The sequence below is a fragment of the Streptomyces sp. NPDC025793 genome (assembly GCF_055558375.1).
The window spans coordinates 1-57,671 of the sequence record NZ_JBVHMR010000031.1 but is presented as its reverse complement, the minus strand read 5'-3'; the positions used below and the strand labels follow the sequence as shown (position 1 = coordinate 57,671).

Sequence of the window (57,671 nt, the reverse complement as noted above, 5' to 3'; positions counted from 1 at the left end):
CCACGTACTCGAAGACGGTCCCGTCCGGATGCATCACCAGCAGACTGCGCCCGGCCGGGCTCGGCAGCGGCCCGGCGAGGATCCGCGCGCCGAGACCGGTCAGCACCTCGTGCGCCTGCGCCACGTCCTGCACCGCGATGGTCGCCGTCACCTTCCGGAGAATCTCCAGCTCCGCCTGCGGCCCGCTCATCAGCAGAAAGGACCCGATCGCGGCGACCTGCACCCCACCGCGCGCGAACCGCTGGGCTCTGCCGCCCGCCAGCCGCTCGTAGAACGGGACCGCGGCTTCGAGGTCGTCGACGCAGATGCGCAGTGTGGCGCCAAGAATCTCCATACCAACGAGCCTAGTTGGACTTCCCGGCCGACGGTGGCGCCGCCGGAGCCGGCCGCACACCGCCATGCCGTTCGGGTGACCGGCGGGGCGTTTGAGTGCCGTGCTCACGGATACACGGAAAACCTCCCCTGAGCCGACCTGCACAACGATCCGTGGAGAACCATGAACACCGCCGAACTCGACGAACTCTCCGAACTCGCCGCGCAGTTGCGCGTCGACAGCGTACGCGCCTCCGCCGCCGCGGGCTCCGGGCACCCCACCTCCTCGATGTCCGCCGCCGACCTGATGGCCGTCCTGCTGGGGCAGCACCTGCGCTACGACTTCGAACGCCCCGAGCACCCCGGCAACGACCGCTTCGTCCTGTCCAAGGGCCACGCCTCACCCCTGCTGTACGCCGCCTACAAGGCGGCCGGCGCGGTCGAGGACGGCGAACTCCTCACGTTCCGTAAACTCGGCAGCCGACTGGAGGGGCACCCCACGCCCCGGCGGCTGCCCTGGGTGGAGACGGCCACCGGCTCCCTCGGCCAGGGCCTGCCCGTCGGCGTCGGCATCGCCCTGTGCGGCAAACGCCTGGAGCGCACCGGCTACCGCGTGTGGGTGCTGTGCGGGGACAGCGAACTGGCGGAGGGCTCGGTGTGGGAGGCCGCCGAACACGCCGGGTACGAGCAGCTGGACAACCTGATCACGATCGTGGACGTCAACCGGCTCGGCCAGCGCGGCCCCACCCGGCACGGCCACGACCTCGACGCCTACGCCCGCCGCTTCAGGGCCTTCGGCTGGCACGCCGTCGAGACCGACGGCCACGACATCGAGAAGATCGACCAGGCCTACCGCGAGGCACTGGCCACCACCGGGCAGCCCGTCGTCGTCCTCGCCCGCACCCTCAAGGGCCGGGGAGTCGCCGCCGCCGAGGACCACGAGGGCCTGCACGGCAAGCCGCTGCCCCACCCCGAGGAGGCCGTCGCCGAACTCGGCGGACCGCGCGACGTCCACGTCCGCGTCGGCGAGCCGCCCGCCGCCGCCGCGCTGCGCGACCGCACCACCGAGGCGGTCCTGCTCCCGAGCTACGACGAGGGCGACGAGGTCGCCACCCGGGACGCCTTCGGCGCGGCCCTCGCCGCGCTCGGCACCGCCCGCGGCGACGTGGTCGCCCTGGACGGGGAGGTCGGCGACTCCACCCGCACCGAGGCCTTCGCCAAAGCCCACCCCGAGCGGTTCTTCGAGTGCTACATCGCCGAACAGCAGCTCGTCGCCTGCAGCGTCGGCATGGCCGCGCGCGGCTGGCTGCCGTACGCCTCCACGTTCGCCGCGTTCCTCACCCGCGCTCACGACTTCGTGCGCATGGCGTCCGTCAGCGGCGCCGGGATCAACCTGGTCGGCTCGCACGCCGGTGTCGCCATCGGGCAGGACGGGCCCTCCCAGATGGGCCTGGAGGACCTGGCGATGTTCCGTGGCGTGTACGGCTCGACGGTGCTCTACCCGTGCGACGCCAACCAGACCGCCCGCCTGGTCGCGGCCATGGCCGGCCTCGACGGCATCCGGTATCTGCGCACCTCGCGCGGCGCGACACCGGTGATCTACGGGCCCGGTGAGGAGTTCCCCGTCGGCGGCAGCAGGACGCTGCGCGCCAGTGACGAGGACCGGGTGAGCGTGGTCGCGGCCGGGGTCACCGTGCCCGAGGCGCTCGCGGCGGCCGACCGGCTCGCCGAGGACGGCATCCGGGTCCGGGTGATCGACCTGTACTCCGTCAAGCCCGTCGACACCGAGACCCTGCGCCGGGCCGCCGACGAGACCGGCTGCCTGCTCACCGTCGAGGACCACCACCCCGAGGGCGGCCTCGGCGACGCCGTCGCGGAGGCCTTCGCCGACGGCCGGCCCGTGCCCCGGCTGGTCCGGCTCGCGGTGCGCACCATGCCGGGCTCGGCCGCGCCCGACGAGCAGCTGAACGCGGCCGGCATCGACGCCGTGGGCATCGTGAACGCCGTGAAACTGCTGGTGGAGGAGAAGGCCGCGCACTGAGCGGCGACACGGCCGGCCGGCGACACGGCCGGCCGACGCCGCAGTGGTCCGCGCCGGCCTCTGTGGCGCGGGCGCGCCCGCAGGGTCAGTCTGGAGCTGGAGCAAAGGAGGGACCATGGCCGGCCTGCGCTACGTCTATGCCGTCTGCCGCCCCTTCGACACGCCCCTTCAGTCCCAGCTGACGGGCGTCGCGGGCGCCCCGCCGGGCCTGCTGCGCCACCGCGGGCTGGTCGCGGTCGTCAGTACGGTGCCCGAGGCCGACTTCGGCGAGGAGGCCTTCCAGGCCCACCTGGAGGACCCGGTGTGGCTGGCGGCGACCGTCCGCGCGCACCGCGGTGTGATCGCCGCGCTGGCCACGGTCACCACCCCGCTGCCGCTGCGGCTCGGGACCGTCTGCGAGGACGACAGCGTGGTGCGCACGCTGCTGGAGACCCACGAGGACTCCTTCCGCCGGGTCCTGGACCGGCTGGAGGGCCGGGTGGAGTGGGGCGTGAAGGTGTACACGCAGCCGACGGCCGCCCCCGGATCCGCCCGCGAGCCCGGTTCCGCCGCCGACGCCGGTGTGCCTGCCGGGCCCGGCTTCGCCGCCGAGCCGGGGGAGGCCTTCGTCCGCACCCTGCACGAACGCCTCGCCGGGCGGGCGGAGGCCTGCCGCGTGCGCGTCCCGGCGTGCACCCCGCCGGGCCACGCGGCCCGGAACGTGCTCGACGCGGCCTATCTGGTGCCCCGGGCGCACTGCGAGGAGTTCGTGGAACTGGTGGACCGCACGCGGGCCGAGGAACCGGGAGTCCGGGTGGAACTCACCGGTCCCTGGGCCGCGTACTCCTTCACGGGCGAGGAGACCCGGTACTCCTTCACGGGCGAGGAACCCCGCTGACCCTCAGGCCTCCTTGCGGCACAGGATCTCCCCGTGCAGCACGCCGAACCAGCCGTCCTCCCGCCGGCCCCAGTCCCGCCACGCCTCGGCCACCGCCCGCAGCCGCTCCTCGGTCGCGTGCCCGCCCTGCACGGCCCGCTCCGCGTAGGCGGAGGCCACGGTGCGGTCCGCCCACAGCCCGCTCCACCAGGCCCGCTCCTCGGGCGTGGCGAACGTCCAGGTGGCGGACGTCGCGGTGATGTCCCGCAGCCCGGCGGCCCGCGCCCACGCCAGCAGCCGGCGCCCGGCGTCCGGCTCGCCGCCGTTGGCCCGGGCCACCCGCTCGTACAGATCCAGCCAGTCGTCCAGGCCGGGCACCGCCGGGTACCAGGTCATCGCCGCGTAGTCCGCGTCGCGTACCGCGATGAACCCGCCCGGCCTCGTCACCCGGCGCATCTCGCGCAGCGCCTGCACCGGGTCGCCGACGTGCTGGAGCACCTGGTGGGCGTGGACCACGCAGAACGTGTCGTCCGGATGGTCCAGGGCGTGGACGTCGGCGACCGCGAAGTCCACGTTGGCCAGCCCGCGCGCCTGCGCGGTGGCCCGGGCCTGCTCCAGGATGCCGGGCGCGTGGTCGACACCGGTGACATGACCGTCGGGGACCAGCTCCGCCAGGTCCGCGGTGATGGTCCCGGGACCGCAGCCGATGTCCAGGATCTTCATGTGCGGCTTCAGCGAACCGAGCAGATACGCCGCGGAGTTGGCGGCGGTCCGCCAGGTGTGCGAACGCAGCACCGACGCGTGGTGCCCGTGCGTGTAGACGGCCGTCTCCCGTGCTCTCGGCATGGCGGTTCCCCTTCACCTCTGGTCCGGCGGTGTCCGACGGTGGTACGGATCACCGTACGCGCGCATGCCGAATGATGAGACCGTCGTTTCGCATCATGGACTGACGGTACGTCAGAAATCGTGTGTGTGCGGACGCTGCCGCGCAAGGGCCGCGCGACGGCGGGCGCGCGCCCGGCGGACCGGCCCCCGCCCGCGTGCGGATACCCTGAGGTGCCCGCTTCCGTGTGCGCGTGCGCCGGGCGCATGACCGGCGCGAAGGGAGAACCCCGCATGCGTCTGCTCCTCGTCCGCCATGGCGAGACCCCCTCCAACGTGGACCACCGCCTGGACACCGCCGTCCCCGGACCGGGACTCACCCCGCTCGGCGAGGCACAGGCCGCCGCCCTGCCCGAGGCGCTCGCCGACGAGCACATCGACGCCCTCTACGTCTCCACCCTGCTGCGCACCCAGCTGACGGCGGCCCCGCTGGCCGCCGCCCGGGGCCTCGAAACCATCGTCCGCGACGGCATCCGCGAGGTGTCCGCCGGCGACCTGGAGATGCTGCCCGGCGAGTCCACCGAGGGCCGGGAGTACATGCACACCATCTTCGCGTGGGCGGCCGGCGACACCACCCGGCGCATCCCCGGCGGGGAGAGCGGCGAGGCGGCCCTCGCCCGGTACGACGCCGTCGTCGCCGAGGCCGCGGCCGGCGGCGCCGGCACCGCCGCCCTCGTCAGCCACGGCGCCGCGATCCGCCTGTGGACCGCCGCCCGCGCCGACAACGTCGACGCCGCCTTCGCCGCCGCCCGCCCCCTCCACAACACCGGCGTGATCGTCCTGGAGGGAACCCCGGCCGACGGCTGGAAGACGATCTCCTGGCAGGGCGCCGCGGTGGAACCGGCCGGAGAGCCCGGGCCGACGGGAGAACCCCTCGACGCGGCCCGCTGACCGCCCCGGCACCGAACGCCCCCCGATAAGCGTTTGCCCTGTTCACCGCCCACCCCGCACAATGCCAGGTCATGGGACATCTGGAAGCCGCACACCTCGAGTACCACCTCCCCGACGGGAGGACCCTCCTCGGGGACGTGTCCTTCCGCGTCGGCGAAGGCTCCGCCGTCGCCCTGGTCGGCCCGAACGGCGCCGGCAAGACCACCCTGCTGCGGCTGATCTCCGGCGAGCTGAAACCTCACGGCGGCACCGTCACCGTCACCGGCGGCCTCGGCGTCATGCGCCAGTTCGTGGGCTCCGTACGCGACGAGACGACCGTACGCGACCTGCTCGTCTCCGTCGCCCCGCCCCGCATCCGCGAAGCGGCCAAGGCCGTCGACGACGCCGAGCACGCGATCATGACCGTCGACGACGAAACCGCCCAGCTCGCCTACGCCCAGGCCCTCGCCGACTGGGCCGAGGCCCGCGGCTACGAGGCCGAGACCCTGTGGGACGTGTGCACCACCGCCGCGCTCGGCATGCCCTACGACACGGCCCAGTGGCGGCAGGTGCGCACCCTCTCCGGCGGCGAGCAGAAGCGCCTCGTCCTCGAAGCCCTGCTGCGCGGCACCGACGAGGTCCTCCTGCTGGACGAGCCCGACAACTACCTCGACGTACCCGGCAAACGCTGGCTCGAGGAGCAGCTGAAGCAGACCCGCAAGACGGTCCTGTTCGTCTCCCACGACCGCGAACTCCTCGCCCGCGCCGCCGAGAAGATCATCTCCGTCGAACCGGGCCCGGCCGGCGCCGACGCCTGGGTGCACGGCGCCGGCTTCGCCACCTACCACGACGCCCGCCGCGAACGCTTCGCCCGCTTCGAGGAACTGCGCCGCCGCTGGGACGAGAAACACGCCCAGCTCAAGAAGCTCGTGCTGAGCCTCCGCCAGGCGGCCACCGTCTCCCACGAGCTGGCCTCCCGCTACGCCGCCGCACAGACCCGCCTGCGCAAGTTCGAGGAGGCCGGCCCGCCCCCGGAGCCGCCCCGCGAACAGGACATCACCATGCGCCTCAAGGGCGGCCGCACCGGCGTAAGAGCCGTCACCTGCAAGGGACTTGAACTGACCGGCCTGATGAAACCCTTCGACCTGGAGGTCTTCTACGGCGAACGGGTCGCCGTCCTCGGCTCCAACGGCTCCGGCAAGTCCCACTTCCTGCGCCTCCTCGCCGGCGACGACGTGGCACACACGGGGGAGTGGAAACTCGGCGCACGCGTCGTCCCCGGCCACTTCGCCCAGACCCACGCCCACCCCGAACTCCACGGCCGCACCCTCCTCGACATCCTGTGGAAGGAACACGCCCAGGACCGGGGCCCGGCCATGTCCCGGCTGCGCCGCTACGAGCTGACCCAGCAGGCAGAGCAGGCCTTCGACCGGCTCTCCGGCGGCCAGCAGGCCCGCTTCCAGATCCTCCTGCTGGAGCTCGCCGGCGCCACCGCGCTGCTCCTCGACGAGCCCACCGACAACCTCGACCTGGAATCGGCCGAGGCCCTCCAGGAAGGCATGGAGGCCTTCGACGGCACGGTCCTCGCCGTCACCCACGACCGCTGGTTCGCCCGCTCCTTCGACCGCTACCTCGTCTTCGGCACCGACGGCCGCGTCCGCGAGACCCCGGAACCCGTCTGGGACGAACGCCGCGTCGAACGCGCCCGCTGACCCCCGCACCCCGCGCCCCCGGGCCTTCGCAGGCTCAGGGCGCGGGATCTTCGTATGGTGGATGGCAGGAACCCCGGCCTCCCGGGATCCTCCCGGCAGCACGCTCGGGGCCGGGACCACGGACACGACGAGCGGGGCACCACCATGACCGGAGTCGACCCCAGCCGACTGGACGACCAGCAGCTCATGAAAGAGCTGGAGACGATCCACCGCACGCGCCACGACACCCTGCTGTACGGCTCCAACGACGCGCTGCGGGCCCACAACGAGCGCATGGCGCAGCTGGAGGGCGAGTACCTGCGCCGCAACCCGCGCCGCCTCGTCAGCGCGGGCCGCACCCGCGAGGGCGCCCGCGACCGCTGCTGCGGCGACACCGCCACCCCGCGCACCGCCGGCACCTGACCGCCACCCGCGCCCACACCCCGGGGCCGCCCCTGCCCGGCCTTCGCCCCCACCTGCCCGCGCCCGAACCCTGCCGCGCCGGTCGCCGACCGCGCCGTACCCACCGCCGTACCGCGCCGCGCAGTGCCGTGCCGGACACCGCCGCACCCCACCCCCTGCCCCGCGACCGCCAGGCCCGCGGCACGGCAGAACCTCCTCGCCGGGCCCGGCAGTGACACCGGCGCCGGCGTCCGCCCATGCCGGCCGCCGACCGCGCCGTACCACCACGTGTCCGCCCCCGCACCGACCCGAACAGGCACCGCGCGCCCCCGTCACCCGGCTGGGCGTCCCCGTCCCGCGAATGGGGTCCGGCGACGCGCGGTCCGGCGCCGCACGGGCTGTGATGGCAACCAGGGCACACCCCGTGCCCCCGGCCCCGTGCCCGTGGCGCCGTCCGGCAGCGCCCGCCGTACCCGCGGGCCCGCCGATCCGCCGCAGCCCGTCGAGGAGCCCGTCCCATGCGCCGCACCGCCCGTGCCCTGTCCGTCGCCCTCGCCGCCGGTGCCGCCCTGTTCCTGCCCGGCCCCACCGCCACCGCCGCCCCGGCCGGCCCCCTCCCCACCGTCGTCGCCGCGAACTGCGACACCACGACCGGCACCTCGCCCGGCAACGCCACCGGCCCTCCTCCGCCCGGCAACGCGACCGGCCCCATGACGGGCCCCATGACCGGCGGAGGGTCCGGCGGCGGGACCGGCCCTATGTCCGGTGCCACGACCGGTGGCGCGACCGGCTCTTCGTCCGGCGGCGCGACCGGTCCTTTGTCCGGCGGCGCCACCGGCCCTCCGCCCGGCAGTGTGACCGGCCCCATGTCCGGCGGCGTGACCGGTTCTTTGTCCGGCAGTGTGACCGGCCCCATGTCCGGCAGCGTGACCGGCCCCATGTCCGGCGGTGTGACCGGCCCCTTGCCCGGCTCCGCCACCGACCCCTTGACCGGTGGCGCGACCGGCCCGTCGTTCGGCGCCGGCGCTGCGGCCGGCCCCCTGCCCGACCCCGCCAGCGACCCGCTGCCCGGCGCCGTCGAGGCTCCGGCCCAGCTCTTCCCCGGAACCAAACCCTGCGCCGACAGCGGCGGCACCCAGTGCCGGCCCGGGGACGCCTCCTGCCGGGAGAGCACCGGCTGCCGGGACGGCGAGTCCTGCGCCGACCGCACCCCGTGCCGCGACACCGTACCGTGCCAGAGCAGCGGACGCGACTGCCCCACCAGCGGGAGCGGAAACACGAGCGGGAAGGGAGGCGTCACCGGAAGCCGCGCCTGCTCCGACACGGACACCCACACCCACACCTGCACCGAGTCCCGCGACCCCCAGCACGACTCCCCGCACGCCGCCCCGTCGCACGGCACCCCGTCCCGCGACGGCGACGACTGCGCCCCGGCCGGCGTGCAGCACGGTGTCGAGGCCGGGCAGGGCGGCAGCTTCACCGGCTCCGTCCCCGCCCTCGTCGCCGGCGGCATCCTCATCGCCGCCGCCTGCGCCGGGGCCGGCCACCGGCTCCACGGCCACCGGCGCGGCGCGGCGGGCCGCCCCACCGGAGGATGACCCGGACAACGCCCGCACCGCTCACAGTCACCCACCCCCCGGGTACACCCACCGGAGGCCACCGGCCCCCCTCCCGCGCCGGCCGCAGTACCCCGCGACCCCGGACAGCGGACTGCACAGCAGCCCACGACGAGCCCACGACGACCCATCACGGACCGCGCGGAGGCGGACATGCGGCGCACGGACCCCGAGGGCCACGGCCCCGTCCGCTACGGCCCGCCCCTGCCCGGCGACGGCCTGCCCGTGCTCCCCGAACTCATCGCCGTACTCGCCGCCGCCGCCCGCCGCACCGACGCCCAGCCCGTCGGCGGCGCCCCCGGCCTCCTCGAATCGGCCTGCGGCTACTGGACCCGGCGCGGCCTGCCCACCGTCCCCGACCAGGTCGCCGCCGGCCCCGGCGCCCCCGCCCTGCTCCTCGCCCTCACCGCCGCCCTCGCCTCGGACGGCGCCGACGTCCTCGTACCCCGCCCCTGCGCCGCCTGGTGGGCGCCCTACGCCCGGATCCTCGGCCGGCCCGTCTACCACGTGCCCACCCCCGCCGAGAGCGGCGGCGTCCCCGACCCCTACGCCCTGCTGGAGACCGTCCGCCGGGTCCGCACCGAGGGCGGCGACCCGCGGCTGCTCGTACTGTCCGTCGCCGACGACCCCACCGCCACCGTCGCCGCCCCCGAACTCCTCCACGAGACCGTCGAAGCCGCCACCTCCGAAGGCCTGCACCTGGTCAGCGACGAGACCTGGCGCGACACCCTGCACGACCCCCACGACACCGTCCTGCTCAGCCCCGCCGAGATGCGCCCCGACCGGGTCACCGTCGTCACCGACCTCGCCGGCTCGCTGCTGCCCCCCGGCTGGCCCGCCGCCGTCGCCCGCTTCCCCGCGACCGGACCCGGACTCCACCTCCACGCGCGCGTGCTCGACATCCTCACCGCACTCGGCGCCCGCGTCGCCGCCCCCGTCGCCGCCGCAGCCGGCTACGCCCTCGACGAACCCCCGCCCGTCACCGAGCGCCGCGAGCACGCCGTACGACTCCACGCGCGCGTGGCCGCCGCCGCGCACGCCACACTCGTCGCCGCCGGTGCCCTCGCCCGCCCCCCGAAGGCCGGCCGCCACCTCTACGCCGACCTCGGCCCCCTGCGCGCACCCCTCGCCGCCCAAGGAGTCGGCGACGCCCAGGAGTTGGAGGACTTCCTCACCACCCGCCTCGGCATGCCCGCACCCGGCGGCCACCGCTTCGGCGACGACCTCGCCGCCCTGCGCGTACGCCTCGCCACCGGCCCCCTGCTCGGCACCACCGACGACGAACGCGCGGAATGCCTCACGTCCCCCACACCGTTGGAACTGCCGCACGTGCACCGCGCGTTGATCTCCTTGACATCGCTCCTCGACGATCTCCGCGACGAAGCCCAGCGACGGGAGTCCCCTCGATGACGCAGCAGACGCACGAGCCAGGATCGCTCACGACGACCCCACCGACGACCTCGCCCACGCCTCCCGCGTCCCCCACGTCTCCCACGTCTCCCACGGCACCCGCGGCCACGACCACCGTCACCGTGGCCGCACCGACACCCCTCGCCCCCTCCGTCCCGCCCCTCGCCGAGCCCCGCCCCCTGGGCGAACACCGCGTGTGGCCACGGACGTTCCACGACCGGCTCACCGCCCCGCTGCCCGGCCTCAGAGCCATGGCCCGCTTCGCCCGCGAAGGCGCCGTACGCCCCGGCGCCGAAGGCCTCGCCGACCTCCCCCTGCTCCCCGTCGAACCCGGCCCGCTGCCCCGCCCCGACACCCACACCCTCGCCGTCACCTGGGCCGGACACGCCAGCTGGATCGTCCGCATCGGCGGCCTGACCGTCCTCACCGACCCCGTCTGGTCCCGCCGCATCCTCGGCACCCCCGCCCGCATCACCCCCGTCGGCGTCCCCTGGGACAGCCTGCCCCGCATCGACGCCGTCGTCATCAGCCACAACCACTACGACCACCTCGACGCCCCCACCCTGCGCCGACTCCCGCGCACCACACCGCTGTTCGTCCCCGCCGGACTCGCCCGCTGGTTCAGGCGCCGCCGCTTCACCCACGTCACCGAACTCGACTGGTGGGAGGGCGCCGAACTGGCCGGAGTCCGCTTCGACTTCGTCCCCGCCCACCACTGGTCCAAGCGCACCCTCACCGACACCTGCCGCAGCCTGTGGGGCGGCTGGATCCTCACCGGCACCGACGGCCGACGCCTCTACTTCGCCGGCGACACCGGCTACGGCCACTGGTTCTCCCGCATCGGCCGCCGCTATCCCGGCATCGACCTCGCCCTCATGCCCATCGGCGCCTACGACCCCCGCTGGTGGCTCAGCGACGTCCACTGCGACCCCGAGGAAGCCGTCCAGGCCACCCTCGACCTCGGCGCCCCCCGCATGGCACCCATGCACTGGGGCACCTTCGTCCTCTCCGCCGAACCCGTCCTCGAACCACTCACACGCGTGCGTGCGGCCTGGGAGAAGGCAGGCCTGGCACGGGAAGACCTGTGGGACCTTCCGGTCGGAGCGTCACGCCGGCTCGAACGGAGCACCACCCCGAACAGGGCGCGGGAAACCACCCGACCGACCACGACGAACCCACACCCCGAAACGCACACCCACCCCGACACCGCTACCGAAACCGCCGCACCACACTCGGCACCCCACTGACCACCACCGTCAGCGCCACCGCCACCACAACTCCCTCCCACGGCTCACGGAACAACGAACCCCCCAGGATCCCGATGACCTGATACGTCGCCGCCCACGCCAGGCACGCCGCCACATTCCCCCGGCCGAACCGCCCGAGCGGCCAATCAGCCATCAGACAAGCCAACATCACCGGAATCCGACCCGCCGGCACCAGCCGGGACAGCACCAGCACCGCGACCCCGTGCCCGGCCAGCCTCCCCCGCGCCGAAGCCAGCGCAGCGTCCGGCGCCCGCGACCGGATCGCCTCCAGCCACCGCGACCCACCCCGCGACCGCATCCCACGCCGCCCCAGCCAGTACAACGCCCCGTCCCCCAGGAACGCCGCCGACGACGCCGTCACGAACACCAGCCCCAACGAGAACGGCGCCGCCTGATGGAACGCCACCACCGCCGCCGAACTCACCAGCGCCCCCGTCGGCACCACCGGCACCAGCGCCCCGATCAACACCAGCAGGAACAACGACGGGTAACCGATCGCCTGCTGCGTCGACTCCGGCGGCACCACCGGCCCCGCAGGCGCCGCCGCGGCCGCCCACACCCCCGCGGACACCGGCAGGCTCACCGCGCGGCCTCCAGCCGCGCACTCTCCCCGTGCCCCAGCCTGCGCACCACCACCTGCGGCGCCACCACCCCCGCCCGCCGCACGAACTCGTCCCCCGGCGCGGAGAACTCGTGCGGCCGCACCGCATCCATCCCGATCGGCCAGTACGTCCCGTAATGCACCGGAACCGCCAGCCGCGGCGCGAGCCCGGCCAGCGCCCGCGCCGCCCGCCCCGCATCCAGATGCCCCTCACCCAGGAACGGCCCCCAGCCGCCCACCGGCAGCAACGCCACATCCACCCGCCCGACCCATGCCGCCATCGCGTCGAACAACCCCGTGTCCCCCGCGAAATACGTCCGCGCCTCCCCCTCCACGACGTATCCCAGCGCCGGCGCACGGCGCGGCCCCACCGGCAACCGCCGCCCGTCGTGCGCCGCGGGCACCACCCGGATCCGCACCTCACCGACGCACACCTCGTCCCCCGGCGCCACCTCGCTCACCCGCAACTGCCGCAGCCGGCAAAGCGCCGTCACCGCCCGCCGCGCACCCCGGGGCACGAGCAGGCGCGCACCCGGCGCGAGCGACGCCAGCAAGGGCACATGCAGATGATCGGCGTGCAGATGGGACACGACCACCACGTCCGCGCGCCGGGCCCCGGCCGGCGGCACGTCCCCCCGGCGCCGCCGCAGATGCGCGAGCGGGCGCGCGAACAGAGGATCGGTCAGCACCCGTGTCCGCGCATCCTCGATCGTGCAGGTCGCGTGACCCCACCAGGTGATCTCCACCGGCACCTTCTTACGCCTCCTTCACGCGACTCCCCGAAGCCTACGGGCAGGAGTAGGGTCGGCGGCGAAACCCGGAGGTGAGGGGGACGCCATGGGACAACCGCAGGCCGCCTCCGGCATGCCCGCGCCCGTACGGGTCACCGCCATCGCCAGCCTGACCCCGCTGGAGGAACTGGAGGCCGACCCCTTCCTCGTCGACGCCCGCAGCCAGCACGCCATGTGCGCCCGCTGGGCCGCCGAGCACGGATACGTCGTCGCCCGCGAACTCCTCGTCGGCGGCCTGCGCTTCGACCACTGCGCCCTGTGGGACGGCGTCCGCCCCGGCATCGACGTGTTCGTCGCCCCCAGCCTGCGCGTCCTGCGCCGAGCCCTGTCCTCCGTCGAGGCCTTCACCGCCGAATGCGCCCGGCGCGGAGTGCGCGTGGAAACGGCCGACCGCGCCGAACCGGCCTACGACGCCCAGATGAAGGCCCGCGTCCACCGCCGGCTGTCCATGCCGACCGCCGGCTACGACGGCCGCTGAGCCGTCGCCGAGCCGCACAGCCACAAGCCGGCGCCCCCGGACCGGTATGACAAGGCGGAGCGGGGCCCGGCCGTCGAGCGGGCCGGGACATGAGGTGGACAGGGCGTGCGTGGCGTACGAGACGTACGGGGCGTTCCGTGGCGGCGGGTCGCCGGCCAGATCGGACGGAGCACCACCGTATGGGCGGCCTCCACCCTCACCATGCTGGCCCTCGCCGCCCTCCTGCCCGACTTCCAACTCCAGTCCGCCGACGGCGACAGCGCCACCCGGATCGCCGTCACCGCCGCCTGCGGCGCCGGCGCCTTCGGCGTCCTGTCGGCCGTCGTCTGGCCACTCCTGGTCCGGCTCCTGCTCCTCGTCCCCGCCCTCTTCCTCGGCCTGCTCGTCTTCGTCCTCAACGGCTCCCTGCTGCTGCTCGCCCTGCTCCGGCGCGTCGCCGAACACGCCCCCCGCCCCTACCGCCTCGTCGTCCTCTCCGACCACGGCCAGAGCCCCGGCGAGACCTTCCACGGCCGCTACGGCCTCACCCTCGGCGACCTCGTCCGCGCCGGCTGCGGACTGCCCGTGCCGCACCGCGCGGGACGTACCCGCAGCGGCGCCGAGGCCCGGGCCGCCGTGCGGGCCGCGCTGCGCCGGCCGGTGGAGGAGGCGGGTGAGCAGCACCGCCCCGCCCGCGCCCTCCGAGCGGGCGGACCCCTCGCCCGCCCCGCCCCCGGCTCCGAGCCGATCGTGCTGGCCTCCGGCAACCTCGGCCTGATCTCCTTCCCGGACGTGCACCACCGCATGACCCGGGAGGAGATCGACGCCCGCCATCCCGCCCTGCTCACCACCCTCGCCCATCACCCCGGCATCGGCTTCCTGCTGGTGCGCAGCGCGGAGCACGGCGGTGTGGTGCTGGGCGCGCACGGCGCCGAGGTCCCGCCGGCCGACCTGACCGACGCCTCCGGGCCGCTGGCCCGCTTCGGGCCCGGCGCCGCCGACGCCGTCCGGCGCACCCACTCCTTCCCGCACACCGCCGACATCATGGTGAACTCCGCGTACGACCCGGCCGGCGGCGAGGTGCTCGCCTTCGAGGAGCAGATCGGCTCCCACGGCGGCCTCGGCGGCGCCCGGTCCCGCCCGTTCCTCCTCTCCCCGCTCGGCCTGTCCGCACCGGCCGCGGACGGCGAGGAACTCGTCGGCGCCGAACAGGTGCACCACGTACTGCGCCGCTGGCTGCGCGAGCCGAACGGCCCCGAGGTCCCGCTCACCACCGCCACCGAGGAGGAGGAACAGGCGGCCTGAACACCGCGCAAGGCCCGGCGGAACGCACCGTCACCTTCCGTTCACCACGTGTGGGCCGGTCTTCGGCATGCGGCGGGCCCGGATGTGATCGGATGGGGACACGGAACCCGGAAACGGGACCGACCACCCGCGAAAGGAACCACCGTGGCCACCACGCGTACCGCGCACACCGTCTGGGAGGGCGAGCTGCTCACGGGCAGCGGCACCGTCACCTTCGACTCCTCCGGCATCGGCTCGCAGCCGGTGTCGTGGCCGTCGCGCGCCGAGCAGGCGAACGGCAGGACCAGCCCCGAGGAGCTGATCGCCGCCGCCCACTCCAGCTGCTTCTCCATGGCCCTCTCGCACGGCCTGACCGGCGCCGGCACCCCGCCCACCCGCCTGGAGACCAAGGCCGACGTGACCTTCCAGCCGGGCGAGGGCATCACCGGCATCCACCTCTGGGTGCGCGGCGAGGTCCCCGGCCTCGACGAGGAGGGCTTCGCCTCGGCCGCCGAGGACGCCAAGAAGAACTGCCCGGTCAGCCAGGCCCTGGCCGGTACGACCATCACCCTCTCGGCCGAGCTGGCCTGACGCCCCCCGCCGTCCCGTGCCGCGTCCCGTCCCAGGGGCGCGGCACCGCCGTTCCCGCGGACCGAGCGCGTCCGGGAGCCGCCATCCGGTATCCCGCCATTGACACCGCCGTACGCACGTCATGTGCTGGGAGTGCCGAAGGACGCCCTGGCGCAAGCGGAAGGGGACGGATCATGGCACGTGCGGTCGGGATCGATCTCGGGACGACGAACTCGGTGGTGGCCGTCCTGGAGGGCGGCGAGCCCACCGTCGTCACCAACGCGGAGGGCGCGCGGACCACGCCGTCGGTGGTGGCGTTCGCGAAGAACGGGGAGGTGCTGGTCGGCGAGGTCGCCAAACGGCAGGCCGTCACGAACGTGGAGCGCACCGCCCGCTCGGTGAAACGGCACATGGGCGACGCCGCCTGGCGCTTCCCGGACAGCGGTACGGTCGACGGTTCCCGGCTGCGCGCGCAGGAGCTGTCGGCGCGGGTGCTGCAGAAACTGAAGCGGGACGCGGAGGCCTACCTCGGCGAGGACGTCTCGGACGCGGTGATCACCGTGCCCGCGTACTTCGACGACGCCCAGCGCCAGGCCACCAAGGAGGCCGGGGAGATCGCCGGCCTGAAGGTGCTCAGGATCATCAACGAGCCCACCGCGGCCGCCCTCGCCTACGGCCTGGACCGGGGCGAGGAGCAGACGGTCCTGGTCTTCGACCTCGGCGGCGGCACCTTCGACGTGTCCCTGCTGGAGATCGGCGACGGCGTCATCGAGGTGAAGGCCACCAACGGCGACACACACCTCGGCGGTGACGACTGGGACCAGCGGATCGTCGAGCATCTGACGAAGCGGTTCAAGGCCGGGCACGGCATCGACCTGGGCGCCGACAAGATGGCCGTGCAGCGGCTGCGGGAGGCCGCCGAGAAAGCCAAGATCGAACTGTCGTCGTCCTCCGAGACCACGGTCAACCTGCCCTACATCACCGCCTCCGCCGCGGGCCCGCTGCACCTGGAGGAGAAACTGACGCGCGCCCAGTTCCAGGAGCTCACCGCCGACCTGCTCGACCGCTGCAAGCAGCCCTTCCACCAGGCCGTGCAGGACGCGGGCATCGAGCTGTCCGCGATCGACCACGTCATCCTCGTCGGCGGCTCCACCCGGATGCCGGCCGTCACCGACCTCGTGCGCGAACTCACCGGCAAGGACCCGCACAAGGGCGTCAACCCCGACGAGGTCGTCGCCGTCGGCGCCGCCCTCCAGGCGGGCGTGCTGCGCGGCGACGTCAAGGACGTCCTCCTCCTCGACGTCACCCCGCTCTCCCTCGGCATCGAGACCAAGGGCGGCATCATGACCCGGCTGATCGAGCGCAACACCACGATCCCGACGCGCCGTTCGGAGATCTTCACCACCGCCACCGACAACCAGCCCTCGGTCGGCATCCAGGTCTACCAGGGCGAACGCGAGATCGCCGCCTACAACAAGAAACTCGGCGTCTTCGACCTCACCGGACTGCCGCCCGCCCCGCGCGGCGTCCCGCAGATCGAGGTCGCCTTCGACATCGACGCCAACGGGATCATGCACGTCTCCGCCAAGGACCTCGCCACCGGCCGCGAGCAGAAGATGACCGTCACCGGCGGCTCCGCCCTGCCCAAGGACGACATCGACCGCATGATGCGCGAGGCGGAGCAGTACGCGGAGGAGGACCGCCGGCGCCGGGAGGCCGCCGAGACCCGCAACCAGGCCGAACAACTCGTCTACCAGACCGAGAAGTTCCTCCGCGACAACGAGGACCGCATCCCCGCCGACACCAGGTCGCAGGTCCAGGAAGCGGCCACGGAACTCAAGGGCCTCCTGGACCGGAACGCGGACACCGGCGAACTGCGCACCGGCGTCGAGAAACTCGCCACCGTCAGCCAGAAGATGGGCCAGGCCATGTACGCGAACACCTCCGCCGGCGCCGGCGAACCGGGCGCGGCCACGGAGCAGGAAACCCCCGCCGACGAGGAAGGCGTGGTGGACGCGGAGATCGTGGACGAGGACAGGGACACCAAGGGGGGTACGGCCTGACTCCTCAGCCGTCCCGGCCCCGGCGCCCGGGTGCGTCGACGGTATACGGGCGACAGGATCCCGCAGGAGTCGGTCCGTACGGGAGGGCACAGGCCCCGTACGGGATGCCGCAGGTCCCCGGGCACGGGACACGGGTCCCGGACGCGGGTCACAGGGCCTCGCGGAACTCCCGCAGCAGGGTCTGTGTGCGCCGCGCCGACGCGGCCCGGGCCGTCATGTGGTCCAGCACCTCCAGATGCGCGGCCACCTCGCGACGGGAGTCCAGGTACAGTGCGCCGGTCAGATACTCGGTGAACACCATGTCCGGCAACTCCGGCTCGGCGAACCGGAACAGTGTGAACGGCGCGTACGTCCCCGGGTGCGGGCCCGCCGAGAACTCGGCGATCTGCAGCGTGACCCGGTCCCGCCCGGCGAACTCCAGCAGCTTGTCCAGCTGGTCGCGCATCACCTCGCCGCGCATGCTCACCGGGCGCCGCAGCACCGTCTCGTCCATGATCACCCACAGGTGGGGCGGATCGTCCCGCTCCAGCAGCCGCTGCCGCTCCAGACGCAGCGACACATGCCGTTCCACGGTGTGCGGCGAGGTCTGCCCGACCGTGCCGGCCTCCATCACCGCGCGCGCGTACTCCTCGGTCTGGAGCAGACCGGGTACGAAGTGCGGCTCGTAGGAGCGGATGATCCGGGCGGCGCCCTCCAGGCTGACGTACATGCTGAACCAGTCCGGCAGCACGTCGTGGAACCGCTGCCACCAGCCCGGCTGGTTCGCCTCCTCGGCCAGCCGCACGAACGCGGCCGCCTCCTCCTCGGGCACCCCGTAGGTCTCCAGCAGCACCTGCACGTAGGGGATCTTCAGGGCGACGTCGGCCATCTCCATGCGCCGTACGGTCGCCGACGCCACCCGCAGGACCCGGGCGGCCTCGTCCCGGGTGAGGCCCGCCGCCTCGCGCAGCTCCTGCAACCGCTTGCCGAGCACCACCTGGCCCACGGTGGGCGCAGCCCGCCGCTCACTCACGCCACGCCTCCCCTACGCGCCGAAGTACCCGGGCAGTCTGCCACGTGATCGCCTCTCGCACACGGGTCCGAAGGCATCAAGATGGCCGACGAACGCCGGGGCAGCGGGGGAGAAGCGTGGTAAAGGCAGGCAGGGGACTGGCAGAGACGGGCAGGGGACTGGTACGGGCGGTCAACCGGCCATCGTGTGCAGGTACTTGGCGGTGGCCGGGTCCGCGGGCAGGAACGTCTCGATGGCGAGTTCGGCGACCGTGACGTCCATCGGCGTGTTGAAGGTGGAGATCGACGACACGAACGACAGGATCCGGCCGTCGTGCTCGATACGCAACGGCAGCGCGAAGTACGCGACCGGGCCCGCCGGCTCACCGTCGCCGTCCCCGCCGTCCCCGCCGTCTTCGACATCGCGCCGCGCGCTCTCGGGCACCGGATAGCCCGCCACCTCCTCGTACAGGGCGCGCAGCCGCTCCGAGCGCTGCAAAGCGATCTGCCGCTCCATCTGCTCCAGCAGATGCCCGCGCCAGGCACGCAGATTGCGGATCCGCGGCGCCAGCCCCTGCGGGTGCAGGGTCAGCCGCATCGCGTTCGCCGCCGGCGCCAGCAGCGTCTCCGGCACCCCGTCCAGCAGCATCGCGATGCCCCGGTTCGCGGCCACGACCGTGTAGCAGGCGTCGACCACCAGCGCGGGGTAGGGCTCGTAGCACTGGATGAGGTGGTCCAGGCCGGCCCGCAGCGCGCCCAGCGCCGGGTCGTCCAGCGGGGTCTCCGGGTAGTGCGGGGCGTAACCGGCCGCCAGCAGCAGGGAGTTGCGCTCGCGCACCGGCACGTCCAGGTGCTCGGCGAGCCGCAGCACCATCTCCTCGCTCGGCCGCGACCGGCCGGTCTCGACGAAACTGATGTGCCGGGCCGAGGAGTCGGCGCGCAGCGCCAGCTCCAGCTGCGAGACCCGGCGCCGCTCCCGCCAGGCGCGCAGCAGCGGACCGACGCCCTTGTCGGCGGCGGTGACGGCGACGGGAGCGGTGGCGGACGCGGAAGGACCGGAAGCGACAATGGTCATACGTCCGACCGTAGTCGAGGAGTTGCTTCAGTTGAGCACGAACGAGCCGTGGCACACGACGTGGCGGTCCCCGTCCCTCCAGGCCGCGGCCGTCCACCGGGCCAGGGTGCGCGGCTGCCTCCTCGGCGGCGCGCTCGGTGACGCCCTCGGCTACCCCGTGGAGTTCTCCTCACTGGACCGCATCCGCGCCGCGCACGGTCCGCGCGGCGTCACCGGCCTCGTACCCGGCGCGCACGGAGCGGTCGGGCTGATCAGCGACGACACCCAGATGACCCTGTTCACCGTCGAGGCCCTGATCCAGGCGCACGCACGGCAGCGCGACAAGGGCATCGGCGGCGCCTGGCCGCTGCTGCTGCGCCAGGCCTACGAGCGCTGGCTGGAGACCCAGTCCAAGCCCGGCCCCGACCAGCCCGTGCCGCAGCAGCCCGGCACACCGCCGCCCGCAGGACTGGTCGGCGAGGCCTGGCTGTACTCCCGCCGCGCGCCCGGAAACGCCTGCCTGTCCGGCGTCGCCCAGATGTACGCGCCCGACCCCGCACTCCCGCTCGACGGCACACCGGGCCAGGTCAACCCCGACTCCAAGGGCTGCGGCACGGTCATGCGCTCGGCCCCCTTCGGCCTCGCGGCCCCCGCCGACGCGGCCTTCGCCATGGCGGCGCGCGGCGCCCAGATCACCCACGGTCACCCCACCGGCTACTACGCGGCCGGCGCGCTCGCCGCGATCGTCGCACACCTGCTCGCCGGGGACTCGCTGGAAGGAGCGGTGCTGCGCACACTGCGGCTGCTGCAGCGCCACCGCGGCCACACGGAGACCACGGCCGCCCTGCGCGCCGCCCTCGACCTCGCCGACGACGGGGCACCGACCGCCGAGAAGACCGAGTCCCTCGGCGCGGGCTGGGTCGCCGAGGAGGCCCTGGCCATCGGCGTGTACTGCGCGCTCGCCGAGCCCGACGTCGAGCGGGCGCTGCTGCTCGCCGTCAACCACTCGGGCGACAGCGACTCCACCGGCTCGATCTGCGGCAACCTCCTCGGCGCGCTGCACGGCGACACCGGTCTGCCGCACGACTGGGTCGCCCGGGTGGAGGGCCGCCACCGGATCGCGGCCCTCGCCGACGATCTCGCGGCGGAGTGCGCACGGGCCTGACGTGGCAGGCTGAACAAGAACCGCCGACGCGAAGGGAGCCGAACGCCATGGCCGTTCAACCGCTGTCGCAGAAGGAGATCGAGGACCGGCTCGCGGAGCTGCCCGGCTGGTCGCTGGACGGGGACCGGCTCGCCCGCTCCTACCGGCTCGGCTCACACGTCGCGGCGGCGGCGCTGGTCGTGCACATCGCCGCCGTCCAGGACGAGCTGGACCACCACTCCGACCTCACCCTCGGCTACCGGACCGTCTCCCTCACCGTGCACACGCACAGCGCGGGCGGCGCCGTCACCGAGGCGGACTTCGCTCTCGCCCGCAGGGTGGAGGACATCGCCCCAGGTCACGGCGCACACTGAGGAACGTGCTCGATTACGACAAGGAAGCCGACGCCTACGACGTGTCCCGCGGCGGCGAGGCCCGTGCCCACGCCGCCGCCGAAGCGGTGCTCGATCTGATCCCCGAGGGGCCGGGCCGGCTCCTCGACGTGGCCTGCGGCACCGGCATCCTCACCCGCCGGCTGGCCGCGGGCCGCCCCGCGCTGCGGGTGACCGGCGCCGACCTCACCGCCGCGATGGTCCGCAGGGCCGGGGCGAGACTCCCGGGCGGCGTCGTCCGCGCCGACAGCCGCCGCCTGCCGTTCCCCACCGGCACGTTCGACGCGGTCACCAGCGTCTGGCTGCTGCACCTGCTGGACGACGCCGGCGACGTCCGCGCGATCGTCGCCGAGTGCGCCCGCGTGCTGCGGCCCGGCGGCGTCTACGTCACCACCGTCGACAAGGCCGACGCGCACGACGTCGGCAGCGACATCGACACCGTCCTGGCCGACCGCCCGCGCCGCCCCGCCCAGGACGCCGCCGCCACCGTCACCGCGCACGCCGTCCGGCACGGACTGGAGCCGGCCGGCGCGGGCGTGTTCCGCGGCGCCGGCCAGGGCCGCAGCCCGCGCACCACCATCGCCGACCTGCGCCGCGGCTGGTTCACCCAGCTGCCGCCGGGCGAGCCTCGCAGCGAGCAGTTCGCCGCGCGCCTCGCCCGCCTCCCGGACCAGGACCGTCCCCGCCCGGACCCGGTGTTCGCCGTGCGGGCGTACCGCAAACCGGCGGTGTCGGTGGGGGAGGGCACCGGGGCATGACGTGACGGCCGGGCGGCCCCCTGTGCGGGTGGGGACCGCCCGGCCCTGCGCCGGCCCCGTCGCCCTGTGACGGAGCCGTGCACGCGGAGCGCCGGCGGGGACTATTCGAGGAGCTCCGCGTACGAGCCCATGGCCAGGGCGATGTCCGCCTCGGCCCAGAACCGGTGATAGGTGAACGTGGGCGCGGCGCCGCCCTTGAGGTAGGCCTCGATCTTCGACCAGGCCGGGTCGTTCTTGTAGAAGGACCGCAGCGAGGTGAAGGTGGCCGAGGAGTTGATCGCGTCGCCGTTCGGCATGGTGCCGCTCCAGCCGCCCGGCACGTACACGCTGTCGCCGAACCGGCTGTAGTCGGCGCGGGTCTCGGGGACGGCGACGCCCAGGCTGTCCCGGTCGTTGTTCCACATGCCGTCCAGCAGCGCCTTCGCCGTCGACTTGGCCGTCGCGTCACCGGACTTGGCGCCGTAGTACGTCAGCGTCTTCGCGTACGCCGCCGCCACGCCGACGTCGTCGGTGTAGTCGGCGACGGTGACGTGAAGGGAGCTGTTGGCGCCCGGACTCGACGGGTTCCAGGTGTCCGGCTGGCCGGACCACTGGAGGGTCGAGGGGATCCGGTAGGTGCCGTCGGGGTTGATCGTGGTCCGGGACAGCGCCCACTTCACCCACTTGTCGAGGACCGCCTTCGCGGCGGCGTTGCCCGTCTGCTGGTAGTACTCGGCGACCCGCTCCATCGACCACGCCTGGAAGCCGAACCACTGGTTGGACGGCGGGTCGTGGTAGACCGGCTCCCAGTCGTAGTACATGCCGTAGAAGGTCGGCGTGCCGGCCGGCGGGGTGGCGTACCGGCCCTGCCAGCTGTTGGTCGCGCCGCCCGCGATCGCGCCCTCGGACGACTGGAGCCACCGGTAGAACTCCAGCTGCCGCTGGAGTGACGTGCCCCAATCGGTGGCGCCCGTCGCCGACTTGGGCTCCAGGTCCGGGTAACTGCTCAGCGCGTAGGCGGCCAGGGGGTTCTGGTAGCCGCCGTGGACATGGCTGGAGCCGATCCGCCAGGCCCAGCCCGCGCTGGGGTCGGTGGCGCCGCCCCAGGCGTAGTACCAGGACAGCAGATAGTGCGAGGCGTCCTTGCCGGTACCGGCCGCGCAGGCCGAGGGCCCCACGCAGTTGCCGATCTTCTTGAAGTACTTGTCGTACATCGCGTACCGCAGGTAGTCGCCCATCTTCGCGGCCTTGGCGACCGTCGCGGACACCTCAGCGCTCTTGCCCTGCTCCTTGGCCCACACGTCCGCCCAGTACGCCGCCTGCACCGCGCGGGCGTCCGCGTCCGGGGCGTCGGTGTACTTCCACTGCCGGGCATAGGAGTTGTCGCCGGTGAACAGGTCCAGATAGCCGTTCTTGCCGCCGTACTTGAAGGCGTCGCAAGTCGGCTGCGGGACCGTCTCCCACACCGACTCCTGCGGCCCGCGCTGGAAGGTGTTCAGGTACGACGGGCCGCTCGCCGTCGGGCCGCCCTCGCAGGTGCCGCCGGGCGTGTCGCCGTAGCCGTAGACGTTGTCGACGTCCTCGATCCAGTGCATACCGTATACATCGTCCGTACCGTATGCAGTCTTCAGTTCACCGGCGATCGGATCCGATCCCACGGACACCGACGTGTCCAGCTTCGCCGGGTACTGGTCCGGGGTGTCCTCCTCGGGCGCGTACGTCGCCGGCTTGGAGGCGTTGTAGAAGGAGTTCGCCGGCTGGTCGGCGTGCGTGGGGATCATGTACTTCTCCATGAGCGTCCACGCGCCGTTGAACTTCGACCAGTCACCGGTGACCTTGCCGTACATCGCCTGGAGCCACAGAAGGTAGCTCCAGGCCTCCGACGTGGTCTCGTGGCCGTAGTCCGGGGCCTCGACGATCAGTGTCTCCACCGAGTGGTACGGGATGCCCTGCGGGGAGAAGTAACCGTTTGCGGGATCGGTGATCTTCCCGTACAGGTCCAGGAAGCGCGCGTCGTACGTCTTCGTCGCCGCCAGTTCCGTCACGGTGACCGTGGCCCCGGCGTGGCCGTCCGCCGAGGCGGTGAAGGTCGCAGATCCGGTGCCGGAGGAGTCCGCCGAGACGGTGACCGGCTGAGCGGTGTCCCAGTTCGACGGCGTGAACGTCAGGGAGGAGCCGGCGCTCACGGACAGCCCGGTGTTGCCGCCCGTACGGGCCACGCTCACCGTCACGTCCGTGCCCGGCTGCGTCGACAGCTTCACCCCGAACGTCCCCGACCTCCCTTGCTGCACACCGAGTTGGGATGGCGAGGCCACCACAGCGGGTCCCGAGGCGACCGTGACGCCGACCGGTGTGGACTCGGCCGAGGCGCCCGTGCTGTCGTACGCCTTCGCCACCAGAGAATGACTGCCCACGGGCAGATCGGAGACGGACAGCGTGAACGGCGCGCTCGTGTCCGTCCCCAGCAGCGTGGTGTCGTCGTAGAACTCCACCTTGCTGATCGTCGCACCGTCGGCGGCCGCCGCGGTCGCGGCGAGCGGGATCGCGTCCCCGTGCGTGTACACCGCGCCCGCGCTCGGGCTGGTCAGCACCGTGACCGGCGGCTGGTGCGCACCCGCGCAGGTCGTGCCGTTGACCGAGAAGGAGGTGGGGGCGGTGTTGGTGCCGCTGTAGGTGAACTGCGCGCCGGTGGTGACTGCGGCGCCCGCGGCGATGACGGCGTTGTACGAGGCGCTCTGCACGGAGACGGTCCGGCCGGACTGGGACCAGGTGCCGTTCCAGCCGTTCGTCAGCGTCTGATCGCCGGAGTAGGCGTACGACAGCGTCCAGCCGTCGATCGCGTCCGTGCCGCGGTTGGTGATCGTGAGGGCGGCGGTGAAGCCGGAACCCCAGTCGTTGGTCGTGTAGTCGACGCTGCACCGCACGGACGCCGCGTGCGCGGTCGTCGCGCCGGCGGCGAGCATCGACAGGGGCAGGGCGAACGCGGCCGCCACGGCGGTCCACCACCGCCGCACAGCTCTGCGTCTGCGTCTGTGTCTGCGTCCGGGATCCATGTGCTGGTTCCTCCTCTGGCGACTCGCGACATGCGGCGTGCGGCTCGGGCAGAAGTCAAGGCTTGAACCAGTGGGAGCGCTCCCATAGTGAGGACGACCCTGTGAACGGTCAAGGTGCTCGAAGAGTCGAAAAGATTCGACGGAAACCCTTGCGGAAAAGTCAGCAACTCCCCTGGGCAACATGGCCAGTTGGCGCTACCTTCCATCGCACCAGTGGGAGCGGTTCCTGTCAGTCGACGCGCCGGTCACGGCGCGCGCCACTGCAAGGAGTCGCTCATGCGACACCCCCCGCGTTCAGTACTTTTAGCCGCCGCCGGCGCGACCGCGCTCATCGCGAGCGCCGTCGCCCCGGCCCTGTCGGCCCAGGGAGCCACACCCGCGTGCACGGTGGAGTACTCCGTCACCAACCAGTGGGCAGGCGGCTTCCAGGGCTCCGTGAAAATCACCAACCACCAGGCGGCGCTGAGCGGTTGGCGGATGTCCTTCGACTTCGCCGACGGCCAGAAGGTCACCCAGGGCTGGAACGCCGCATGGTCCCAGTCCGGCACCACCGTGACCGCGGCGAGCGAGACCTGGAACGCCTCCCTCGGCACCGGCGCCGGCGTCACCGCCGGCTTCCTCGCCGACTGGTCGGGCGGCAACACCGCACCTAGCGGGTTCACGCTGGGCGGCACGACCTGCAACGTCGATCCCGGACCGCCGACGTCCCCGCCGCCGACCTCGCCACCGCCCACGACCGGCACGGCACCCGCCCTCCACGTCTCCGGCTCCACGATCGAGGACGCCTCCGGCGCGACCCACCGGCTGCTCGGCGTCAACCGCTCCGGCGGCGAGTTCAGTTGCGTGCAGGGCCACGGCATCTGGGACGGCCCGGTGGACGACGCCGCGATCAAGGCCATCGCCGACTGGAAGGCCGACGCCGTCCGCATCCCGCTCAACGAGGAATGCTGGCTGGGCCTTTCGAACATCAAGCCCGAGTACGGCGGCGCCAACTACATCAACGCCGTCAAGGACCTGGTGGCCCGCGTCGAGGCCCACGGCATGACCCCGATCCTCGACCTGCACTGGACCTACGGCCAGTACACCGGAAACTCCGCTGGCTGCTCCGACGTCCACGCCACCTGCCAGAAGCCCATGCCCGACGCGCAGTACAGCCCGTCGTTCTGGGCATCGGTGGCGAGCACCTTCAAGGACGACCCGGCACCCGTGTACGACCTGTTCAACGAGCCGTACCCGGACCGGGCGACCTCCAGCACGACCGACGCCTGGACGTGCTGGCGGGACGGCGGGGCGTGTCCCGGGATCCCGTACGCGGTCGCCGGTATGCAGGATCTCGTCGACAGTATCCGGAACACCGGATCCACGAACGTCATCATGGTCGGCGGTCTGGCGTATGCGAACGACCTCAGCCAGTGGACCGCATACAAACCACGAGATCCTGTACACAATCTCGCCGCCGCCTACCACGGCTACAACTTCAACACCTGCGCGAACGAGAGCTGCTGGAACTCCACCCTCGCCCCGGTCGCGGCCCAGGTGCCGCTGATCGCCGGCGAGATCGGCGAGAACACCTGCGCGCACGGCTTCACCGACCAGCTCATGAAGTGGTTCGACGACCGGAACCTGTCCTATCTGGGCTGGACCTGGAACACCTGGGACTGCTCCTCAGGGCCGTCCCTGATCTCCGCCTACGACGGCACACCCACCGCCTACGGCATCGGACTGCGCGACCACCTGCGCGCCCTCAACCCGTAACACCCACCACGGAAGAAGGAACCCGCACACATGAGTCGTACCAGAACATCGCTGCTCGCCGCCCTGGCGCTGGTCGCCGGCGCCTTCGGGACGGCACTGACCACCACCACTGCGGCCAACGCGGCGGCCGACGCGATCCCCTGCACCGTCACCTACACGGTGCAGAACCAGTGGGACACCGGCTTCACCGCCGCCGTGACCGTCACCAACAACGCGGCGGCGAAGTCGAGTTGGGCGGTGAAGTGGTCGTACGCCGGTGACCAGAGGGTCACCAGCGGCTGGAACGCCCAGGTCAGCCAGAGCGGCAGCGACGTCACCGCCACCAACGAGAGCTACAACGGCACACTCGCCACCGGCTCCTCGATCAGCTTCGGCTTCAACGGCACCTACAGCGGCACCGACACCCTGCCCACCACCTTCACCCTCGACGGCGTCACCTGCAACGTCGACGACGGCACCGGCGGGGGAGGGGGCCCGGGCAGCGGCGGAACCGGCGGCAGCGGCGGCAGCACCCGTGTCGACAACCCCTACGACGGCGCCAAGGTGTACGTGAACCCGGAATGGTCGGCCAAGGCCGCCGCCGAACCGGGCGGCACCCGCGTCTCCGACGAACCCACCGGCGTCTGGCTCGACCACATCGCCGCGATCAACGGCGACAGCGGCGGCATGGGACTGCGCGACCACCTCGACGCCGCCCTCGCCCAGAAGGGCAGCGGCCAGGAGGTCGTCCAACTGGTCGTCTACGACCTGCCCGGCCGCGACTGCTCCGCCCTCGCCTCCAACGGCGAACTCGGCCCGGACGACATCGGAAAGTACGAGAGCCAGTTCATCGACCCGATCGCCGCGATCCTCGCCGACCCCAAGTACGCCTCGCTGCGGATCGTCACCACGATCGAGCTCGACTCGCTGCCCAACCTCGTCACCAACACCGGCAGCCGCGCGACCGCCACGCCCCAGTGCGACACCATGCTCGCCAACGGCAACTACGTGAAGGGCGTCGGCTACGCCCTCGCCAAGCTCGGCGCCATCCCGAACGTCTACAACTACCTCGACGCCGGCCACCACGGCTGGCTCGGCTGGGACGACAACTTCGCCGCCGCCGCGAACGTGTTCAAGCAGGCGGCCACCACCTCCGGCGCGACGGTCGACGACGTCCAGGGCTTCATCACCAACACCGCCAACTACAGCGCCCTGAAGGAGGACAACTTCACCGTCAACGACAGCGTCAACGGCACCTCGGTCCGCCAGTCCAAGTGGGTCGACTGGAACCGGTACGCCGACGAACTGTCCTTCGCCCAGGCCTTCCGCACCGAGCTGGTCTCGGTCGGGTTCAACTCGAACATCGGCATGCTGATCGACACCTCCCGCAACGGCTGGGGCGGCTCCGCCCGCCCGACCGGACCGGGCCCGAGGACCAGCGTCGACGCCTACGTCGACGGCGGCCGCTACGACCGCCGCATCCACGTCGGCAACTGGTGCAACCAGGCCGGAGCCGGCCTCGGCGAGCGCCCGCAGGCGAGCCCGGCCCCCGGGATCGACGCCTACGTGTGGATGAAGCCGCCGGGGGAGTCCGACGGCTCCAGCACCGCCATCCCGAACAACGAGGGCAAGGGCTTCGACCGGATGTGCGACCCGACGTACACGGGCAACGCCCGCAACAACAACAACATGTCGGGCGCGCTGCCGAACGCGCCGCTGTCCGGACACTGGTTCTCCGCCGAGTTCCAGCAGCTGATGCAGAACGCCTACCCGCCGCTGCCGTAACCGGTCGCGTAACAGCTGCCGTAACCGGTTTCGTCACACCGGCGCGGTGAACGTCCGCCGGGGTCCCGCCGTTTGCTCGCGGCCGAGACCCCGGCGGATCGCCGTCGCCACGGGGGAGTGCGCCCCGTCCGCCCGCTCCAGCGCGCGCGGCACCGCCGGAATCGGCGGCGGCTGCGCCCGGTTCGTCGTCCACGAGACCCCATGGCGCCGCCGCGGCCATCGCCCTGCGCCCCGCACACCCGGTTCTTTCGGCGCCGCTGTGCCGTATCGGCAATCTTTTTGCGGCACCGGCAACAGGACTGGCCTCCTCGCGGGGCGGCGTCGCACGCTGGCCGCATCCGAAGGAGAGGCTGAACACCATGGCACAGGAGCACGACAAACATCGGGAGCACGGCGGGCACCACCAGCACGACGGGCATCAGGGGCAGCACGCGCACGCAGGTCACGCGGCTCACAGGGGACATGGGGGCCACGGGGGCCACGGGGGCCACGCCCACGGCGGTGACATCGACTGGGCCGCCATGGCGGCCCATCTGGAGACGGAGGCCGAGGTGGCCGCCCCGGCGTACGAGAGTGCCCTGGCCTGGCTGGGCACGGAGGTGACCGAGCCCGGTCTGATCGTGGACGCGGGCAGCGGCCCCGGGGTGATCGCCTGCCTGTTCGCGAAAGAGTTTCCCGGCGCCCGGGTGGTCGCCGCCGACGGCTCGGCCCCGTTGCTGGAGCGCGCCCGCGCCCGCGCCGCCCGCGAGGGGGTCGCCGACCGATTCGGCATCCTGGTCGGCGAACTACCGGACGTACTGGGCGAGTTGGAGTATCCGGCGGACCTGCTCTGGGCCAGCCGCAGCCTGCATCACCTCGGCGACCAGAAGGGCGCGCTCGCCGCGTTCGGCGCCCGGCTCGCCCCCGGCGGCACACTGGCCGTCCTGGAGGGCGGGCTGGCTCCCCGCTATCTGCCCCGCGACCTCGGCTTCGGCCGCCCCGGACTCCAGACCCGCCTCGACGCCCTCCAGGAGGACCGTTTCGCCGAGATGCGCGCCGAACTCCCCGGCGCGGTCGCCGAGACCGAGGACTGGCCCGCCCTGCTGGCCGCCGCCGGACTGAAGCACACCGGCACCCGCAGCTTCCTGCTCGACCTGCCCGCCCCCCTGCCCGAGCAGGCCCGCGCCTTCGTGGTCACCATGCTGACCCGCGCCCGGGACCTCCATGCCGAGGCCCTGGACGCCGAGGACCGCGCCGCCCTCGACCGGCTCCTCGACCCCGCCGACCCGGGCAGCGTCCACTGCCGCCCCGACGTGTTCGTCCTCGCGGCCCACACGGTGCACCGGGCGGTACGGCCGGCGTAGACGCGGGGTGTGCCGGAAGGAGGCGGATTCCCGGCCGGGCGCGGGAAGTTGACTTCGAGCGCGCTCCACGTGATGGACTCCCTCGCGTCACCGACACACAGGGGGAACCCGTGAACGACTCTCCGGTCGCACTCATCACCGGCGGCGCCACCGGCATCGGCGCCGCCGTCGCCCGGCAGCTGCTGGCCGCCGGACACCGCGTCACCGTCACCGGCCGTACGGAATCCCGGCTGCGGGACTTCGCCGACGGGCTCGGGCGGCCCGGTGAACTGCAGACGGTCGTCGGTGACGCGTCGACATTCGACGGTATACAGAATGCTGTCGACCGTACGCTCGCTGCATACGGTCGACTGGATACTGTCGTCGCCAACGCCGGCTTCGCCACCCACGACTCCGTCGCCGACGGCGACCCGGCCGGCTGGACCGAGATGGTCCTCACCAACGTCCTCGGCCCGGCCCTGCTCATCCGCGCCTCGGTCGAGGCGCTGAAGGAGAGCCGCGGCCGGATCGTCCTCATCGGCAGCGTCGCAGGGTTCGTGAACACTCCCGGCAATCTCTACGGTGCCACCAAGTGGGCGGTCACCGGGCTCGCTGAGAACACCCGGCGCCAGGTCACGGAGTTCGGGATCGGGGTGACGCTGGTCGCCCCCGGCCGGGTGGAGACCCCGTTCTGGGACGGCCTCGGCAGCCTGCCCCCGGGGCAGCTCCTGACCGCGGACCAGATCGCCGACTCGGTCGTCTGGGCGATCCGGCAGCCGGCCGGGGGCGATGTCAACACCGTGGTCGTACGCCCGCTGGGGCAGCCCAACTGACGTACACGGCACGTCAGTTGTTAGCGAGGAACTGCTTGGCCAGCTGGTCCCCGAGCGAGACGGCCGCGCTGTGGCTCTCGATGGGGGAGACCTTGGAGTTCTTGAACAGGATGTAGGTCACGCCGGAGTCGGCCCCGCCGGTCTTCGGGTCGGGGTCGATGCCGAGGGCCTTGGCGGTGGCGTACGAGGCCTCGCCGATGATCTTCGTGGGGCCGGTGTCGCCGACGACGGCGTACTCCACCTTGTTGTCGTAGACGACGGCGACCACGCCGCCGCCCTTGATGCCGGCGCTGGAGTAGTTCCAGATGCTGCTGGAGCTGGGCACCACGATGTAGGGGAGCGACTCCGCCTTCAGGGGCTTGCCGTCGGACTGGTGGAAGGCGGTGTCGTCCTGGTACCAGGGGTCGCGGTTCTTGTTGCAGTTGGTGGTGGTCTGGCCGTCGCAGTCGATGTCCATGTCGGCCTTCCAGAACACCGCGCCGTTCTTGCCGCACACGGGGACCGTGGCCGGCGTCTCGTCGTCGGTCTTGTACTTGCCGTTCGATATCTGCGTACAGGACGTCACCTTGGCGAGCAGGTCGGCCGCGCTGACCGAGCCCTCCTGGGCGGATGTCGGCGCGGACCTCGCCGAGGGGGCGGCGGACGCGTGCGCGGGGAGCGCGCCCGCGGCGAGCAGGGCGGCGCCGGAGGCCGCGGCGAGGGTCAGCGTTCGAAAGCGCACTGTGGGGGACCCTTCTGTTAGGAAAGTTTCCTTACCGTGCCGTACACCGTGGCCCCATCTGCATGTCCCCGTCAACCCTCGGGTTGCGAACTTCCGAAACCTGGGCGTATTGCGGTGGTTTGCGCGCACGGCAAGACTGAAGAGACCGTTCTATACGCGTATGTCTGCCGCCGTCGGCCCGGCGCGGTCACGGCTCCGGGAGGTGGGACGCATGTTGTTCGTCCGCACGGTGTACGCGACCGGCGATCCGGCACAGCTGGGCACGGCCATCCGGACCCTGAACACGCAGGGGCACGATCTGCTGGAGGAACGCCCGGGTTTCCGGGGTGCGGGCGTCTTCGTCGACCGGGGTCTCGGCACCCTGTTCTCGGTCAGCTGGTGGGAGTCGGCCGAGGCGCGCGACCACAGCGACGCGGTGATGCGCGAGCGGCGCCCGGCGCTGCTGCATCCCTTCGCCGGGACCGTCGCGGTCGAGAACTACGAGGCCACGGTCTTCCCCGTCGGACACCGGCCGCTCACCGGCGGCGGCATGCGGCTGACCCGGCTGGAGTTCGCGCCGGCGGACGCGGACCTGGTCTTCGACACCTTCCACGCGGGGGTGCTGCCCCGGCTGGAGGTGCTGCCCGGATTCGCCGGGGCCGCTCTCTTCCTGGACCGTGTGCGCGGCCGGGGCCTGGTCGGGGTGCTCTTCGCCGACCGTGCGGCACTGGACGGGTCCCGGGCGGGCCAGGCGGTCATCCGGCACGAGAGCGTGGTCAAGGCGCACGTCGACGTCGTCGCCCTGGAGGAGTTCGAGATCGTCCACGCGGACGTGCGGACCGACTGAACGGACCTGGGGACCGGACGAACGACGGGGCGCACGGTCCCGAGGACGGCGTACGGGAACAGCGTACGGCCGCCCGTCCCCGCCGGGGTGGCGAGGCGGACGGCCGTGGTGTGTGCGGTGCCGCCGGCCGGCGATCCGGAACCCGGCGCCGGCCCGGGCGGAGAGCCGCGGCCCACGTGGCACAAGCGGCTCGGCCCGCGTCGTCGGAGCGGCTCAGCCCACGTAGTCGAAGGTGGCCGGGTCGGGGCCGATGCGCCGGTCCTCGTTGAGCGCGCTGATCGCCGCGAGGTCCTCGTCGTCCAGGCTGAAGTCGAAGACCTCGATGTTCTCCTTGATCCGGGACGGCGTCACGGACTTCGGGATCACGATGGTGCCCAGCTGGACGTGCCATCGCAGCACGACCTGGGCGGGGGTGCGACCGTGCTTCTGCGCGATCGCGACGATCGCCGGCACCTCCAGCAGCCCCTTGCCCTGGCCGAGCGGCGACCAGGCCTCGGTCGCGATGCCCTGCTCCGCGTGGAACGTGCGGGCGGCGTGCTGCTGGAGGTGGGGGTGCAGCTCGATCTGGTTGACCGCCGGGATGACGGAGGTCTCGGCGATCAGCCGTTCCAGGTGCTCGGGGAGGAAGTTGGACACGCCGATGGCGCGCACACGCTTGTCGGCGTAGAGCTTTTCGAGCGCCCGGTAGGTGTCGACGTAGGTGTCGCGGGACGGCAGCGGCCAGTGGATCAGGTACAGGTCCACGTGGTCGAGGCCCAGCTTCGCCAGCGAGGTGTCGAACGCGCGGAGCGTGGCGTCGTACCCCTGGTCGGCGTTCCAGAGCTTGGTGGTGACGAAGAGTTCCTCGCGGGGGACGCCGGAGGCGGCGAGGGCCTTGCCGGTGCCCTCTTCGTTGCCGTAGATCGCGGCGGTGTCGATGCTGCGGTACCCGGCCGCGAGCGCCGTGGTGACGGCCCGCTCGGCATCGTCGTCCGGCACCTGCCAGACGCCGAAGCCCAGCTGGGGCATCTCGATGCCGTTGTTGAGGATGATCGGGGGGACCTTGCTGCTCACGAGCCTCGTGATCCTTCGGTTGTCGACAGGTGGTACGTCCATCGTCAACGATCAACGGCCGTGCCGCATTCCTGACCGCGGAATCCGGCGAAACTGACCGGCGAGTCAGCGTCCGCGGCGGAGATTGGCCGGAAACGCATCCGACGTTTTCGGTCCGGACCATTGACCGCGGCGCATCGTCCCGCGACTCTGTATCGCGCCACCGGACGTGTCGATGAACCCGGTGCATGTACGTGAACCGGCCCTGACCTGGCCGTCGACTCAGCCCTACCCCCAGTGGCCTTCCCTGATGAGTTCCCCCACCTCGGGAAAGCGAGTACGCACCCATGAACGAGAACCCTTCCCTGTCCCTCCGGACGGACCTCCTCACCCCGAAGACATCGGATGAAAAAGTCTGGCGAAGCCCTGGTTACCGTGTGGTGGAGACCGCGCTGGAGGTGACCGCCTACGCGCTCGCCGACCGCCGCGCGCCCGAGCCGCCCCCGGCCGCATGACCGCGGCGGCACCGGAACCCGACGGCCGCGCCGCCTGGCCGGCCGCCGAGTTCACCGAGCGGCTGCGCGCGGTCACCAGGGCGCGCTACCACGACCGGCACCCCTTCAACCAGCGGATGCACCGCGGCGAACTGACCCCCGCCGAACTGCGCCGCTGGATCGCCGCCCGCTTCCACTACCAGCGGCACATCCCCGTCAAGGACGCACTGATCCTCGCCGCTCTGGAGCGGCCCGAGGACCGCCGCGCCTGGCTGCGCCGCATCCACGACCAGGACGGTACCGACAGCGCGGGGGGCGGTATCGAGCGCTGGCTGCGGCTCGGCGAGGCGGCCGGGCTCGACCGCGAGGAACTTCTCGCCGCGTCCCGGGTGCCGCCCGGAGTGCGGTTCGCGGTGGAGGCGTACGTCGACTTCTGCCGGCGGCGCCCGGTGCTCGACGCCGTCGCCGCCTCCCTGACCGAGCTGTCCGCCCCGGACCTGATGCGCACCCGTATCGCCGCCTTCGAACGCCACTACCCGTGGATCGACCCGGCGGGCCTCGCCTACTTCCGCACCCGCGTCACCCAGGGCGCCCGCGACGCCGAACAGGCCCTCGCCCTGGTCCTGGCCCGCGCCCGCACCCCGGACGAGCAGCAACGGGCCGTCGCTGCCCTGGAGTTCAAGTGCGAGGTGCTGTGGGCGCTGCTGGACGCGGTGGACGTGCCGGGCATGCCGGGCGTGCCAGGCGTGACGGGCATCGCGGTGACGGCGCGTGCAGCGGTCGGAGGCGGGACATGACGCCCGCGCCGGTGTCGCCCGCCGTGCCCTGGCGGCCGGTCCTCGCCCGGGGGGTGCTGCTGCGGCGCGACCGGGTGCGGGGCGCCGACCTGTTGCTGCTGCCGGAGCGGGTGGTGGTGCTCGACGGCGGCGCGGGCGAGGTGCTGCGGCTGTGCGACGGCGTACGGGACGTGGACGCCGTCGTCGCCGAACTGGCGGCACGTCATCCGCGCGCGCCCGTCGCCGCCGAAGTCCCCGTGTTCCTCGACCGGTTACGGAAGGAGGGCTGGCTCGGATGACCGCCGCGGCCCCTCCCTGGGCCCTGCTCGCCGAACTCACCCACGCCTGTCCGCTGCGCTGCGGCTACTGCTCCAACCCCGTCGAACTGATCGGTCGGTCAGCAGAGTTGACCACCCGGCAGTGGTCGGAGGTCTTCCGGCAGGCGGGTGCCCTCGGCGTCGTCCACACCCATCTGTCCGGCGGCGAACCGCTGCTCCGGCGCGACCTGCCGGACCTGGTGGCCGCCGCGGACGGCGCCGGCCTCTACACCCAGCTCGTCACCAGCGGGGTGGGACTCGGCGAGCGGCGGCTGGCCGCGCTGACCGGGGCCGGGCTGCGCAGTGTGCAGCTGTCGGTGCAGCACGCGGACCCTGCGGCCGCCGAACGCATCGCGGGCGCACGGTCGTTCGCGGCCAAGAAGCGGGCCGCCCGCCTGGTGCGCGAGGCCGGGCTTCCCCTGGGTCTGAACGTCGTACTCCATCACGGCAACCTGGACGCTCTCGACGACCTGGTCCGGCTGGCCCTCGACTGGGGCGCCGACCGGATCGAGCTGGCCAACACCCAGTACCACGGCTGGGCGGCCCGCAACCGCACCGCCCTGCTGCCGACGCCCGCCCAGATCGAGCGTGCCCGCACCCGTGTCGCCCGCTGGCGTGAACGGCTGGGAGACACACTGGAGTTGGTGTGGGTCGGCGCCGATCTCGTGGACGCCACCGCGAAACCGTGCATGGGCGGCTGGGGAGCCGTCTCCCTGACCGTCTCCCCGGACGGCACGGTGCTGCCCTGCCCGGCCGCCGGCGCCCTGCCCGGACTGGACCCGCCGAACGTGAAGGACCGTGAACTGGCCTGGATCTGGCGGGAGTCGAAGGCCTTCAACGTTTTCCGGGGCGAGGCCTGGATGCCCGAACCGTGCCGAGGCTGCGCCCTGCGCACGGTCGACCACGGCGGCTGCCGCTGCCAGGCCCACGCCCTGACCGGCGATCCCGCCCGCACCGACCCCGCCTGCCGGCACGCCCCGGACCACCCCCTCGTCCACGCCCTGGTGCACGGCCCCGCCGCGCACCGGCCCGCGTACGCCCACCGAGTAGGAGGACCATGAGACGCCGACGCCTGCGCGCGGCGCTGAGCACCGCCGCGCTCGCCACCGCCGCCCTGGCGGCGCTGCCCGCCGCCGTACCCCCGGCCGCCGCCGCTCCCGCTGTTCGTCACACCACCGCCTCGCCCGTCCGCTCCGTCGCCGCCCGCGACTGGTCCACGGCCGTCGTCGACTCCACCATGGCGCGCTACACCCCGCAGACCATCGGCGGCTGGTCGTACCCGGTGGGCCTGTACCTCTACGGCCAGTACCTCGTCTACCGGCGCACCCACGACCCCCGCCTGCTGTCGTACATCAAGGCCTACGTCGACCGGTTCCTGAGCGCCGACGGCGGCATCGGCCAGTCGTTCGACAGCCTGGACAGCATGCAGGCAGGCCGGCTGCTGGTGATCCTGCACCACGAGACCGGCCAGGACCGCTACCGCAAGGCCGCCCAGAAGATCCGCGACCGCCTGAACACCTATCCGCGCACCTCCGACGGCGGCTTCTGGCACGCCGACACCAGCAGCCGTGCCCATCAGCTCTGGGCGGACGGCGCCTACATGGTGAACCCGTTCCTGGTCGAGTACGGCCAGGAGTTCCACGACGGCGCGTACGCGGACGGCGAGGCCGCCCGGCAGCTGTACGTCTACGGCCATCACCTCCAGGTCGCGAACGGCCTGCTCCGGCACGCCTACGACGAGTCGAGGTCGGCGAGCTGGGCCGATCCGGCCACCGGGCTGGCCCCCGAGCACTGGTGCCGGGCCGTCGGCTGGTACGCCATGGCGACGGTGAACGTCCTGGACGCGATCCCCCCGGACCAGCAGTACCGTCCCCAACTGCTGGGAATGTTCCGTACGTTGGCGTCGGCGCTGGAGAAGTACCAGGACCCGGTGTCCGGGCGCTGGTTCCAGGTGATCGACAAAGGGGACCGGCCGGACAACTGGACCGAGACGTCCTGCTCCAGCATGTTCGCCTACGCCCTCGACCGGGGCGCTCAACAGGGCTACCTGGACGGGCACTTCAGGTCCGTGGCCCGGCGCGGTTACCAGGGTGTGCTGGCCCGGCTGTCGGTCGGCGCGGACGGCCGTACCGAACTGTCGGACATCTCCATCGGTACCAACGTCGGCACGTACGCGTACTACGCCGCCCGCTCCCGGGCCGTCAACGACTTCCATGGGCTCGGCGCCTTCCTGATCATGAACGAGCAACTGCGTGAGGACGGTGGAATGTCATGAGCACGTCCAGAAGGGGGGTGCTGGGGGCCGCGCTCGGCGGCGCCGTGGCGGCCGCGACCGGACTTCCGCCCGGCCTGCCCGCCACCGCGGCCCACGCCGCCTCCTGGCAGCTGAAGTGGTCGCCGTCGGCGCGTACCGGCGGACTCGGCGCCTTCGAGACCGTCGAGGACGACCGGGCCCACTCCCACCCGGCCGGCCACCCGCACATCTTCGCCACCGGCGACAACTGGCGCTTCAACATGCACACCGTCGACCGCGACACCTCCACCGACCGCCAGCGCCAGGAGGTCACCGGCCTGCGCACCGGCGCGGACAGCTATCTGAAGTGGACCGAGGGGCAGACCTGGCGGATCACGTACTCGATGTACATCCCCGGCACGCTCAAGGCGACCACCACCTTCACGCACATCATGCAGATGAAGCAGCCCGGCAGCGGCACCTCGCCGATCGTCGTGCAGTCGCTGCGCCGCCAGAACGGGAAACAGACCATCGAACTCCGGCTCGCCACCGACGACATCCTCGTCGGCAGCACCGGACTCGACCCGCTGCACGACACGTGGACCGACGTCGACTTCCAGATCACGGTCGGCAACGGCAGCGCCGGCTCCGTCCGCTGGATCCTCAAGAACGGCTCCACGACGGTCATCGACAAGACCAGGTCCGGCGTCGACACATTCCTTGCCGACCGCGTGCGCCCCAAGTGGGGCATCTACCGCTCCCTCGGCGACACCTCGGGCTCTCTGGAGAACACCTACCTCCTGCTCACGAACCTCCGCGGCTACCAACTCTTGTAGAGGAGCGGTCCGTTGACACCCCATACCGCCGGCCCCGGCCACGCGAGAAGGGCGGCGGCGATCCTTCTCGCCGCCCTCGCCGTGGTCCTCGGCCTGACCCACCCGGCCGCCCTCGCGGCCCCGCGGCCCGCCGCCCGCCCCGCCGCCGTGTACGACGTACGCGCGTACGGCGCCAAGGGCGACGGCCACGCCAACGACACCCCCGCCGTCGACAAGGCCATCGCGGCCGCGGCCGCGGCCGGCGGCGGCACCGTCCGCTTCCCGGCCGGCACCTACCAGTCCGGGAACACCATCCACATGAAGAGCCATGTGACGCTCCAGCTCGACCGGGGCGCCACCCTCCAGGGCTCCTCGGCGGGCACCTACGACGCGCCCGAGCCCAACCCGAACGACACGTACCAGGACTTCGGGCACAGCCATTTCCACGACGCGATGATCTACGGCGACAAGCTCACCGACATCGGCTTCACCGGCGACGGCGTCATCGACGGCGCGGGCCACCTGATCACCGGCAACCCCAGGTCCGGCCAGGCCGACAAGATCCTGTCCCTGACCCGCTGCGACGGGCTGCGCCTCGGCGACGGCCTCACCCTGCGTCGCGGCGGCCACTTCGCCGCCCTGGTCAACGGCTGCACGAACGTCGTCTCCGACCGGCTGACCATCGACACCGCGAGCGACCGCGACGGCTGGAACGTCATCTCCACCACGAATGTCACCATCACCGGCGCGCACATCTCCGCCAACGACGACGCCCTGGTCTTCAAGAGCGACTACGCCCTCGGCGCCAAGCTCCCCAACGGCCATGTCCGGGTGAGCGATTCGGTGCTCTCGGCGCGCTGCTGCAACGCCCTGATGTTCGGCTCGGAGACCTGCGGCGACTTCTCGGACTACCAGTTCGAGAAGATCCGCATCGAAGGCGCCGACAAGTCCGGCCTCGGCATGGTCTCCATGGACGGCGCGAAGATCTCCGACGTCCACTACCGCGACATCACGATGACCGACGTCCACTCCCCGATCATGGAGAAGATCGGCACACGAAAGCGGTGCGGTGGCAGCCCCGGTGTCGGATCGATCAGCGATGTCACGTACGACGACATCACGGCGACCGGCAACAGCCCCTCCTTCAGCCCGACCCTGTGGGGCGAGAACGGCCACAGGATCAGCGGGGTCACCTTCACCAACGTCAACATCACGGTCCCCGGCGGCAACGGCACCATGTCGACGGGCGTGCCGGGCAACGATCCGGGCGACTACAACCCGAAGAGCATCGGGACCCGGCCGGCGTACGGCTGGTACCTGCACAATGTCGACGGTATACAGTTCATCGACAGCAGTGTGCGGTATACCGCCGACGACGGCCGTCCCGCCGTCATCGCGAACGCGGCGAGCGGTGTCCGGCTGACCCGCTTCACCGCCCAGAAGGGCAGCGGGTCCCCGCACGACATCGGCTTCCAGAACGTCACGGGCTACTGCCTGACCGACAGCCACTCCACCACCGGCGCCGCCCTGCGCGTCTCGGCGACCGGATCGAGCGAGGACTGCGGCACACCCGCCCGCCCGACGGACCTGGACAACCCCCGCCAGGCCTTCCTGCGCGCCTCCGTCGGCGGCCTCTTCCTGCACTGGGGTCTGCGCACCGCCCCCGCCCACACCGACTGCGCCGCCTGGGAGAAGGACGTCATCGCCGGCGGCTGGACGCCGGACTACTGGGTGAACGAAGCCAGAAAACTGCATACGCAATACCTCGTACTGGCGACCTTCCACAGCCGACTCGGCTACGCCCGCCCCTGGCCCTCGAAGATCCCCGGCTCCTGCTCCACCAAGCGGGACTTCCTCGGCGAACTCATCACGGCAGCCAAAGCCAAGGGCATGAAGGTCATCCTCTACATGACCGACGACCCGCAGTGGCACGGCGACGGCGGCCACGAATGGCTCGACTCCGCCGCCTACTCCGCCTACAAGGGCAAGCAGGTCGACCTGACCACCCGCGACGGCTTCGGTGAATTCTCGTACGACAACTTCTTCGAGGTCATGGACCGCTACCCGGACCTCGGCGGCTTCTGGATCGACAACGACAACGACTACTGGCTGAGCCACGACCTCTACGCGCAGATCTACCAGAAGCGCCCCAACTACACCCTCAGCAACAACAACGAAGACACGCCGATCATGGACATGATCAGCAATGAGCAGAAGACGGGCATGACGCCTGCATACGACTACCCGCAGGCTGTATACACCGCCCAACCCCGCCTCACGGAAGCCGACTTCAAACTGCCGTCCACCGGCGCCTGGTGGTACGACGGCACCGACCCCACCGTCGACCGCGGACTCACCCTCGGCCGCCTCATCTCCAACGCCGGATCCTCCGTCAAGGCGCTCATGGCCGAGACCGCCCAGGTCAACGGCAGATTCCCGGCGAACCAGGCCGCCTTCAACACCTTCGCGAACTCCTACCTCGACCCGATCTGGGAGTCCCTGCACGGCACCGAGGGCGGCGGCTACATGTACGGCGGCCTCGCACCCGGCAACTGGAACGACGGCGCCCACGGCGTCACCACCATCGCCAAGGACGACCCGAACCGCCAGTACATCCACGTCCTGACCCCGCCGAGCACCTCCACCCTGCGCATCCGCGACAACGGCTACCGCATCGCCTCGGTCACCAACCTCCGCACCGGCAAAGCCGTCGCATGGTCGCAGTCCGGCGGCACCCTCACCCTCACCGGCCTCGGCGGCTGGGACCCGTACGACACCGTCTTCAAGGTGATCACCGCGGGCCGCCAGGGCATCGCGACCGGCACCACCGTGACCGCGAGCGCCTCCGCGAGCGGCCACCCCGCCTCCGCCGCCGGCGACGGCTCCTACCTCACCTACTGGGACAACGGCAAGACCCTGCCCGTCACCCTCACCTTCGACCTCGGCACGGCCCAAAAGGTCCGCTACCTCGGGCTCAACCAGCGCGAGGACTCCGTCGCCTACGCCCGCTCCGCCACCGAACAGTCCGCGCGCATCAAGGCGTACAAGGTGTACCTGAGCAGCGACGGCACCCACTGGGGCAGCGCCGTCACCACCGGCCAACTCCCCAGCGCCCGCGGCGTGCAGACCATCGACCTGCCCGCCGGCACCGCCCGCTACGTCCGCCTCGAGGTCGACTCCACCTGGGCCGCCGCCACCGACACCACCCACTACCGGCAGCTGCGGATCGACGAGGCCTGGATCGGCACCTCCTACGCCACCCCCGCCGTGAACAGGGAACGACATCCATGACACGCTTCCGAACACCCACAACGGTGGCGGCCGGACTGCTCATCGCCGCCGCCGTACCGCTCACAGGAGGCGCCCACCCCGCGGCCGCCTCCGACAACGGCCAGTCCGTCCGGCCCGCCATGGGCTGGAGCAGCTGGAGCTTCGTACGCCGTCAGCCCACCGAGGCCACGATCGAGGCACAGGCCGACGCGCTGGCCTCCTCGGGCCTCGCCCGGCACGGCTTCGTCCAGGTCAACCTCGACGACTTCTGGCAGAAGTGCGACAGCAACGGCTTCACCGTCGACGGCTACGGCCGCTGGAGCCCCGACCCCGCCAGATTCCCGCACGGCATCAAGGCCGTCGCCGACCACATACACGCCAAGGGCCTGAAGTTCGGCTTCTACGTCACCCCCGGCATCGCCAAGAACGCCGTCCTCAAGAACACCCCCGTCGAAGGCACGCCCTACCACGCCAAGGACATCGCGGACACCTCGACGACGGAGAAGAACTACAACTGCAAGAACATGTACGCCCTCGACTACACCAAGCCGGGCGCCCAGGAGTTCGTGAACTCCTGGGCCCGGCAGTTCGCCTCGTGGGGCGTCGACTACCTGAAGATCGACGGCGTGGGCAGCCAGGACATCCCCGACGTCCAGGCCTGGGACAAGGCCCTGCGCGCCACCGGCCGCCCCCTCACCCTCGCCCTGTCCAACAACCTCCCCCTCGACCACGCCGGCACCTGGAGCAGCCTCGCCAACAGCTGGCGCACCCAGGGCGACGTCGAGTGCTACTGCGGCCCGGGCCCGAACGGCAGCGGCTACCCCCTCACCGACTGGACCCATGTCGCGCGCCGCTTCGACTCGGCCGCCGCCTGGCAGCCCTACGCCGGCCCCGGCGGCTGGAACGACCTCGACTCCCTGGAGATCGGCAACGGCGACCGGGCCGGACTCACCGCCGACCAGCGCCGCTCCCAGTTCACCCTGTGGGCGATGGCGGCGGCCCCGCTGCTGCTCGGCACCGACCTCACCCACCTCGACCCGGACGACAGGGCCATGCTCACCAACGACCGGCTGATCGGCGTCGACCAGGACGGCGTCGCCGCGAAACGCGTGGTCGACAACGGATCCCAGCAGGTCTGGAGCAAACGCGAGAGCGACGGCTCCTACGCGGTCGCCCTGTTCAACACCGCGACCGCCGGCTCCGCCACCGTGTCCGTCGACTGGTCCCGGATCGGCTTCACCGGCTCCGGCGACGTCACCGACCTGTGGTCCGGCGCCCAGCGCGGCACGATCGCCGGCTCCTACAGCGCGACCCTGCGACCGGGGGAGACCCGCCTGATCCGGGTACGGCCCACGGGCTCGGCCCGGCCGGCGGCTGCCACCGCAACCGCTGCCGCTCCCGGCATGGCGGTCGCCCCCTACGAGTACCTGGGCTGGGGGAATCCGCCCGACCCGACGAAGGTGATGTCGGCGACCGGTGTGAAGTGGTTCACGCTCGCGTTCGTCCTGTCCGACGGCACCTGCAACCCGAAGTGGGACGGCAGTCGACCGTTGACCGGTGGCAGTGATCAGTCGACCGTCGACCGTATACGGTCCGCAGGCGGCGATGTCATCGTCTCCATCGGCGGCTGGAGCGGCGCGAAGCTGGGCGAGAAGTGCGCGAGCGCCGGGGCGCTGGCGACTGCATACCAAAAACTGATCACTGCATACCGTCTGCACGCGATCGACATCGACATCGAGAACACCGAGTGGACGAACGCCACCGTACGCCAGCGCGTCATCGACGCCCTGAAGACGGTGAAGGCGAACAACCCCGGCCTGAAGACCGTCATCACCTTCGGCACCACCACGACCGGACCCGACGCCACCGGCGTCGACATGATCCAGCGGGCTGCCAGGTCCGGGCTGCAGAACGACGTCTGGTGCATCATGCCGTTCGACTTCGGCGGCGGCACCACGACCATGGGCACCCTCACCACTCGGGCCATGGACGGCCTCAAGGCCCGCGTCAAGGCCGCCTACGGCTACAGCGACGCCACCGCCTTCGCCCACATCGGCCTGTCGTCCATGAACGGGAAGACCGACGACCCCGGCGAGCTCGTCCGCACCGCCGACTTCCGCACCATGCTCGCCTACGCCCAACAGCACCACATCGCCCGCCTGACCTACTGGTCCGTCAACCGCGACCGCCCCTGCGGCTCGGGCACCGACGGTGACGCGTGCAGCGGAGTGACGCAACAGCCGTACGACTACCTCAAGATCTTCACCCGGTACACGGGCTGAAGGAGACAGGGGACCAACAGCCATGACCATCAGGAGAGTTGTTCCCTACGGCCTGGCCGCGGTACTCGCGCTGCCCCTGGCCGCACTGAGCCAGGGCACCGCCCTCGCCGCCACCGACTACCAGGCCGAGGACGCCCTGATCTCCCAGGGCACCGTCACCACCAACCACACCGGCTACACCGGAACCGGCTTCGTCGACTACACCAACGTCAGGGGCTCCTCCGTGGAGTTCACCGTCTCCGCGGCCACCGCCGGCCCCGCCTCACTCACCCTGCGGTACGCCAACGGCACCACCACCGACCGGCCGATGGACCTCTCCGTCAACGGCACCGTCGCGGCACCCGCCGTCTCCTTCCCGGCCACCACCGACTGGAACACCTGGGCGACCAGGACCGTGAACGTCCAGCTGAAGGGGGGCACCAACACGATCCGCGCGACCGCCACCACCGACAACGGCGGCCCCAACCTCGACCGCCTGAGCCTCGCGGCCGCCACCGACACCCAGCCCCCCACCCGCCCCGGGCAGCCCTCCTGCTCGGACATCGGCGAGGACCGGCTCACCCTGTCCTGGGGCGCGTCGTCGGACGACACAGGCGTCGCGGCGTACGACCTCTACGAGCACGGCAACAAGATCGGCGAAGCACCGGGCACCACCACGACGCGCACGCTCACCGGGCTCACCCCGAACACCACCTACGACCTCACGGTCATCGCCCGGGACGCGGCCGGCAACACCTCGCCCGCCAGCCCGGTCGTCGACTGCACGACGAAGCCCAGCTCCGACACCACACCGCCGACCGCACCCGGTACATTGCATACAGTCGACATCACATCGAATACCGTCGACCTCACCTGGGGCGCCTCGACCGACGACCGCGGCATCACCGCCTACGACATCCGCAGCGGCTCGACCGTCTACCAGACCGTCACCACCGGCACCTCCACCACCCTCACCGGGCTCGCCTGCAACAGCCCCTACACCCTCGACGTCGTCGCCCGCGACGCCGCCGGCAACGTCTCACCGCCGAGCAACACGGTCTCCTTCACCACCAAGGCCTGCGCCACCGACGGCGGCGTCCCGTCGTCCATCGCCACCCTCTCCACCGGCTGGACCATCCCCTGGGGCACCTACTGGATGCCCGACGGCAAGACCGCCCTCGTCACCGAGCGGGACGACTTCCGGGTCTGGAAGGTCACCAAGGACGGCACGAGGACCCAGGTCGGCACCGTCCCGAACGCGGTGACCACCAACGGCGAGGGCGGCCTGCTCGGCGTCGCCGTCGACCCCAAGTGGGCCACGAACCACTACGTCTACTTCATGCACACCGCCGCCGAGGGCAACCGGGTCGTCCGCATGACCTACGACGGCACCACCCTCACCGGCTACAAGATCCTGCTCCAGGGCATCAAGAAGAACCGCTACCACAACGGCGGCCGCCTCGTCTTCGGCCCCGACGGCTACCTCTACGCCTCCACCGGCGAGGCCCAGCAGCCCGATCTCGCCCAGGACAAGAACTCCCTCAACGGCAAGATCCTGCGCATGACCACCGACGGCAAGCCGGCCCCCGGCAACCCGTTCGGCAACTACGTCTACAGCTACGGCCACCGCAACCCGCAGGGCCTCGCCTTCGATCGCAACGGCCGCCTGTGGGAGGCCGAGTTCGGCAACAGCTCCAAGGACGAACTCAACCTCATCAAGCCCGGCGCGAACTACGGCTGGCCCACCTGCGAAGGCACCTGCAGCGTCCCCGGCATGACCAACCCCAAGGCCACCTGGAACGTCTCCGAGGCCTCGCCCAGCGGCATCGCCGTCGTCCGCAACGTCATCTACATGGCCTCCCTGCGCGGCGAACGCCTGTGGCGCATCCCCATCAACGGCGACACCGAGAACGTCGGCACCCCTACCGCGTACTACGTCGGCTCCTACGGCCGGCTGCGCACGGTCACCAAGGTGCCCGGCGCCGACGAGCTGTGGCTGTCCACCACCAACTGCGACAACAACGGCAACGCCCCCGACGGCTCCGACAAGATCTTCCGAGTGACGATCAAGTGACACGGCGGGAACTGACGCAGTGTCATCACTCGAAGGTGAGTGTGTGACGCTACGTCAGGTCCGGTAGAGGGCCTCGACCTCGTTGTCGTAGACCTTCTCGATCGCCTTCCGCTTCAGCTTCAACGACGGCGTGAGCAGGCCGTGTTCCTCGGTGAACGGCTGCGCCAGTATGCGGAAGGTGCGGATCGACTCGGCCTGGGAGACGAGAGTGTTGGCGGCCACCACCGCCCGCCGCACCTCCGTCTCCAGGTCGGCGTCGCGCACCAGCTGCACCGGGGTCAGCTTCGGCTTGCCGCGCATCTGCAGCCAGTGCTCGACGGCCTCCTGGTCGAGGGTGACCAGGGCGGCGATGTACGGCCGGTCGTTGCCGACCACGATGCACTGGTTCACCAGCGGATGTTCGCGGACCCGCTCCTCCAGCACCCCGGGCGAGACGCTCTTGCCGCCGGAGGTCACCAGGATCTCCTTCTTGCGGCCGGTGATGGTCAGATAGCCGTCCTCGTCCAGCGAGCCGAGGTCGCCGGTGGCCAGCCAGCCCTCGTGCAGGGTCTGGTCGGTGGCCTTGGGGTTGTTGAGGTAGCCCTGGAAGACGTTGGCGCCGTGCAGCCAGATCTCCCCGTCGTCGGCGATGTGCACGGTCATCCCGGGGATGGCCTGGCCGACCGTGCCGTAACGGGTACGCTCGGGCGGGTTGGCGGTCGCCGCGGCCGTCGACTCCGTCAGGCCGTAGCCCTCGTAGATCTGCACGCCCGCGCCCGCGAAGAACAGCCCCAGGCGCCGGTCCATCCCCGAACCACCGGACATCGCGTTGCGGATCCGGCCGCCCATCGCCGCGCGGACCTTGCCGTAGACGAGCTTGTCGAAGAGCTGGTGCTGCATGCGCAGTCCCGCCGACGGGCCGGGCCCGGTGCCCCACGCCTTGGCCTCCACGGCCTCCGCGTACTTCACCGCGATGTCGACCGCCTTCTCGAACGGCCCCGACCTTCCCTCCTTCTCCGCCTTGCGGCGCGCGGAGTTGAACACCTTCTCGAAGATGTACGGCACCGCCAGGATGAACGTCGGCCTGAACGCGGCCAGATCGGGCAGCAGGGCGGCGGCGTGCAGCTGCGGCTGGTGCCCGAAGCGGACCTTGCCGCGGATCGCGGCGACCTCGACCATCCGCCCGAAGACGTGCGCGAGCGGCAGGAACAGCAGTGTGGAGGCCTGGTCGTCCCTCTTGGTGTGGAACACCGGCTGCCACCGCTGGATCATCGTGTCCGCCTCGAACATGAAGTTGCCGTGCGAGAGCACACAGCCCTTCGGGCGGCCCGTGGTGCCGGAGGTGTAGATGATCGTGGCGATCGAGTCCGGCGTGATGGCCTGCCGGTGCCGGTGCACCGTGTCGTCGTCCAGGTGCGCGCCGGCGTCGTACAGCTCCTGCACACAGCCCGCGTCCAGCTGCCACAGCTGGCGCAGCTGCGGGAGGCGGTCGATGACGGTGGCGATGGTCATCGCGTGGTCCTCGTGCTCCACGATCGCCGCGGTCACCTCGGCGTCGTAGAGCATCCAGAAGCACTGCTCGGCCGAGGAGGTGGGGTAGACGGGCACCACCTGGGCGCCGACCGACCACAGCGCGAAGTCGAACAGGGTCCACTCGTAGCGGGTACGGGACATGATCGCGACGCGGTCGCCGAAGCGGATACCGCGCGCGAGCAGGCCCTTGGCGAGGGCCATGACCTCGTCACGGAACTCGGCGGCGGTCACGTCGCGCCACTGCCCGTCCGGATCCTTGCGGCCGAGGGCGACATGGGTCGGGTCGCTCTGGGCATGCTCGAAGACGACGTCGGCCAGGCCGCCCACCGGCGGCGCCGACGCCAACGGCGGGTTGGTGAACTCGCGCAAAACCTCGCTCCCCGATCCTCGCTGCTTGGTCACGCCCGTGATGCTCGGCACAGCGCGGTGAAAGCTACCCCACGGCGTCACCGGGCGGGAGGGGGTAGTTAACCGTGCAAACCTCACGTTTTTCCTGGGAGGTGACCGGAAAATGCCCTCACATGGGGAAGGGCCGGACACGATACTGACGGGTCAGTAAGTTTCGGTGCCGTAATCTCCACCGAATCTGTACGGGCCGATTACCGCCCACACCGTCCTGCACGCGACATACAGCGTGCCGCTCCGGTCAGTCGCCGCGTCGCCCCAGCCGCTCGCCGCCCGCCAGGACGGCCGCGGCCAGAGCGTTCGCGGCGTCCTCCGCCGCGCCGTGGCGGCGGCCGTGGACGAGGACGAAGTCGACCTTGCCGAGGCCGGGCAGTCCGGCACGGTCCGGCAGGCGGAACAGGCCGGGCGGGATCAGACGCCGGGAGTGGGCCATCACGCCGAGGCCGGCGCGGGCGGCCGCGATGAGGCCGTTGAGGCTACCGCTGGTGCACACGATCCGCCACGCCCGGCCCTCGCGCTCCAGAGCCTGAAGCGCACGGGCCCGGGTGATGCCGGGCGGGGGATACACGATCAGTGGGACGGGCCGGTCGGCGTCCAGGCGCAGCCGCTCGGCGCCGATCCATACCAGGTCGTCGCGCCACACCAGCTCGCCACGGGGATCCTCGGGGCGGCGCTTGGCGAGCACCAGGTCCAGCTTTCCGGCGGCCAGCTGCTCGTGCAGGGTGCCGGACAGCTCCACGGTCAGCTCGAGGTCGACCTCGGGATGGTCGTAGCGGAAGGCCTCCAGGATCTCCGGGAGCCGGGTGAGCACGAAATCCTCCGAGGCGCCGAACCGCAGTCGGCCGCGCACCCTGGTGCCGGTGAAGAACGCCGTCGCCTGCTCGTGCACCTGGAGGATCCGCCGGGCGAACCCCAGCATCGCCTCGCCGTCCTCGGTCAACTCCACCGCATGGGTGTCCCGAGTGAACAGCTGCCGGCCGGTCGCGTCCTCCAGACGGCGGACATGCTGGCTGACCGTGGACTGGCGCAGCCCGAGTCGGCGCGCGGCCTGCGTGAAGCTCAGGGTCTGGGCCACGGCGAGGAAGGAGCGCAGCTGCGCCGGCTCGTACACGGTGCCAGCCTAGCCGGTCATCACAAAACATGATGACAGTCAGAGTGGTGGTCGAGATTCCCGATCGGTGAGGCGCGGAGGACGATGGAAGGGGCTCCTGCGGGCCCCGACGAGAAGAGAAACAATCGGCGACACCTGCCGACCCGTACCGACCGACGACACCTTCAGCCCCTCCCACCCGCACACACAGAGCACATCGGAGCACCGTGACACGCCTGCGCCGGCCGAGCTGGATGCCGATCGACCCGTACATCGTCCTGCTGCTGGGGACCGTGGGCCTCGCCGCGCTCCTCCCGGCCCGGGGGGCGGCCGCCGACGTCGCCTCGGGCGCGTCGACGACCGTGATCGCCTTCCTCTTCTTCCTCTACGGCGCCCGGCTGTCGACCCGGGAGGCACTGGACGGGCTGCGCCACTGGCGGCTGCACACCACGGTGCTGCTGTGCACGTTCGTGCTCTTCCCGGTGTTCGGGCTCGCCGCGCGGGCCCTGGTGCCGACGCTGCTGACGCATCCGCTCTACCAGGGCCTGCTGTTCCTGACGCTGGTGCCGTCCACGATCCAGTCGTCCATCGCGTTCACCTCGATCGCCCGCGGCAACGTGCCCGCGGCGATCTGCGCGGGCTCCTTCTCCTCCCTCGCCGGCATACTGATCACCCCGCTGCTGGCGGCGGCGCTCCTCGGCAACAGCGGCGGCGGGTTCTCCGCCGACTCCCTGATGAAGATCGTGCTCCAGCTGCTGGTGCCGTTCCTTGCCGGACAGCTGCTGCGCCGCTGGATCGGCGGCTTCATCACGCGGCACAAGAAGGTCCTCGGCCTGGTCGACCGCGGCTCCATCCTGCTCGTCGTCTACACCGCCTTCAGCGAGGGCATGACCCAGGGCATATGGCACCAGGTCAGCCCCGCGCGGCTCGGGGGCCTGGTCGTCGTGGAGGCCGCCCTGCTGGCCGTGATGCTGCTGCTGACCTGGTACGGAGGCAAGGCACTCGGCTTCGGCCGGGCGGACCGGATCGCCATCCAGTTCGCCGGGTCGAAGAAGTCCCTCGCCTCCGGGCTGCCCATGGCCGGCGTCCTGTTCGGCGCCCACGCCTCCCTCGCCGTGCTGCCGCTCATGCTCTTCCACCAGATGCAGCTGATGGTGTGCGCGGTCATCGCCAAGCGCCGTGCCCGCGATCCGGAGGAGGTTCTGGACGCCGTGCCGGGGGCGTCAGCGGCCCACGTGGTCCAGGGGCAGCCACAGGACCGTGTCCTTCGCTGAGCGCAGGGCCTTCGGGTCCGACAGCTCCCGGTCGGTGAGGGCTCGGTCCCATACGTGCACGTCGTCGATGGCGCCGGTGAAGAAGGCGCGGCTGTCCATGCGCTGAGCGATGTGCACGCCGAAGGGGGAGTTACGGCTGACCGATCCCGGGATGTCGGATACGGACGACTGCATACCGTCGACCGACAACATCAGCCGGCCGCCGCCCCGCCGGAGCACCACGTGATGCCACTGGCCGTCGTTGTATGCAGTATTCGTGCGAACGTATGCAGACTGCGGAGCCGTCGCGCCGTCCCGCACGGTGATCAAGCCCTGGATCCGGTTGTTCGCCGGCTCCCCGCGCAGCCACACCTGGGGCTGCGTGGTGCCGATCCCGCCCATCCACAGCAATGGCTGCTCACCGGTGGTGGCCGTGTACCGGAACCACAGCGACGCCGTGAAGTCCTTCGTGCCGAGCGGCAGCCGGCTGTTGTACGGCAGGCGTACGGCCGCGTCGGTGCCGTTGAACTCCAGCGCGCCGCCGGACACCCCCCCGCGTCTCCTTCGCGCCGCCGAGCACCGCGGCCGGGCGGGCGTGCGGGGCCAGGTCGGCGGTCACCGGATCGCGGCCGCGGCGCGGGGCGAGCCAGCTCTCGGTGAAGCGGGCGAAGCGGATCTCGTCGCGCGAGTCCACCGCACCGCCCTCGTAGACCAGGCCGATCGTGTCCCCGGTGGCGCGGACCAGGTCGGAGTAGCCGGACCAGTCCCTGGTGACGACCGTGCCGCGGTCCACGCTGTCCCAGGTGCGGCCGCCATCGTAGGAGGAGCGGATCATCATCGTGCGGCGCCGGTCGGGGTCGGCGGGGCAGGCGAGCAGCAGGCGGTCGCCGAGCCGCAGCAGCGAGCCCTGCACCATCGGTGCGTACAGGTCCGGCAGGTCGTGGAAGGCGGCGGTGAAGCGGGAACCGCCGTCGCGGCTGACGGCCTGGGTGCGGTGGCCGAGGTCGGTGCCGTCCTGCTCCCGTCCGCTGACCAGAACGGAGCCGTCGCCGAGTTCGGCGAGGGTGAGTTCGGAGGGTTTCTGCCGGAAGGTGCCGTCTTCTGCGATGGGCCAGGTCTCCTGGGCGCCGACCCGCCAGTGGCCGCCGTGGTCGTCGCTGATGATCAGCGCCGCGTGGTTGGCGGTGATCCGGGTGCCGTCCCAGGACTCGGCGTTCACCCCGAGGACCAGCCGCCCGGCGTACCGGCCGTGCGTGAGCTGGATGCCGTGCGCCGGCCCGGTCGCGTACCAGGAGTTCCAGGCGGTGGGCAGGATCTCCGGGCTCAGGTCGCGTGGTACGGACCAGGTCAGGCCGTTGTCGTCGCTGTACTGGAGGTGTGGGGTACGGTCGCACGGCACCGAGCAGCTGGCGCTGTCCGTACGGCCCGTGTTGTACGTCTCCGCGAGCCAGACGCGGCCGGTGGTGCGGTCCACGATCGGCGCCGGGTTGCCGTGGGTGTCGCCGCCGCCCTTGTTGACCACCTGGAGCGGCCCCCAGGTGCGGCCGCCGTCGGTGGAGCGCTTGAGCACGATGTCGATGTCGGTGGCGTCCCCGCAGTTGGGGACCCGTCCCTCGGCGAACGCCAGCAGTGTGCCGTCGACGGCCTTGACGACCGTCGGGATGCGGAAGCAGGCGTAGCCGGGGTCCTGGGAGGCCTTGAACAGGACCTGCTGAGCGAACTGGGGTGTTTTTTCCACCGGCTGGGCCTGTGCTGGGTGAGGAGAGGCGAGCGGCACCAGGAGCAGTGTCGCCGTCATGCATACGAGGGCGAGTACGGATCTGAGACGGGCGCCAAGGCCTGACGGCATGGTGCGACCTGCCCTTCGTCGATCGGACATCCGGACAACCGGACATCCGATGTCCAACACGCGCACCGATGACGGTAGTTGTGGCCCCGGCGCCCCACAAGAAGCGTGCAGCGCAAGGAGTGCGCCGGGTCCTCACGGACGCAGGACGACCTTGCCGAGGTTGGCGCGCGTCTCGATCGCCTCGTGCGCCTTCGCCGCGTCCTCCAGGGCGAACTCGGCGTGCACGGCGGGCGTCACGGCGCCCTCGGTGAACAGCCGCCACAACTCCTTGCGCCACTGCTCGTACAGCTCTGGCCGGCCGCGGGCGATCAGAGCCATCTGGAAGCCGATCACGGACTTGGCGCCGACGAGCAGGTCGTAGGCCCGGATCGTGCCGCCGCCCGAACTGTAGGCGACCAGGCGGCCGTGCGGGGCGAGGGCGGCGAGCGCCGGGGCGAGCAGATCACCGCCGACCGCATCCAGTATGCAATCGACCGGATCCCCCCAACTGTTGTCCGTATATTGGATACAGTCGTCCGCGCCCAGCGCCCGCACGAAGTCCGCCTTCGCCGGATCGGACACCGCGCCCACCACCCGTCCCGTGCCCCGCGCCCGCGCCAGCTGCACGGCGAGATGCCCGACGCCGCTCGCCGCAGCGGTGACGAGGACCGCCTCGTCCGGTACCGGCCGCGCCGCCTCCAGTGCCCCGAACGCCACCAGGCCGCTGCGCACCAGCGCGACCGCGTCAACGGCGCTCGCGCCGTCCGGTACCGGTGAGGTCATGGTCCCGTGCAGTACGGCGAAGTCGGCGTACCCGTGGCCGAAGCACAGCCCGGTCACCCGCTCGCCCGGCCGGAATCGGGTCGCGCCCTCACCGACCGCCACCACCTCACCGGCGATCTCACCGCCCAGCGCGATGGGATCGGCGGCCTCGGTGACCTTGCGGACGATCGGCAGCGTGACGCCGACCGCCTCGCAGCGCACCAGCAGCTCCCCGGGGCCAGGCTCGGGGACCGGTGCCTCTTCCAGGAAGAGGGGGCCGCCAGGACGGTCGTAGCGAACGCGACGCATCAGCACCTCCAGGGCCGGGCGGACCCGGCTCATCAGTTGTCGGGAACACCCGCGAAATCGTTGGGAGCACCAACGGTAGTCGACCTTCATTGGGAAGTCCAATGAATTTTGGATAGGCTTCCGTCATGGCTGAAGCACCCCTGTCCGCGATCCGCTCCCTGCCCAGCTGGCTCCTCGGCCGGGCCGCCGCCCGGGGCCGTGCCCTGGTCGCCGAGGCACTCGGGGCCGAGGGCATGAAGATGTGGCACCACGTGGTCCTCTCCGCCGTCCGCGACCTTGCCCCCGTCGCCCAGGCCGACCTCGGCCGCAGCGTCGGCCTCGACCCCAAGGACCTGGTCGGCGTCCTGAACGACCTCCAGTCCGCGGGCCACGTCGTCCGTGCCCCCGACCCCCGGGACCGGCGCAAGAACGCCGTGTCCCTCACCGACGAGGGTGCCCGTCTCCTCGAACGCTGCGAGGAGGCTGCCCGCGCGGCCAACGACGACCTGCTGGCCCCGCTCTCGGCCGCCGAACGCGATCAGTTCACGGACCTGTTGATCCGGATTTCCGGCACGGATGGCTGACGGCGGCTAACGTTCCGTCATGACCGCAGCTCCCGTGCTCGATCCGCAGCGCACCGCCCTGATCCTCATCGACCTGATGGACCGCATCGTCGCGCTGCCCCTGGAACCCCGCACCGGCACCCATGTGCTCGCCACCGCCGAAGAGCTGGCGCACACCTTCCGCGGCGCCGGAGCGCCCGTCGTGCTCGTCCGGGTCGAACGCCCCTCGGTCGCCGAACAGCCGCCCGGCAGCGACCTGGTGGCCGGGCTCGCCCGCGACGGCGACCTGGAGGTGGTCAAGCACACCCTCGGCGCCTTCCAGGGCACCGGACTGCACGAGCGGCTGCGTGAACGAGGCGTCACCACCCTGGTGTTCGCGGGCATCGCCACCAACCTCGGCGTCGAGTCCACCGCCCGCGCCGCCGCGGACCTCGGCTACGGCCTCGTCTTCGTGGAGGACGCCATGGCCGCCTTCACCGCCGCCGAGCACGAGGCATCCGTCCGGCTCGACTTCCCCCGCCTCGGGACGGTCGTGACCGCCGCCGGCGTCCGACTCGCCGCCGGCTGACGGCTGTCCGCTGTGTACCGTCGACCGCCCACCGACGACTGTCTACCGTCTACTGTCAACTGCCCACCGACGGCTGTCGGCTGTCGGCTGACGCCTCAGACCAGCGTGCCGCCGCCGTCCACGACCACCACCGACCCGGTGCTGTAGCCACCGCGCATCAGATACAGATACGACTCCGCGACATCCGCCGGCTCGCCGACCCGTCCCACCGGCAGCGACTCGGCGGACGACCGGAACAGCCCCTCCCGGACGTCCTCCGGCAATTCCCGCCACAGTTCGGTGCGCACGACCCCGGGCGAGACGGCGTTGACCCGCACCGGTGCCAGCTCCACGGCCAGCGACCGGGTCAGCGACTCCATCGCCCCGCACAGCGCCGACGCGGCACTCGAACCGGGCACCGGCCGGCGCCCCGCCGTCCCCGTCGTCAGCACCACCGAACCGCCCGGGCGGATCGAGGCGGCGGCGTGCTTCACCGCCGTGTACGCGCCCCACAGCCGTGTGTCCATGAACCGACGGGCCCGCTCGACCGTCGTCTCGGCCAGGCTCTCCAGCAGCAGCGCCTCACCCGCTGTGTACACCAGATGATCGAACGCGCCGACCTGCTGGAAGAAGCCGCGCACCGCGTCCTCGTCCATCGCGCCCAGCGTCCTCCCCTCGGCCCCCTCGGGCAGCCGCTTCAGCGCCGCGTCCACACTCTCCGGCCGGCGCGAGGCCACCACCACTTCGGCGCCCTCCCGCGCCGCCCCCTCGGCGACCGCGAGCCCGATGCCCGACGTGCCCCCGATGACGACCACGCGCTGTCCCTGCAGATCCATGGGAAATTCCTCTCGATGCCGATATTCCATCCCGATCGGACGCTTCCAGCCTGCGGTCGTACGAGGGTGTACGTCCAAGACCTCTTCCGCCCGCGGCGATACCCTGAAGGCATCACCGCAGTTATGTGAGCGTGCCGACGAGAGGGGTGGTCATGGACCTGGACCTGCGCAAGGTCCGCTATTTCGTCGCGGTCGCCGAACTGCTCCACTTCGGCCGCGCCGCCGAGCTGCTGCACATCGCCCAACCGGTGCTGAGCCGTCAGATCAGAGCGCTGGAAAAGGACTTGGGTGTCGAGCTGTTTCTGCGCGACAGCCATGGCGTGACGTTGACCGACGCGGGTCGCCAACTCGATGAGGAGGCACATCAGTTGCTGGCCGCGGCCGACGGCGCCCGACGCCGGGTGCGCCGGGCCGCCGACGAGCCCCGCCGGTTCGTCGTCGGCTTCCGCGCCGGCATCGTCGTCACCCACGCCCTGCGTGCCTTCCGCGCCGCGCACCCGGACGTCGAGACCAGCGCCCGCCGCATTGAATGGGACGACCAGGAACGGCTCGTCCTCGACGGCACCCTCGACATCGCCTACGTGCGCGCTCCGCTGCGCGAGGAGGGCCTCGAACTGCGGCTCCTGTACACCGAGTCCCGTGTGGTGATGCTCCCGGCCGGACACCGCCTCGACGGAAAGCCGGAACTGTCCCTGGCCGACCTCGACGGCGAGACGTGGCTGCGCTATGCGCTTCCCGGGCCGGGCGACATACCCGTGCGCACCGTCGAGGAGAAGTTCGAGTGCGTGGCCGCCGGCAGCGGCATCACACTCGTCCCGCACTCGATCGCCGAGCAGTACTCCCGCCCGGACATCAGCTACGTACCGGTCACCGACGCCGAACCGGATCAGGTGCTGCTGGCCTGGGCGGCCGGCCGCACGTCACCCCTGATCACCGAGTTCGCCGAGGCCGCGGCGGCGTCGGGTCGCGGCTGAGGCGGGGTCCCGCGGCGCAGGGGCGCTCCCCGCCGGCGGGGCCCCGCCGCCGTGCCGCGGGGAGTCGGCCTCAGCCCTGGGCGGCCGCCTTTCGCAGGGCGATGCGGTCCTCGCCCGCGTACACGTTCATCGAGCTGCCCCGCAGGAAACCCACCAGGGTCAGCCCCGTCTCGGCGGCCAGGTCCACCGCCAGCGAGGACGGCGCCGACACGGCCGCCAGCACCGGGATGCCCGCCATCACCGCCTTCTGCGCCAGCTCGAACGAGGCCCGCCCGGACACGAGCAGGACCGTCCGTGACAGGGGCAGTTCGCCGTTCTGGAGTGCTCGTCCGACCAGCTTGTCCACGGCGTTGTGGCGGCCCACGTCCTCCCGTATGTCCAGCAGCTCGCCGTCCTCGGTGAACAGGGCCGCTGCGTGCAGGCCCCCGGTCCGGTCGAACACCCGCTGGGCCGCCCGCAGCCGGTCGGGGAGGCTCGCCAGCAGCTCGGGGGTGACCCGGACCGGGGGAGTGTCGGCGATCGGGAAACGCGCGGTCGTGCGGACGGCGTCCAGGCTGGCCTTGCCGCACAGGCCGCACGAGGAGGAGGTGTAGACGTTCCGTTCCAGGGTGAAGTCCGGCAGCGCCACGTCCGGGGCGGTCCGCACGTCCACGACGTTGTAGGTGTTGGAACCGTCTGCAGTCGCCCCCGCACAGTAGACGATGTTCTGTAGATCGTATGCAGTAGCCAGTACACCTTCGCTCACCAGAAATCCCGCCGCCAGCGCGAAGTCGTCGCCCGGCGTGCGCATGGTGATCGCGAGGGGCTTTCCGTTGAGCCGGATCTCCAGGGGTTCCTCGGCGACGAGTGTGTCCGGCCGGGTGGAGACCGCCCCATCCCGGATGCGGAGCACCTTGCGTCGTTCCGTGACTCGTCCCATGTCCTGATCAGCCCCGGTTCTGTACGTGCTGGTAGCCGAAACGGCCCTTGATGCAGAGATTGCCGTGGGTCACCGGATTGTCGTGCGGTGAGGTGACCTTCACGATCTCATTGTCCTGCACATGGAGGGTGAGGGTGCAGCCCACTCCGCAGTACGCGCGCACCGTGGACGTCTCGGTCTGCCGTGCCTCGTCCCAGGTGCCGGCCGCCCGCATGTCGAACTCGGTACGCGGCGCGAGGGCGCCGGTCGGGCACACCTCGACGCAGTTCCCGCAGTACACACAGGCCGAGTCGGTCAGCGGTGCGTTCCCGAGGCGCCGTTTCCAGCCATGGGTCCGTAGTGGCGTGCGTGGGGTGCTCCCATCCCGTACACCGTCGACCCAGGCAGAGCCGAGCAGACGCGGTCCAGGGGCGTCAAGGTCGTTCGTACAGTGGCGCGCTCCACCTTGACGCCCCTGCACCACGCCCGCTCCACGGTGTGTGGGTCGACGGCATACGGGATGGGAGCTGGGGCTAGTGGCGGGTTGAGCAGGTACGCATCGTGAGCGGCCTCCGGCCGACCGGCCCGAGTGGGGCGGCGATCCGAGTCACGACGCGGCCTCTTGACCTGTCAGGGGCAACAACGTCCGGCGGCATGACGTGCCTTCGGCACCGGCCAGCATCCTGTGCCCTGGGCTGAGTCGTCACGGCCGCTACACTCCCTGCGCTGATCGAACTGATGACCCGGGGTTGGGGCTGTGGATCTCAAGGCTAGACGCGTTGCGTGCGGAGCGGTTCTCTCGCTGGGCATTGTCCTGGTGTCGGCGTGCAGTAGTGGCAGCGGAACGGCCCAGGGACACCAAAATCCTGTGCCAACTGCCGCAAGGCGGTCGACGCAGTCGAGTACCAACCTCACCGGCTCACCAACAGGTGCCGCTTCGCCTTCGGTGGCGAGTGAGACGCCGATGATGGAGAACCAACTCAAAGCTGCCGCGATAACCGCCGCAGATGTTCCGGGACTGCGAGCTGACACAGCCCGGAACAGCACCGGGATCATGAGCCGAAAGCTCACAGCGAGCTCCGGAGGGCCGGTCTGCACAGAATTCCTGAACGCTTCCAACGCATCCGCTGACTCCTACCATCCCTCTTCCGAGCTGGGTAGGGCCTTCACTGCCAACACGACCGCCGGAACGATGCTCGTCAGGGTCTCGTTGGTCGGCCATGCCTCATCGGCCGATGCGCAGCGGGTCATCAACGAAACTCGTAGTTCCGCCAAGGGATGCCCCCATCTCACAGATGGAACACAGCGCATGAACTTGGCCCCCCTGACACTGCCGGTGATGGGCGATGATTCCACCGTTACCCGTATCGGTATGATTTCCAGCAGGCTGAGCGAATGCGCGACCCTTGGCATGGTGCGAGTGGGCACGGTATCACTCACCATCACGGTATTCGCACATGACGGTTATTACCCCAACCTGCTCCAAGAGGTGGCGAAAGCGTCCGTGAGCAAGCTTCAAAAAACAGAACGCTAGAACGCAGTCTTCACCTGACATCGCGGCGCCATGGAAGGTGATTACGTCCTGATCGGCCGAGTTCTGCACCACTACCGCACCAGAACAAGCGGGGCGCAGCGGGGAACCAGGTCATGTCCGCGGGAGTGGTGTATCGACGGCCACTCGGTGATCTCGCTTTGAGGCTATGCGCTGAGTTCGGCGGGCAGGGCTGTCTCTTCGGTT

The 57,671-nt window shown here is 71.6% G+C and carries 48 protein-coding genes and 2 pseudogenes (1 of these 50 running past the window's edge); 34 read left to right on the top strand and 16 right to left on the bottom strand.

The features are described from left to right. Positions 1–334, bottom strand: the 5' portion of a protein-coding gene (locus ACZ4MF_RS37035; RefSeq protein ID WP_356030499.1) for a VOC family protein. 17 nt of this gene lie to the left of the window's left edge; only the first 334 of its 351 coding nucleotides appear in the window; it begins with the start codon at positions 332–334; its stop codon lies off the left edge, out of view. 162 nt (positions 335–496) lie between these two features. Between ACZ4MF_RS37035 and ACZ4MF_RS37030 the strand changes: the two genes are divergently transcribed. Continuing rightward, the gene (locus ACZ4MF_RS37030; RefSeq protein WP_467497132.1) at positions 497–2,353 is read left to right on the top strand and encodes a transketolase; all 1,857 of its coding nucleotides are present in this window, start codon (positions 497–499) and stop codon (positions 2,351–2,353) included. Positions 2,354–2,468: 115 nt separating this feature from the next. Beyond that, positions 2,469–3,230 (top strand): GvpL/GvpF family gas vesicle protein, encoded by a 762-nt coding sequence (locus tag ACZ4MF_RS37025; protein WP_467497130.1) that lies wholly within the window; start codon positions 2,469–2,471, stop codon positions 3,228–3,230. A gap of 3 nt (positions 3,231–3,233) precedes the next feature. On the opposite strand, the gene ACZ4MF_RS37020 is transcribed toward ACZ4MF_RS37025, so the two are convergent. Then, positions 3,234–4,055: a class I SAM-dependent methyltransferase gene (locus tag ACZ4MF_RS37020; protein ID WP_467497128.1), complete on the bottom strand. Its 822-nt coding sequence runs from the start codon at positions 4,053–4,055 to the stop codon at positions 3,234–3,236. Positions 4,056–4,325: 270 nt separating this feature from the next. Between ACZ4MF_RS37020 and ACZ4MF_RS37015 the strand changes: the two genes are divergently transcribed. From ACZ4MF_RS37015 to ACZ4MF_RS36990, 6 genes are all read left to right on the top strand, one after another. Further along, entirely contained in the window at positions 4,326–4,982 is a 657-nt protein-coding gene (locus ACZ4MF_RS37015; RefSeq protein ID WP_467497127.1) for a histidine phosphatase family protein, read from the top strand. A 71-nt stretch (positions 4,983–5,053) separates the two neighbouring features. Next, a complete protein-coding gene (locus ACZ4MF_RS37010) occupies positions 5,054–6,673 on the top strand; it encodes an ABC-F family ATP-binding cassette domain-containing protein (protein ID WP_376288723.1) in 1,620 nt (539 codons plus the stop codon). Positions 6,674–6,817: 144 nt separating this feature from the next. Continuing rightward, positions 6,818–7,075 (top strand): DUF6158 family protein, encoded by a 258-nt coding sequence (locus ACZ4MF_RS37005; RefSeq protein ID WP_467497125.1) that lies wholly within the window; start codon positions 6,818–6,820, stop codon positions 7,073–7,075. Between the two features lie 497 nt (positions 7,076–7,572). Beyond that, positions 7,573–8,652 (top strand): hypothetical protein, encoded by a 1,080-nt coding sequence (locus ACZ4MF_RS37000; protein WP_467497123.1) that lies wholly within the window; start codon positions 7,573–7,575, stop codon positions 8,650–8,652. A gap of 171 nt (positions 8,653–8,823) precedes the next feature. Further along, on the top strand, positions 8,824–10,080 hold the full coding sequence (locus ACZ4MF_RS36995) for an aminotransferase class I/II-fold pyridoxal phosphate-dependent enzyme (RefSeq protein ID WP_467497121.1): 1,257 nt from the start codon (positions 8,824–8,826) through the stop codon (positions 10,078–10,080). Then, on the top strand, positions 10,077–11,327 hold the full coding sequence (locus tag ACZ4MF_RS36990; RefSeq protein ID WP_467497119.1) for an MBL fold metallo-hydrolase: 1,251 nt from the start codon (positions 10,077–10,079) through the stop codon (positions 11,325–11,327). Before ACZ4MF_RS36995 ends, ACZ4MF_RS36990 begins: the two co-directional genes overlap by 4 nt. On the opposite strand, the gene ACZ4MF_RS36985 is transcribed toward ACZ4MF_RS36990, so the two are convergent. Both ACZ4MF_RS36985 and ACZ4MF_RS36980 read right to left on the bottom strand, forming a co-directional pair. Then, positions 11,290–11,925 carry a DedA family protein gene (locus tag ACZ4MF_RS36985; protein WP_467497167.1) on the bottom strand — a complete coding sequence of 212 codons (636 nt, stop codon included), beginning with the start codon at positions 11,923–11,925 and terminating at the stop codon, positions 11,290–11,292. The genes ACZ4MF_RS36990 and ACZ4MF_RS36985 overlap by 38 nt on opposite strands. A 2-nt stretch (positions 11,926–11,927) precedes the next feature. Then, positions 11,928–12,701 carry an MBL fold metallo-hydrolase gene (locus ACZ4MF_RS36980; protein WP_467497118.1) on the bottom strand — a complete coding sequence of 258 codons (774 nt, stop codon included), beginning with the start codon at positions 12,699–12,701 and terminating at the stop codon, positions 11,928–11,930. Between the two features lie 85 nt (positions 12,702–12,786). Here ACZ4MF_RS36980 and ACZ4MF_RS36975 point away from each other — a divergent pair, with 85 nt between their 5' ends. The 4 genes from ACZ4MF_RS36975 to dnaK all read left to right on the top strand — a co-directional run bounded on the left by ACZ4MF_RS36975 (position 12,787) and on the right by dnaK (position 17,114). After that, positions 12,787–13,218, top strand: a complete 432-nt coding sequence (locus ACZ4MF_RS36975) for a hypothetical protein (protein WP_356030488.1) — start codon at positions 12,787–12,789, stop codon at positions 13,216–13,218. A gap of 105 nt (positions 13,219–13,323) precedes the next feature. Further along, positions 13,324–14,502: a phage holin family protein gene (locus ACZ4MF_RS36970; RefSeq protein WP_467497116.1), complete on the top strand. Its 1,179-nt coding sequence runs from the start codon at positions 13,324–13,326 to the stop codon at positions 14,500–14,502. A 144-nt stretch (positions 14,503–14,646) separates the two neighbouring features. Beyond that, on the top strand, positions 14,647–15,072 hold the full coding sequence (locus tag ACZ4MF_RS36965) for an OsmC family protein (protein ID WP_467497115.1): 426 nt from the start codon (positions 14,647–14,649) through the stop codon (positions 15,070–15,072). A 173-nt stretch (positions 15,073–15,245) separates the two neighbouring features. After that, entirely contained in the window at positions 15,246–17,114 is a 1,869-nt protein-coding gene (gene dnaK / locus ACZ4MF_RS36960; protein WP_467497113.1) for a molecular chaperone DnaK, read from the top strand. A 148-nt stretch (positions 17,115–17,262) separates the two neighbouring features. Here the strand turns inward: dnaK and ACZ4MF_RS36955 are convergent, their stop codons facing one another. Both ACZ4MF_RS36955 and ACZ4MF_RS36950 read right to left on the bottom strand, forming a co-directional pair. Next, entirely contained in the window at positions 17,263–18,126 is an 864-nt protein-coding gene (locus tag ACZ4MF_RS36955; protein ID WP_467497111.1) for a helix-turn-helix domain-containing protein, read from the bottom strand. A 171-nt stretch (positions 18,127–18,297) separates the two neighbouring features. Continuing rightward, positions 18,298–19,179: a helix-turn-helix domain-containing protein gene (locus tag ACZ4MF_RS36950; protein WP_467497110.1), complete on the bottom strand. Its 882-nt coding sequence runs from the start codon at positions 19,177–19,179 to the stop codon at positions 18,298–18,300. 31 nt (positions 19,180–19,210) lie between these two features. Between ACZ4MF_RS36950 and ACZ4MF_RS36945 the strand changes: the two genes are divergently transcribed. The 3 genes from ACZ4MF_RS36945 to ACZ4MF_RS36935 are packed head-to-tail and all read left to right on the top strand — an operon-like array spanning position 19,211 to position 21,452. Further along, positions 19,211–20,323, top strand: a complete 1,113-nt coding sequence (locus ACZ4MF_RS36945; protein WP_467497108.1) for an ADP-ribosylglycohydrolase family protein — start codon at positions 19,211–19,213, stop codon at positions 20,321–20,323. A 47-nt stretch (positions 20,324–20,370) separates the two neighbouring features. After that, complete coding sequence (locus ACZ4MF_RS36940) at positions 20,371–20,676, top strand: 4a-hydroxytetrahydrobiopterin dehydratase (protein ID WP_467497106.1); 306 nt, start codon at positions 20,371–20,373, stop codon at positions 20,674–20,676. Positions 20,677–20,681: 5 nt separating this feature from the next. Continuing rightward, on the top strand, positions 20,682–21,452 hold the full coding sequence (locus ACZ4MF_RS36935; protein ID WP_467497104.1) for a class I SAM-dependent methyltransferase: 771 nt from the start codon (positions 20,682–20,684) through the stop codon (positions 21,450–21,452). A 101-nt stretch (positions 21,453–21,553) separates the two neighbouring features. Here the strand turns inward: ACZ4MF_RS36935 and ACZ4MF_RS36930 are convergent, their stop codons facing one another. Continuing rightward, positions 21,554–24,484, bottom strand: coding sequence for a glycoside hydrolase family 48 protein (locus ACZ4MF_RS36930; RefSeq protein ID WP_467497102.1), 2,931 nt, complete (start codon positions 24,482–24,484; stop codon positions 21,554–21,556). 276 nt (positions 24,485–24,760) lie between these two features. Here ACZ4MF_RS36930 and ACZ4MF_RS36925 point away from each other — a divergent pair, with 276 nt between their 5' ends. The 4 genes from ACZ4MF_RS36925 to ACZ4MF_RS36910 all read left to right on the top strand — a co-directional run bounded on the left by ACZ4MF_RS36925 (position 24,761) and on the right by ACZ4MF_RS36910 (position 30,158). After that, positions 24,761–26,239: a cellulase family glycosylhydrolase gene (locus tag ACZ4MF_RS36925; RefSeq protein WP_467497100.1), complete on the top strand. Its 1,479-nt coding sequence runs from the start codon at positions 24,761–24,763 to the stop codon at positions 26,237–26,239. 30 nt (positions 26,240–26,269) lie between these two features. After that, positions 26,270–28,003 (top strand): glycoside hydrolase family 6 protein, encoded by a 1,734-nt coding sequence (locus ACZ4MF_RS36920; protein WP_467497098.1) that lies wholly within the window; start codon positions 26,270–26,272, stop codon positions 28,001–28,003. 359 nt (positions 28,004–28,362) lie between these two features. Then, the gene (locus ACZ4MF_RS36915; RefSeq protein ID WP_467497096.1) at positions 28,363–29,346 is read left to right on the top strand and encodes a class I SAM-dependent methyltransferase; all 984 of its coding nucleotides are present in this window, start codon (positions 28,363–28,365) and stop codon (positions 29,344–29,346) included. 110 nt (positions 29,347–29,456) lie between these two features. Further along, complete coding sequence (locus tag ACZ4MF_RS36910) at positions 29,457–30,158, top strand: SDR family oxidoreductase (protein ID WP_467497095.1); 702 nt, start codon at positions 29,457–29,459, stop codon at positions 30,156–30,158. A gap of 13 nt (positions 30,159–30,171) precedes the next feature. Here ACZ4MF_RS36910 and ACZ4MF_RS36905 read toward each other — a convergent pair whose 3' ends face one another. Continuing rightward, positions 30,172–30,879 (bottom strand): glycoside hydrolase family 75 protein, encoded by a 708-nt coding sequence (locus ACZ4MF_RS36905; RefSeq protein WP_467497094.1) that lies wholly within the window; start codon positions 30,877–30,879, stop codon positions 30,172–30,174. 211 nt (positions 30,880–31,090) lie between these two features. On the opposite strand from ACZ4MF_RS36905, the gene ACZ4MF_RS36900 reads away from it, so the two are divergent. Further along, a complete protein-coding gene (locus tag ACZ4MF_RS36900; RefSeq protein WP_467497092.1) occupies positions 31,091–31,705 on the top strand; it encodes a hypothetical protein in 615 nt (204 codons plus the stop codon). A gap of 213 nt (positions 31,706–31,918) precedes the next feature. Here the strand turns inward: ACZ4MF_RS36900 and ACZ4MF_RS36895 are convergent, their stop codons facing one another. Beyond that, positions 31,919–32,758: an aldo/keto reductase gene (locus ACZ4MF_RS36895; RefSeq protein WP_467497090.1), complete on the bottom strand. Its 840-nt coding sequence runs from the start codon at positions 32,756–32,758 to the stop codon at positions 31,919–31,921. A gap of 326 nt (positions 32,759–33,084) precedes the next feature. Here ACZ4MF_RS36895 and pqqA point away from each other — a divergent pair, with 326 nt between their 5' ends. Genes pqqA through ACZ4MF_RS36850 form a run of 9 tightly spaced genes read left to right on the top strand, consistent with a single transcriptional unit; the run spans position 33,085 to position 44,977 of the window. Further along, positions 33,085–33,252 carry a pyrroloquinoline quinone precursor peptide PqqA gene (gene pqqA / locus ACZ4MF_RS36890; RefSeq protein ID WP_356030472.1) on the top strand — a complete coding sequence of 56 codons (168 nt, stop codon included), beginning with the start codon at positions 33,085–33,087 and terminating at the stop codon, positions 33,250–33,252. Then, positions 33,249–34,028: a pyrroloquinoline-quinone synthase PqqC gene (gene pqqC, locus ACZ4MF_RS36885; RefSeq protein WP_467497088.1), complete on the top strand. Its 780-nt coding sequence runs from the start codon at positions 33,249–33,251 to the stop codon at positions 34,026–34,028. Before pqqA ends, pqqC begins: the two co-directional genes overlap by 4 nt. Beyond that, positions 34,025–34,306 carry a pyrroloquinoline quinone biosynthesis peptide chaperone PqqD gene (gene pqqD / locus ACZ4MF_RS36880; RefSeq protein WP_467497086.1) on the top strand — a complete coding sequence of 94 codons (282 nt, stop codon included), beginning with the start codon at positions 34,025–34,027 and terminating at the stop codon, positions 34,304–34,306. Before pqqC ends, pqqD begins: the two co-directional genes overlap by 4 nt. Next, positions 34,303–35,385 carry a pyrroloquinoline quinone biosynthesis protein PqqE gene (gene pqqE, locus ACZ4MF_RS36875; protein ID WP_467497085.1) on the top strand — a complete coding sequence of 361 codons (1,083 nt, stop codon included), beginning with the start codon at positions 34,303–34,305 and terminating at the stop codon, positions 35,383–35,385. The genes pqqD and pqqE overlap by 4 nt, the downstream gene beginning before the upstream one ends. Continuing rightward, positions 35,382–36,599 carry a glycoside hydrolase family 88/105 protein gene (locus tag ACZ4MF_RS36870; RefSeq protein ID WP_467497083.1) on the top strand — a complete coding sequence of 406 codons (1,218 nt, stop codon included), beginning with the start codon at positions 35,382–35,384 and terminating at the stop codon, positions 36,597–36,599. The genes pqqE and ACZ4MF_RS36870 overlap by 4 nt, the downstream gene beginning before the upstream one ends. Beyond that, positions 36,596–37,393, top strand: coding sequence for a heparin lyase I family protein (locus ACZ4MF_RS36865; protein WP_467497081.1), 798 nt, complete (start codon positions 36,596–36,598; stop codon positions 37,391–37,393). The genes ACZ4MF_RS36870 and ACZ4MF_RS36865 overlap by 4 nt, the downstream gene beginning before the upstream one ends. Positions 37,394–37,405: 12 nt before the next feature. Further along, complete coding sequence (locus tag ACZ4MF_RS36860; RefSeq protein WP_467497079.1) at positions 37,406–40,663, top strand: glycosyl hydrolase family 28 protein; 3,258 nt, start codon at positions 37,406–37,408, stop codon at positions 40,661–40,663. Next, positions 40,660–42,924, top strand: a complete 2,265-nt coding sequence (locus tag ACZ4MF_RS36855) for an alpha-galactosidase (RefSeq protein WP_467497077.1) — start codon at positions 40,660–40,662, stop codon at positions 42,922–42,924. Before ACZ4MF_RS36860 ends, ACZ4MF_RS36855 begins: the two co-directional genes overlap by 4 nt. Positions 42,925–42,946: 22 nt before the next feature. Further along, positions 42,947–44,977, top strand: coding sequence for a PQQ-dependent sugar dehydrogenase (locus ACZ4MF_RS36850; RefSeq protein WP_467497075.1), 2,031 nt, complete (start codon positions 42,947–42,949; stop codon positions 44,975–44,977). A gap of 54 nt (positions 44,978–45,031) precedes the next feature. Here ACZ4MF_RS36850 and ACZ4MF_RS36845 read toward each other — a convergent pair whose 3' ends face one another. Together ACZ4MF_RS36845 and ACZ4MF_RS36840 are read right to left on the bottom strand one after the other, a co-directional pair. Continuing rightward, a complete protein-coding gene (locus ACZ4MF_RS36845) occupies positions 45,032–46,858 on the bottom strand; it encodes an AMP-dependent synthetase/ligase (RefSeq protein ID WP_467497165.1) in 1,827 nt (608 codons plus the stop codon). Between the two features lie 277 nt (positions 46,859–47,135). Beyond that, entirely contained in the window at positions 47,136–48,005 is an 870-nt protein-coding gene (locus tag ACZ4MF_RS36840) for a LysR substrate-binding domain-containing protein (protein WP_467497073.1), read from the bottom strand. Positions 48,006–48,238: 233 nt separating this feature from the next. Between ACZ4MF_RS36840 and ACZ4MF_RS36835 the strand changes: the two genes are divergently transcribed. After that, the gene (locus ACZ4MF_RS36835; protein WP_467497163.1) at positions 48,239–49,258 is read left to right on the top strand and encodes a bile acid:sodium symporter family protein; all 1,020 of its coding nucleotides are present in this window, start codon (positions 48,239–48,241) and stop codon (positions 49,256–49,258) included. Here the strand turns inward: ACZ4MF_RS36835 and ACZ4MF_RS36830 are convergent. After that, a pseudogene (locus tag ACZ4MF_RS36830) lies at positions 49,208–51,086 on the bottom strand (exo-alpha-sialidase). The gene ACZ4MF_RS36835 and the pseudogene ACZ4MF_RS36830 overlap by 51 nt on opposite strands. Positions 51,087–51,218: 132 nt before the next feature. Further along, entirely contained in the window at positions 51,219–52,136 is a 918-nt protein-coding gene (locus tag ACZ4MF_RS36825) for a quinone oxidoreductase family protein (RefSeq protein ID WP_467497162.1), read from the bottom strand. 125 nt (positions 52,137–52,261) lie between these two features. Here ACZ4MF_RS36825 and ACZ4MF_RS36820 point away from each other — a divergent pair, with 125 nt between their 5' ends. Together ACZ4MF_RS36820 and ACZ4MF_RS36815 are read left to right on the top strand one after the other, a co-directional pair. Continuing rightward, positions 52,262–52,699 (top strand): MarR family winged helix-turn-helix transcriptional regulator, encoded by a 438-nt coding sequence (locus ACZ4MF_RS36820; RefSeq protein WP_467497071.1) that lies wholly within the window; start codon positions 52,262–52,264, stop codon positions 52,697–52,699. Positions 52,700–52,718: 19 nt separating this feature from the next. Then, positions 52,719–53,246 (top strand): isochorismatase family protein, encoded by a 528-nt coding sequence (locus ACZ4MF_RS36815; RefSeq protein ID WP_467497069.1) that lies wholly within the window; start codon positions 52,719–52,721, stop codon positions 53,244–53,246. A 95-nt stretch (positions 53,247–53,341) separates the two neighbouring features. Here the strand turns inward: ACZ4MF_RS36815 and ACZ4MF_RS36810 are convergent, their stop codons facing one another. Then, positions 53,342–54,061: an SDR family oxidoreductase gene (locus tag ACZ4MF_RS36810; RefSeq protein ID WP_467497067.1), complete on the bottom strand. Its 720-nt coding sequence runs from the start codon at positions 54,059–54,061 to the stop codon at positions 53,342–53,344. A gap of 152 nt (positions 54,062–54,213) precedes the next feature. On the opposite strand from ACZ4MF_RS36810, the gene ACZ4MF_RS36805 reads away from it, so the two are divergent. After that, a complete protein-coding gene (locus ACZ4MF_RS36805) occupies positions 54,214–55,035 on the top strand; it encodes a LysR family transcriptional regulator (RefSeq protein WP_467497065.1) in 822 nt (273 codons plus the stop codon). 70 nt (positions 55,036–55,105) lie between these two features. Here the strand turns inward: ACZ4MF_RS36805 and fdhD are convergent, their stop codons facing one another. Continuing rightward, positions 55,106–55,954: a formate dehydrogenase accessory sulfurtransferase FdhD gene (gene fdhD, locus ACZ4MF_RS36800; protein WP_467497063.1), complete on the bottom strand. Its 849-nt coding sequence runs from the start codon at positions 55,952–55,954 to the stop codon at positions 55,106–55,108. A 7-nt stretch (positions 55,955–55,961) separates the two neighbouring features. Next, positions 55,962–56,261: pseudogene (locus ACZ4MF_RS36795) on the bottom strand (4Fe-4S binding protein); the annotation flags it as partial. Between the two features lie 636 nt (positions 56,262–56,897). Between ACZ4MF_RS36795 and ACZ4MF_RS36790 the strand changes: the two are divergent. Beyond that, complete coding sequence (locus tag ACZ4MF_RS36790; RefSeq protein ID WP_467497061.1) at positions 56,898–57,467, top strand: hypothetical protein; 570 nt, start codon at positions 56,898–56,900, stop codon at positions 57,465–57,467. Positions 57,468–57,671 lie beyond the last annotated feature (204 nt).

Excerpts from the sequence above, each read along its gene's own strand:
- ACZ4MF_RS37030 (WP_467497132.1), top strand. The coding sequence starts at position 497 with ATGAACACCGCCGAACTCGACGAACTCTCCGAACTCGCCGCGCAGTTG.
- ACZ4MF_RS37025 (WP_467497130.1), top strand. The coding sequence starts at position 2,469 with ATGGCCGGCCTGCGCTACGTCTATGCCGTCTGCCGCCCCTTCGACACG.
- ACZ4MF_RS37020 (WP_467497128.1), bottom strand. The coding sequence starts at position 4,055 with ATGCCGAGAGCACGGGAGACGGCCGTCTACACGCACGGGCACCACGCG.
- ACZ4MF_RS37015 (WP_467497127.1), top strand. The coding sequence starts at position 4,326 with ATGCGTCTGCTCCTCGTCCGCCATGGCGAGACCCCCTCCAACGTGGAC.
- ACZ4MF_RS37010 (WP_376288723.1), top strand. The coding sequence starts at position 5,054 with ATGGGACATCTGGAAGCCGCACACCTCGAGTACCACCTCCCCGACGGG.
- ACZ4MF_RS37005 (WP_467497125.1), top strand. The coding sequence starts at position 6,818 with ATGACCGGAGTCGACCCCAGCCGACTGGACGACCAGCAGCTCATGAAA.
- ACZ4MF_RS37000 (WP_467497123.1), top strand. The coding sequence starts at position 7,573 with ATGCGCCGCACCGCCCGTGCCCTGTCCGTCGCCCTCGCCGCCGGTGCC.
- ACZ4MF_RS36995 (WP_467497121.1), top strand. The coding sequence starts at position 8,824 with ATGCGGCGCACGGACCCCGAGGGCCACGGCCCCGTCCGCTACGGCCCG.
- ACZ4MF_RS36990 (WP_467497119.1), top strand. The coding sequence starts at position 10,077 with ATGACGCAGCAGACGCACGAGCCAGGATCGCTCACGACGACCCCACCG.
- ACZ4MF_RS36975 (WP_356030488.1), top strand. The coding sequence starts at position 12,787 with ATGGGACAACCGCAGGCCGCCTCCGGCATGCCCGCGCCCGTACGGGTC.
- dnaK (WP_467497113.1), top strand. The coding sequence starts at position 15,246 with ATGGCACGTGCGGTCGGGATCGATCTCGGGACGACGAACTCGGTGGTG.
- ACZ4MF_RS36950 (WP_467497110.1), bottom strand. The coding sequence starts at position 19,179 with ATGACCATTGTCGCTTCCGGTCCTTCCGCGTCCGCCACCGCTCCCGTC.
- ACZ4MF_RS36940 (WP_467497106.1), top strand. The coding sequence starts at position 20,371 with ATGGCCGTTCAACCGCTGTCGCAGAAGGAGATCGAGGACCGGCTCGCG.
- ACZ4MF_RS36930 (WP_467497102.1), bottom strand. The coding sequence starts at position 24,484 with ATGGATCCCGGACGCAGACACAGACGCAGACGCAGAGCTGTGCGGCGG.
- ACZ4MF_RS36925 (WP_467497100.1), top strand. The coding sequence starts at position 24,761 with ATGCGACACCCCCCGCGTTCAGTACTTTTAGCCGCCGCCGGCGCGACC.
- ACZ4MF_RS36920 (WP_467497098.1), top strand. The coding sequence starts at position 26,270 with ATGAGTCGTACCAGAACATCGCTGCTCGCCGCCCTGGCGCTGGTCGCC.
- ACZ4MF_RS36915 (WP_467497096.1), top strand. The coding sequence starts at position 28,363 with ATGGCACAGGAGCACGACAAACATCGGGAGCACGGCGGGCACCACCAG.
- ACZ4MF_RS36900 (WP_467497092.1), top strand. The coding sequence starts at position 31,091 with ATGTTGTTCGTCCGCACGGTGTACGCGACCGGCGATCCGGCACAGCTG.
- pqqA (WP_356030472.1), top strand. The coding sequence starts at position 33,085 with ATGAACGAGAACCCTTCCCTGTCCCTCCGGACGGACCTCCTCACCCCG.
- pqqC (WP_467497088.1), top strand. The coding sequence starts at position 33,249 with ATGACCGCGGCGGCACCGGAACCCGACGGCCGCGCCGCCTGGCCGGCC.
- pqqD (WP_467497086.1), top strand. The coding sequence starts at position 34,025 with ATGACGCCCGCGCCGGTGTCGCCCGCCGTGCCCTGGCGGCCGGTCCTC.
- pqqE (WP_467497085.1), top strand. The coding sequence starts at position 34,303 with ATGACCGCCGCGGCCCCTCCCTGGGCCCTGCTCGCCGAACTCACCCAC.
- ACZ4MF_RS36870 (WP_467497083.1), top strand. The coding sequence starts at position 35,382 with ATGAGACGCCGACGCCTGCGCGCGGCGCTGAGCACCGCCGCGCTCGCC.
- ACZ4MF_RS36865 (WP_467497081.1), top strand. The coding sequence starts at position 36,596 with ATGAGCACGTCCAGAAGGGGGGTGCTGGGGGCCGCGCTCGGCGGCGCC.
- ACZ4MF_RS36855 (WP_467497077.1), top strand. The coding sequence starts at position 40,660 with ATGACACGCTTCCGAACACCCACAACGGTGGCGGCCGGACTGCTCATC.
- ACZ4MF_RS36850 (WP_467497075.1), top strand. The coding sequence starts at position 42,947 with ATGACCATCAGGAGAGTTGTTCCCTACGGCCTGGCCGCGGTACTCGCG.
- ACZ4MF_RS36835 (WP_467497163.1), top strand. The coding sequence starts at position 48,239 with ATGCCGATCGACCCGTACATCGTCCTGCTGCTGGGGACCGTGGGCCTC.
- ACZ4MF_RS36825 (WP_467497162.1), bottom strand. The coding sequence starts at position 52,136 with ATGCGTCGCGTTCGCTACGACCGTCCTGGCGGCCCCCTCTTCCTGGAA.
- ACZ4MF_RS36820 (WP_467497071.1), top strand. The coding sequence starts at position 52,262 with ATGGCTGAAGCACCCCTGTCCGCGATCCGCTCCCTGCCCAGCTGGCTC.
- ACZ4MF_RS36815 (WP_467497069.1), top strand. The coding sequence starts at position 52,719 with ATGACCGCAGCTCCCGTGCTCGATCCGCAGCGCACCGCCCTGATCCTC.
- ACZ4MF_RS36810 (WP_467497067.1), bottom strand. The coding sequence starts at position 54,061 with ATGGATCTGCAGGGACAGCGCGTGGTCGTCATCGGGGGCACGTCGGGC.
- ACZ4MF_RS36805 (WP_467497065.1), top strand. The coding sequence starts at position 54,214 with ATGGACCTGGACCTGCGCAAGGTCCGCTATTTCGTCGCGGTCGCCGAA.
- fdhD (WP_467497063.1), bottom strand. The coding sequence starts at position 55,954 with ATGGGACGAGTCACGGAACGACGCAAGGTGCTCCGCATCCGGGATGGG.
- ACZ4MF_RS36790 (WP_467497061.1), top strand. The coding sequence starts at position 56,898 with ATGATGGAGAACCAACTCAAAGCTGCCGCGATAACCGCCGCAGATGTT.